This is a genomic window from Vallitalea sp. (assembly GCF_025211055.1).
Classification (GTDB): Bacteria; Bacillota; Clostridia; order Lachnospirales; family Vallitaleaceae; genus Vallitalea.
The window spans coordinates 57,672-101,725 of record NZ_JAOARO010000023.1 but is presented as its reverse complement, the minus strand read 5'-3'; the positions used below and the strand labels follow the sequence as shown (position 1 = coordinate 101,725).

At 29.1% G+C, this 44,054-nt stretch carries 25 protein-coding genes; 6 read left to right on the top strand and 19 right to left on the bottom strand.

What is annotated here, in order from left to right; genetic code table 11:
* Positions 1-249 precede the first annotated feature (249 nt).
* The 6 genes from N4A55_RS03405 to N4A55_RS03380 form a co-directional block, all read right to left on the bottom strand.
* Entirely contained in the window at positions 250-1,575 is a 1,326-nt protein-coding gene (locus N4A55_RS03405; RefSeq protein WP_293754100.1) for an ABC transporter substrate-binding protein, read from the bottom strand.
* 352 nt (positions 1,576-1,927) lie between these two features.
* Complete coding sequence (locus N4A55_RS03400; protein ID WP_293754099.1) at positions 1,928-2,359, bottom strand: flavodoxin; 432 nt, start codon at positions 2,357-2,359, stop codon at positions 1,928-1,930.
* A 16-nt stretch (positions 2,360-2,375) separates the two neighbouring features.
* Positions 2,376-2,981: a DUF3793 family protein gene (locus N4A55_RS03395; protein WP_293754098.1), complete on the bottom strand. Its 606-nt coding sequence runs from the start codon at positions 2,979-2,981 to the stop codon at positions 2,376-2,378.
* A 136-nt stretch (positions 2,982-3,117) separates the two neighbouring features.
* Positions 3,118-3,903 (bottom strand): TrmH family RNA methyltransferase, encoded by a 786-nt coding sequence (locus tag N4A55_RS03390; protein WP_293754097.1) that lies wholly within the window; start codon positions 3,901-3,903, stop codon positions 3,118-3,120.
* Positions 3,904-3,914: 11 nt separating this feature from the next.
* Positions 3,915-4,577 carry a potassium channel family protein gene (locus tag N4A55_RS03385; RefSeq protein WP_293754096.1) on the bottom strand — a complete coding sequence of 221 codons (663 nt, stop codon included), beginning with the start codon at positions 4,575-4,577 and terminating at the stop codon, positions 3,915-3,917.
* Positions 4,578-4,629: 52 nt separating this feature from the next.
* A complete protein-coding gene (locus N4A55_RS03380) occupies positions 4,630-6,012 on the bottom strand; it encodes a TrkH family potassium uptake protein (RefSeq protein ID WP_293754095.1) in 1,383 nt (460 codons plus the stop codon).
* A gap of 476 nt (positions 6,013-6,488) precedes the next feature.
* Here N4A55_RS03380 and N4A55_RS03375 point away from each other — a divergent pair, with 476 nt between their 5' ends.
* A complete protein-coding gene (locus N4A55_RS03375; RefSeq protein WP_293754094.1) occupies positions 6,489-7,682 on the top strand; it encodes an FprA family A-type flavoprotein in 1,194 nt (397 codons plus the stop codon).
* A gap of 50 nt (positions 7,683-7,732) precedes the next feature.
* Here N4A55_RS03375 and N4A55_RS03370 read toward each other — a convergent pair whose 3' ends face one another.
* Complete coding sequence (locus N4A55_RS03370; RefSeq protein WP_293754093.1) at positions 7,733-8,365, bottom strand: CBS domain-containing protein; 633 nt, start codon at positions 8,363-8,365, stop codon at positions 7,733-7,735.
* A gap of 268 nt (positions 8,366-8,633) precedes the next feature.
* Here N4A55_RS03370 and N4A55_RS03365 point away from each other — a divergent pair, with 268 nt between their 5' ends.
* From N4A55_RS03365 to N4A55_RS03355, 3 genes are read left to right on the top strand one after another with little or no spacing between them, the layout of a single operon-like run.
* Positions 8,634-8,993: a GntR family transcriptional regulator gene (locus N4A55_RS03365; protein ID WP_293754092.1), complete on the top strand. Its 360-nt coding sequence runs from the start codon at positions 8,634-8,636 to the stop codon at positions 8,991-8,993.
* Positions 8,994-9,683, top strand: a complete 690-nt coding sequence (locus N4A55_RS03360) for an ABC transporter ATP-binding protein (protein WP_293754091.1) — start codon at positions 8,994-8,996, stop codon at positions 9,681-9,683.
* Positions 9,683-10,447: a hypothetical protein gene (locus N4A55_RS03355; RefSeq protein WP_293754090.1), complete on the top strand. Its 765-nt coding sequence runs from the start codon at positions 9,683-9,685 to the stop codon at positions 10,445-10,447. Before N4A55_RS03360 ends, N4A55_RS03355 begins: the two co-directional genes overlap by 1 nt.
* A gap of 155 nt (positions 10,448-10,602) precedes the next feature.
* Here N4A55_RS03355 and pfkA read toward each other — a convergent pair whose 3' ends face one another.
* From pfkA to N4A55_RS03335, 4 genes are all read right to left on the bottom strand, one after another.
* Positions 10,603-11,580, bottom strand: a complete 978-nt coding sequence (gene pfkA / locus N4A55_RS03350) for a 6-phosphofructokinase (protein WP_293754089.1) — start codon at positions 11,578-11,580, stop codon at positions 10,603-10,605.
* A 78-nt stretch (positions 11,581-11,658) separates the two neighbouring features.
* Positions 11,659-15,120, bottom strand: coding sequence for a DNA polymerase III subunit alpha (locus N4A55_RS03345; protein ID WP_293754102.1), 3,462 nt, complete (start codon positions 15,118-15,120; stop codon positions 11,659-11,661).
* A 198-nt stretch (positions 15,121-15,318) separates the two neighbouring features.
* Positions 15,319-17,478 carry a methyl-accepting chemotaxis protein gene (locus tag N4A55_RS03340; protein ID WP_293754088.1) on the bottom strand — a complete coding sequence of 720 codons (2,160 nt, stop codon included), beginning with the start codon at positions 17,476-17,478 and terminating at the stop codon, positions 15,319-15,321.
* Positions 17,479-18,107: 629 nt separating this feature from the next.
* On the bottom strand, positions 18,108-19,733 hold the full coding sequence (locus N4A55_RS03335) for a glycoside hydrolase family 13 protein (RefSeq protein ID WP_293754087.1): 1,626 nt from the start codon (positions 19,731-19,733) through the stop codon (positions 18,108-18,110).
* A gap of 312 nt (positions 19,734-20,045) precedes the next feature.
* Here N4A55_RS03335 and N4A55_RS03330 point away from each other — a divergent pair, with 312 nt between their 5' ends.
* The gene (locus N4A55_RS03330; RefSeq protein WP_293754086.1) at positions 20,046-21,689 is read left to right on the top strand and encodes an S-layer homology domain-containing protein; all 1,644 of its coding nucleotides are present in this window, start codon (positions 20,046-20,048) and stop codon (positions 21,687-21,689) included.
* 84 nt (positions 21,690-21,773) lie between these two features.
* Here N4A55_RS03330 and N4A55_RS03325 read toward each other — a convergent pair whose 3' ends face one another.
* Entirely contained in the window at positions 21,774-23,369 is a 1,596-nt protein-coding gene (locus N4A55_RS03325; protein ID WP_293754085.1) for a hypothetical protein, read from the bottom strand.
* Between the two features lie 239 nt (positions 23,370-23,608).
* Here N4A55_RS03325 and N4A55_RS03320 point away from each other — a divergent pair, with 239 nt between their 5' ends.
* Positions 23,609-24,166: a cupin domain-containing protein gene (locus tag N4A55_RS03320; protein WP_293754084.1), complete on the top strand. Its 558-nt coding sequence runs from the start codon at positions 23,609-23,611 to the stop codon at positions 24,164-24,166.
* An 83-nt stretch (positions 24,167-24,249) separates the two neighbouring features.
* Here the strand turns inward: N4A55_RS03320 and N4A55_RS03315 are convergent, their stop codons facing one another.
* The 7 genes from N4A55_RS03315 to rplM form a co-directional block, all read right to left on the bottom strand.
* The gene (locus N4A55_RS03315; protein WP_293754083.1) at positions 24,250-25,218 is read right to left on the bottom strand and encodes a M23 family metallopeptidase; all 969 of its coding nucleotides are present in this window, start codon (positions 25,216-25,218) and stop codon (positions 24,250-24,252) included.
* A gap of 60 nt (positions 25,219-25,278) precedes the next feature.
* Positions 25,279-33,078 (bottom strand): S-layer homology domain-containing protein, encoded by a 7,800-nt coding sequence (locus tag N4A55_RS03310; RefSeq protein WP_293754082.1) that lies wholly within the window; start codon positions 33,076-33,078, stop codon positions 25,279-25,281.
* Between the two features lie 77 nt (positions 33,079-33,155).
* Positions 33,156-39,743: an immunoglobulin-like domain-containing protein gene (locus tag N4A55_RS03305; protein WP_293754081.1), complete on the bottom strand. Its 6,588-nt coding sequence runs from the start codon at positions 39,741-39,743 to the stop codon at positions 33,156-33,158.
* A 177-nt stretch (positions 39,744-39,920) separates the two neighbouring features.
* Positions 39,921-41,009: a response regulator gene (locus N4A55_RS03300; RefSeq protein WP_293754080.1), complete on the bottom strand. Its 1,089-nt coding sequence runs from the start codon at positions 41,007-41,009 to the stop codon at positions 39,921-39,923.
* A 61-nt stretch (positions 41,010-41,070) separates the two neighbouring features.
* Positions 41,071-42,936, bottom strand: a complete 1,866-nt coding sequence (locus N4A55_RS03295) for a sensor histidine kinase (RefSeq protein WP_293754079.1) — start codon at positions 42,934-42,936, stop codon at positions 41,071-41,073.
* 69 nt (positions 42,937-43,005) lie between these two features.
* Positions 43,006-43,398 (bottom strand): 30S ribosomal protein S9, encoded by a 393-nt coding sequence (gene rpsI, locus N4A55_RS03290; protein WP_293754078.1) that lies wholly within the window; start codon positions 43,396-43,398, stop codon positions 43,006-43,008.
* A gap of 28 nt (positions 43,399-43,426) precedes the next feature.
* Complete coding sequence (rplM, locus tag N4A55_RS03285; RefSeq protein WP_113672503.1) at positions 43,427-43,861, bottom strand: 50S ribosomal protein L13; 435 nt, start codon at positions 43,859-43,861, stop codon at positions 43,427-43,429.
* Between the last annotated feature and the right edge of the window lie 193 nt (positions 43,862-44,054).

Genomic DNA, 44,054 nt, shown 5'->3' with positions numbered 1-44,054 from the left:
TTAATCCTCTAAAAAAAGGGTAAAAAATAAATACCCCTATTAAAACGAGTACAGGAAGATACATAACATTAATTGCTTGAGGAGATTTTAACTTACGTTTTAGGTATCCAAAAGAAGTTAACTTATCTTCTCGCTTTTGTTTTTTTAAAGTTTGATTATTCATTTCCATCTCCTCTTCTCAAAAATTATTTATTATGTTCTTTGCTTAATCCATTATTAGGATTAAGCAAAGAACAAGCTACTATTAAATTATTTTACGTTTCTAAGACGAATATATTCTTTTTCCATGTTTTCTGAAAACTGCTCTGGAGTAATTGCTCCTGCAAGCAAGTCTTGTCCATTTTTACACATTGTATCCCACATACCGTTTGGTAAATAAACTCTATCAAAATATGGGAATATACGTACATCTTTATAAGAATCATAATATGAAGTTAAGTCACCTAAATCTACTTCTACATCATTTAATCCAGATGGAACTGCATTAAATTCACAAATTTTCTTTGCATTTTCTGGTCTTGCACAATACTCTAAGAATAATTTAGCGGCATCAACACTTTTTGAATCTTTCCAAACACCAATACTAAATCTTTCTCCACCAACAAAAGTGTGTGTATCACCTTCTGCAATTGCAGGTACTGGCATAATACCACCTTTGATGTCTGGATTGGTTTTCTTAGCTTCTTGAATTAAATAAGGACCGTATACTGCAAAAGCAACTTCGTTATTACCAAATGCCATAGCTGAGTCAGTATATCCAGCCGTTAATACATCTTCATTTAAATATCCTTTTTTATAAAGTTCTAAGAATTTTGCTGGCAATGGTGTGAAATTATTCCAATCAAAGCTTCCATCTTTCAATTGTTCGCCATAATTATCTTCCATACTTATAAAAGAAGGTGTAGCAAAGAAATCAAAGAAGAAACCTACTGGCCATGAATCTTTTCCAGCTAAATGTATTGGTGTAACTTTTCCACCACTCTTAGTTTTGATAGTTTCACATGCTTCTAGTAATTGTGCATAAGTTGTTGGTACGTCAACTCCATACTCTTCTAATAATCCTGCATTGTATACCATACCTGTTTTTTCTTGATCAACTGGTAGTGCATATACTTTTCCATCATTGTCAATAACAGCAGGCTTAATTGATTCACTTAAACGACCAACCCATGATTCATCTCTTAAATCTGCTAAGTATTTACCATATCTTACTTGAGACCATCCATGAGTCTCGAAAATATCAGGTAATTGATTTGAAGCCATTTTAATCTTTAACACATTTTCATAATCTTGCCCAATAGCATTAACTTCAACTTTGATATTTGGATTATCTTTCATGAACTGTTCAGCTATTGTTGAAATCATATTATCTGGATCAGCTACAATTGCTATATCTAATGTTTGTACTTCATCTTTCTTACCATCATCTTTTTTATTATCATCTTTGTTGTCAACAGTTTCTGTTTTGTCCCCATCAGTAGTTTGTTTATTATTATCATTGTTACTGCACCCAACCACCATACCTAGTGTTAATACAATTGCAATTACCATCATTAAATTCTTCTTAAAAAACATTTAACTACCTCCATTTCATTTTACCTTCTTTTTAACTAACTAACTGCCATTGATTGATAGATTAAGCATGTTTGTTAATTATATATAAAATCATACTCCTATCTAGCTGTTTTTTAAATATAATAAAACTATGATCGACTTGTTCATTATTAATATTTGTTGATTTTTAACAGAAAATATTACATTTAAGAACCTACACAGTATATTATAAACATATAACTCAATTTTTATTATAATAATTTAGCAGAAGGTAAATAATTGTTTAATTCTTTGTAACAAAAAAAAGGCTTTTTAATAGCTAATTTTCTTTGCTATTGCAAAAGCCTCTTTATTTTAAAATAATAAAATACAATTAAGCAGTTACAAGTGCTTTACCTAAGTCTATACACTTATCTAATTCTTCTCCTTCAGGCTCTAGATTAACTGTAAGACCGTCCTTAACTAACGTAGCACCACATGATTCCATTCTTTCCTGCCAGTTTCTCATCCATTCTCCATCTCCCCAGTCATAAGAACCGAATAGGGCTAATTTTTTATTTGACCAATCAATATCTTCTAAACTTTCAACAAAAGGTTCCATTTCATCTTCTTCTAATACCTCTGCTCCCATAGATGGGCAACCAAGAGCTACATATGTTGCTTCTTTTACCATATCCTTGTTAGCCGCATCAACAGGAATCATCTGTACTTCTTTTCCTTCTGCTTCTATACCTTTTACAATACCGTTAGCCATTGCCTCTGTATTTCCTGTACCACTCCAATAAATAATTAATGCTTTATCCATTTTATTTACCTCCATATTAACTTATTAGTAATTCAAAAACTTGTTGAGGTGTTTTATGTACAAGTAATTTTTCTGTATGATGTTTTACTTTTTGAATATTATCATATAGTCTATCTGATATATTAGCATCACCATAAATCCTCCAATAATTAACTTTTGTCAAAGGCAAATTAATGACTCCCATGAATCCCATTACATCTTTTAATGGATACCCTAGAAATATTCCTATTTCATCAGGTATCTTTCCCATGCTTATTTTACTAAACAGCTTATCTAAGCAATCTTCTAAGGAATAACTAGGACTATACCCGCATGTTGCTAAAAAGTTCCTAATATTTTTTTTATGTAATATTTTTTGTAGTGCATATTCATTATATATAAATATTTTTATGCTCTTACTAGAGTAATTAATGATTTGACCTTTTATTTTACTACATTTGTTATACATGGTAGTTAATAATTTTAATTTGCCTTGTACGTCTTCTTCGCTTTTTGGTAGGCTTATTATTTCTGCTGGCTTTATTCCTTTTATTACTGGACTTATGGTTTTCAATAATCTCTTTTCATAATCGTTATACACATGATTAAGTATACATTCTTTGTTATTTTTACAAGTTCTCATAAAGACACCTCCATTATGATAATGACATTCATTATCAATTAAATAATAACATAAAAATAAGAAGTTGTGAAGATATTTTTTTAATTCTTTTCAACTTCTTTTTTCTAGCTATATTTATATCTAAGATAATTACTATCTACATGTAATTTCTTTGTCTCAATACTTCATATGCTATTATGCTAGTAGCCACTCCTGCATTCAAAGATTCAGACCTTCCTATCATTGGAATCTTAATGTTCTTATGAGCAAGTTCAGTAATGTCTTCTGACAGACCATTACCTTCATTACCAATCAATATACCAACACTATGTGATAAATCACAATCATATATATTACTACTCCCTTGTAAATGAGAAGCTAGAATCTCAACACCACTTTCTCTAAGAGTATTAACATCTTCTATCAGATCACTTTCTGATATTATAGGTACTCTGAATATAGAACCCATGGTTGCTCTAACAACTTTTGGATTATAAACATCAACAGAACCTTTTGAAATTATTATACCGCTAGCACCAACTGCATCAGCTGTCCTAATAATAGTACCAAGATTACCTGGGTCTTGTATATTCTCTAATATTATTATTAAAGGTTTTTTATCCATTATAATATTTAGTTCCATAGGAACTATCTTGATAATGCCAAGTATACCTTGAGGTGTAACTGAACCTGATATATGCTTCATTATGGAATCACTTACTATCTCGATTCTAATATTTTCTTCAATTAATCCCTCTACATGAGTACGTTGGTTCTCATAGTATGTTTCAGTAACAAGAATTTCATTAATACGGTTCTTATCTATTTCACTAATTATCTTGTTGCCTTCAACAATGAATAAACCTTCTTTTTTTCTTGTTTTGGACTTATTAAGTAACTGCATTATTTTTTTTACTTTAGTATTCTGCATACTAGTAATCATATATTTCATTCCTAATGTTTTATTATATTTATCTTCTTAAGGTCTTTATTACTTCCAATTACAACTAATACATCCCCATCTTTTAGGGTTACATCTGGACCCGGTGTAATACTGATATTAGCGCCCTGTCTGATAGCCATAACGTTCATACCATATTTAGCTCTCATATCTAACTCTTTCAAGCTCTTACCTATCCATTCGTTTAATATAGAAACCTCTACTATACTATAGTCTTCTGACAATTCAATATAATCCACAAAGTTTTCTGAGATAAGATTATTAGCTATTCTAACACCTATTTCTCTTTCTGGGAAAACAACTTTATCTGCTCCTACTTTTTCAAGAACTTTCTTATGGATTTCATTTTGTGCTTTTGCAAGTACATATGGAACTCCTAATTCTTTTACTAATATTGTAGCCATAATACTTGACTGCATATCATTTGATATTGCTATTATAGCTGCATCAAAATTCCTTACTCCCAAAGCACTTAATGCATCTTGGTCTGTAACATCTGCCTGTACAGCGTGTGTTACTGTTGATGCTATATCTTGAATAATTTCTTCATTTTTATCAATTGCTAGAACATCGCAACCATTCATACTAAGTGTTTGTGCAACACTTTTTCCAAATTTCCCTAATCCAAATACTACAAAATCTCTTTTCTTAGCCATTAACATTTACCTTCCTTTCAATATATACCAAGCTTAAATATCTATATACTTATTATCCAACCATTACTTTTTCATCTGGTTTTTTCATACTAGCTTTTGATCTAGCTCTCATTGAAAGAGCAACTGCCATTGTAAGTGGTCCAAGTCTACCAATAAACATAGTAATGCAGATAACAATCTTTCCAATAGTTGTCAAACTTCCTGTTAATCCTAGTGTTAATCCAACTGTTGCAAAAGCTGATACAGATTCAAACAATATGTCCATAAAGCTTCCTGTTTCAGTTACAGATAATATCATAGTTACTGTAATAACAACAGTTATACCTATAGTAATTACAGCCAATGCTCTTTTTATTATATCTTCAGGTATAGTTCTCTCAAAAGCTTCTGTTCTCTCTTTTCCTCTAATACCTGATATAACTGTCAATAATATTACACCCATAGTTACTGTTTTTACACCACCTGCAGTACCTGCTGGCGAACCACCGATAAACATTAATATGATAGTCATGAATTTGGAACCATGGGTCATATCCCCCAGTGGCATAGTATTAAATCCAGCTGTTCTTGGTGTAACTGCTTGGAACAATGAACCTAATATCTTATTTTTCGTAGATAGATTACCAAGAGTATTAGGATTAGTTGTTTCTAATATGAAGAAAAATACAAATCCTATTACTATTAATGAAAATGTTAAAACTAATACTATTTTGGTGTGTAATGTAAATTTTCTAAATGTACTTTTAAAGTTCCACTTATTTTCGAATTTTTGTTTTAGTACTCTAAGTATGTCAATCCAAACAGTAAATCCAAGTCCACCTAATATTATTAGTAACATTATGGTTATGTTGATTATAATATCACCAATAAAAGGACTTAAACTACTATCACCTACAATATCAAAACCTGCATTACAAAATGCTGATATAGAATGGAATATGGCTTTAAATATACCATATGCCCCATCCTTTGGAATAAATCTTATAGATAATAATACAGCCCCTATTCCTTCTATTAATAGAGTACCTAGTAATACATTTTTGGTCAGCCTTACCATACCTGATAATGTATATTGGTTTAATGCTTCTTGTATGATAAGTCTCTCTTTCAACCTTATTTTTCTTCCCATTATTATGAAGAATGTAGTAGCAAAAGTCATAAATCCAAGTCCACCGATTTGAATTAATATTATAATTACAATCTTACCAAACATACTCCAATATTCCAGAGTATTGACGACAACAAGTCCTGTTACGCATACAGCAGAAGTTGATGTAAATAGAGCATCTATAAATCCAATGCTATTCCCATCATTAGTAGCTATAGGTAGATTCAATAATATTGCACCAACTATTATTAGAAATAAAAACCCGAGTACAAGTATTTGTGTAGGTTTTAAATCAATTCTAAATTTACTTATTCCCTTCTTATTCATTAGTTTATCCTCCGCTATGTTATTAAGATAAGACACTTAAAGCGTTCTTAATTAATTCATTATAACATAATATTCATTATGCACAAAGATAATTTTTGCCCTCTCCATATGATTAATCATAATTTTATTGTTTTTTTAAGTATTATAAGTAAAGATTAATTATATTTAAAATTTATATTAATGTTTAACTCATATTGACTTTAATAAAAAGCTGTGTTAATCTACTACTAAATAATATTAATTATTACCTAACTATTAATAAACAGAAAATAACTTTCTAAAACTTATAAATTAAAGTATAACTTCTGCAAAAATAAAAATACTATATGAAAAGAGACTATTTCTCGTCTTCCATAGAAAGTTACAATCGTTAGGAAAGTTTCCTTGACGCAAATGAAAACGTTTCTATTTCATTTGCTTAATTGTAAGACTTTCCTATAAGATAAATAGGAAGTAAATATGAAAGGAGATTATTTATGAATAAAGCAAAAGAAATAAACAAGGGAATTTACTGGGTTGGAGCGCTTGATTATGACATACGTTTATTTGACGTAGTAATGTATACAGAATATGGCACTACATATAATTCATATTTAGTAAAAGGCTCTGATAAAACAGCCTTATTTGAAACTGTTAAAGTCAAGTTTTTTGACGAATTCTTAGAAAGGTTGAATGAAGTCTCATCAATTGATGAAATAGATTATATTGTTGTTAATCATACAGAACCAGACCATGTAGGTTCTATTGCTAAGATTCTGGATATGAATCCTGATGTTACTATAGTAGGAACAGCAATGGCTATAAAATTTTTGAAAGAGATTACTAATAAATCTTTTAAATCAATTATAACAAAAGAGGGTTCTACTCTTGAATTAGGTGACAGAACTGTTGAATTTATCATGGCACCATTTCTTCACTGGCCTGATACAATGTATTCTTATATAAAAGAAGAGAAAACTTTGATTACTTGTGACTCTTTTGGATGTCACTACTGTGATGAAAAATTATTCAACGATAAAATAGAAGGTGACTTCTTAGACAGTTATAAATATTATTTTGATGTTATCATAGGTCCTTTCAAGCCTTATGTACTACAAGCTCTTAAGAAAATAAGTAATATAGATATTGATATTATATGTCCAGGTCATGGTCCAATCCTTAGAAAGGATCTTGATAAATATCTGGAACTATATAAAACTTGGGCAACTGAAGAAAAAAGAGAAAAACCAAGTGTTGTTATTGCATATGTATCAGCTTATGGATATACAGAGAATATAGCAGAAAAAATTGCAGAAGGAGTAAAATCTGTTGAAGGTCTTGATGTATTACTATATGACCTTGTAGAGACTAAAAAAGATGAGGTCATGAATGAAATCAATCTTGCAAAAGGATTATTACTTGGTTCTCCTACAATCGTATCTGATGCTTTGCCACCGATATGGGATATCCTAACTTCCCTTAATCCAATAATCCATAAAGGTAAATTAGCTGGAGCATTTGGTTCATACGGTTGGAGTGGTGAAGCCGTTTCTAATATAGAAGGTCGTTTCAAACAACTTCGTTTCAAAATGCCTGTAGAAGGTCTAAAAATAAAATTCAATCCTTCTGACGAACAATTAAAAGCTGCTTATGAATTCGGAAAAAAGTTTGGTGAATCTGTTATAGGTTAGAGTATTAAGGGGACTTCATTTTATACAGTCCCCTATTATTTTATATTTAATTATTCAATGAATTCTCTTACTTCAAATCCATGACTGTTCAGACTTTTAACAACTTTACGGATATTGTTAGCTTTCACCCTTAGTGTTATTTCTTGTAAACCTAAAACTTCTGTATCCGCTTGAACGATATTTCTAATATTGCCTCCTGCTTTTGCAATGATATCAGTTATCTTAGCAAGTTTTCCTTTAAAGTCATATATGTAAATAACTAGTCTAGGTTCATTCATACCATATATGAATCTAAACCTTTCCAATATAGCTTTTTTAGTTATTATTCCTAATAATTCTTCATCTTCATTAACAACAGGTATAAATCTTAATTTATTATTAGCAAAAAACATTGCAGCAGCTTCTTCAACCAGCATCTTAAGATCATCAACTGATGGAACTTTTGTTTTCATGAATTCTTTTACTTTTCTTTCTAGGAATTCCTTCTTATCTCCACCGTCTTCCTTAAAATAAGTTTCATATACATACTGTCTTGATAGTATACCTATGAATTTCTTTCCTTCCACTACAGGTAGAGAAAGCATGTCATTATCTTCAATAATCTTAAGCCCTTTACCTAAAGTATCATCAATTGAGATAGTATTCAGTTCTTCTGCTTTTTTAATAATTGTACCTATATTCATATAATCACCTCTTATTATTAATAACTAATACTATAACAGTTATTAAAATATTATATATAATGAACTTTAACATCTACACATACATTTCAATAAGTTCAATTTCTATATACTATAGTATTCTTTTTTATCTATTATAAACCTTTTTTTATAAGAATTATTTCTTTATTTCTTTATAAAATAAAAAAAAGATTGACAAGTCCATTTCAATAGTGTACTATATATCTAGTGCACTAGTTATTACATAAAGTTTTTTTACGGAGGTGAATAAGTGAATTTTAATAATAGTATTCCTATATATATGCAAATAATTAATGAGCTTAAAAAAGACATTATTACTGGGAAACTATCACCTGGAGAAAAACTCCCCTCAACTAGAGAATTAGCAATCAAATATAGCATCAATCCTAATACTTCTGGAAGAATATATAAAGAGATGGAAAGGGAAGAAATCACTTTTACTAAGAGAGGTTTAGGGACTTTCGTTACAGAATCAGTATCTAAAATAGAACAAATACGAGATGATATGGCAAAAGATCTAATTAACGATTTTATAAAAGGTATGACAGAACTTGGTTATACTAACGAAATGCTAATATCAATAATCAAAAAAGAAAGCGAGGAAAAATAGATGTTACTTGAGATTAAGAATTTATCAAAAGGTTATCTGTCAAAAAAAGCTGTTAAGAACTTATCATTAACTGTAGAGCAAGGTAAAATATATGGTTTTTTAGGTCCTAACGGTAGTGGTAAAACTACTTTCATGAAAATGGTAGCAGGTTTGTTAAATCCATCTTCCGGTGATATATTGGTTGAAGGAAACAAAGTTGGTGTGAAATCCAAAGAAATGACTGCTTACATGTCTACTGAGAATTTTATATATCCATATATGAAAATAAAAACTGTAGGTGAATTTTATAAGGATTTCTATAAAGACTTTAATATGGAAAGATATAAAGAATTAATTGCTTATATGGATCTTGAAATGGATATGAAAGTATCTTCTTTATCTTCTGGAATGGCTTCAAAGATGAAGATTGCCGTAACTCTTTCAAGAGATTCTAAATTAATTATGTTAGATGAACCACTAAATGGTATTGATTTAGTTGCTAGAGAAAAAATATTAAATACCATAGTTAAATGTGCTAATGATAATAATACAATTATTGTATCTAGTCATTTGGTTGATGAGATGGAAAAAATATTAGACCAGGTTATCTTCATCAAAAATGGTGAATTAGTTCTCATAGGAGATGCTGAAACAGTTAGAGAAGAAAGAGGTAAATCTATTGTAGATCTTTATAAGGAGGTATACGCATAATGCTTAGATTAATGAAATATGAAGCACTTAAGAAAGCAAAATTAATTGTTATAGCCTTAGCTATGTTTGGTTTAATTGAATTAGCAATACTTTTTACTATCTATAAAGGTGGAGTAGCCCTTGTATTCACTGTAATTTTAATATTTTTACTTGGTTTTGGCGGGCTCATATTCTTACTTATAGACAGTATTAATATGTACTCATCCGATTTATATAAAAAGCCCGGATACATGTTGTTTTTAACTCCAACTAATTCCTATCAGATAATTGGTTCTAAATTATTTATTAGTCTGATAGAAGCTACTATAGGATTAACTATGTACATTGCATTTATGGTACTTAATTACAACATAGTCTATAGTAAATATTTGAATGATCCAGGTAGCAATGCACGAATGATAATGGATTTCTTCAAGGGCTTCTCATCTTTACCTACACCAAGTGAAATATTACTTGCTATTGTATCATTTGTTATTAGTTGGTTTGCTTTTATCATAACTATTTATCTAGCTATAACAATAAGAAAAACACTATTATCTAATGTTAAACTAGGAGGATTTTTTAGTTTTATATTCTTCTTGATTATACAAGTTATAATTACTTATATACAATATAAATTAATAGGAAAAGTTGATAATAGTATAACTGTAGGCAAAAATATGACAATGAATTATTCTACTACTTCATTGATATATAGTTCAGTTATAAGTATAATCATGTATGTATCATCATCTACATTATTATCTAAAGGTGTAGATTTATAAGAATTAGAATGTAAATTAGGGGTGTCCTAAGGGATATCCCCTTAGTAATAGTAATTTTTTAAATCATACTTTATGATTCAATTTTAATGAAATTATGCATTAAAAAAGCGAAGAAATAATTCCTCCGCTTAGATATTTCTGTATATTATTTTATATTATATTGATAGAATTCTACTTAGATCATATCTTTTTTCGCTAATTGATTTTTGCATTTCTAATGCTTCGTTAATATCGTAATCTAAGTACCTACCTTCTTTATAAGCTACTACTCTATTGCTTTTGCCTTCACATAATAAATCAACTGCAATTGAACCCATCATAGATGCATGCATTCTATCTACAGCACTAGGACTTCCTCCTCTTTGTAGATGACCTAGTATAGTTGCTCTTGTAGATATTCCTGTTACTTCTTCAATCTTCTTAGCTAATTTAACTGAATCTTCTGGAGAACCTTCAGCGTTAATGATTAAGTTATGTCTCTTACCTTTGTTTCTATTTTCTATTATCATTCTAATTAACTCTTCCTCAGACATGTTTTTCTTTTCTGGTAATAGTACTGCTTCTGCACCATTAGTGATTCCACACCATAATGCAATATATCCAGCATCTCTACCCATAACTTCAACAACTGAACATCTTTCATGGGAAGTAGAAGTATCTCTTACTTTGTCTATTGCTTCCATAGCTGTGTTAACAGCTGTATCAAAACCAATTGTATAATCTGTACATGCTATATCCAAGTCAATTGTTCCAGGAACACCGATCGTATTGATTCCAAGTCCTGCTAATTTTTCAGCTCCTTTGAAGGAACCGTCTCCTCCAATAACTACTAATCCATCAATACCGAATACTCTACACATCTCTGCTCCACGTTTTTGTCCTTCAGGTTTTATAAATTCCAAACAACGTGCTGTATGAAGTATTGTTCCACCTCTTTGAATAATATCTGATACATCTTTGGAACACATTTCATATATTTCTCCAGAAATTAATCCATTAAAACCTCTTTTTATACCTACAACTTTTTTACCTTTTGATAATGCAGTCCTTACAACGGCTCTTATTGTTGCATTCATCCCTGGTGCATCACCACCACTAGTAAGTACTCCAATTGTGTTAATTTGTTTAGCCATATATTTACCTCCATGTCACATGTATTTAAAGTTTTTATTGATTTTAATAAGATTTATTTATATTTTATTAGATTTTTTTTAATTAAATATTCTCTTTACCTTAACACATTCTTGTCCTAAAATCAATTTTAATTTTGTCAATAATTCGTTATTTATATTGACATTATAGTTATTCTGTAATTTTTTTATTGTTTTTTCTTTCTCTAGATATATAATAACTTTGTCTTCACCTTTATATTCAGATATAGGCTTAATAATCTGCCCGTATAATTCTTTGTAGGTCTTAAAATCTTTGACTTTGATATATAGATTGTTTTTTATATTTTCAAAGGGTATTATCCTTTGAAGGATAATCTTTGAGTCTTGTTCATCAACTATACTAACTCTACCTTTTACAAATATCTTGGCATCTTCATTTATTATATTCTTATTCTTCTCATAATCATTAGGGAATATTATGATTTCAACCATTCCATAAAGATCTTCTAGCGTTATAAATGCCATCATTTTATTATTTCTTGTTGATTTTACTGTCTTGGATGTAATCATGCCTCCTATGATTACTTCTTGTCCATCATATAACTTACTGATTACCTCTTCATCTTCTGAATAAGCAAAATCACTGCTGCGTACATTGGTCAAGCTATTAATTTCTTCTTTGTATTTTTCTAGTGGATGACCACTTAGATATATTCCCAATACTTCTTTTTCATTAGCCAGTAATGCTTCTTCTGGAAACTCTCCAACCTCAGGTAATTGCTCTTCAAAAGGATTTTTACCTATTTCTTCAACAGTAGCAAAGTCAAATAGATTAATTTGACCTTCAATACTTCTTTTTTTAGTTTGGATTATGCCATCCATTATTGCTTTATATGAATGCATATATTGTTTCCTTGTTCCTTTTAATGAATCAAAAGCACCCGCTTTTATTAAACTCTCAATCATCCTTTTATTAAGGTCATTACCTGCTAATCTTTCACAGAAATTAGTTATACTAATGTAGTCACCATTTTCTTTTCTTTCAGTCACAAGAGATTTTATAGCAGATTTACCCACATTCTTAATGGCTGCAAGTCCATATCTAATTTTCCCATCTGATACTGAGAAGTCTGCATATCCTTCATTGACATCTGGTGGAAGTAATTGTATTCCCATATTCCTGCAAGTTCCTATATATTCCGATACTTTGGCTGAATTATACATAACAGAAGTTAGTAATGCAGCCATAAATTCAACAGGATAATATTTTTTTAACCATGCTGTTTGATAAGATACTACAGCATAAGCTGCTGCATGAGATTTATTAAAAGCGTATTTTGCAAAATCAATCATCTCATCATAGATTGTACCCGCAACTTTTTCAGAAATGCCGTTATTGATACAGCCTTTCACATTTTCTTTTTTGTTACCATAGATAAAATTCTGTCGTTCTTTTTCCATGACTTTGACTTTTTTCTTAGACATAGCTCTACGAACTAGATCACTTCTGCCCAACGTATATCCTGCTAAATCCCTAACAATCTGCATAACTTGTTCTTGATATACTATACAACCATATGTAGGTTGCAAGATAGGTTCAAGTTCAGCACAATTATATTCTATTTTTTCCGGATTATGTTTACCTTTTATATATTTTGGTATGAAATCCATTGGACCTGGTCTATATAGAGAGATTCCAGCTATAATATCTTCTAGACTCCCAGGTCTTAACTCTTTCATAAAGCTTTTCATTCCGGCACTTTCCAATTGGAAGATACCTTCGGTTTTTCCTGAACCTATAAGTTCATAGACTTTTTTATCATTATAATCTATATCTTCTATAGTTATATTAACGCTCCTATAAGCTATCTGCTTAAAAGCATTTTGGATTACTGTTAATGTCCTAAGTCCCAAGAAATCCATTTTTAGAAGTCCTAACTCTTCTAGAGTTGTCATAGTGAATTGGGTTGTGATAGCACCATCATTAGCATTAAGAGGTACATATTCCATAACAGGTTCTTGACATATAACTACACCGGCTGCATGAGTTGAACTATGTCTTGGCAACCCTTCTAACCTCATAGACATATCAATTAAGTATTTGGTTTCTTCGTCTTCTTCATATAGACAACTTAGTTCACTATTAATTTTGAGTGCTCTCTTAATATTGATTCCTAATTCTGATGGTATCATCTTAGCTACTTTATCAACTTGAGCATATGGAAGGTCAAGTGCTCTACCTACATCTCTAATAACCGCTCTAGCTGCCATTGTTCCAAATGTAATAATCTGAGCTACTTTCTCTTCTCCATATTTTTCTACAACATAATCAATTACCTCTTGTCTTCTTTCATAACAAAAGTCTATATCTATATCCGGCATACTGACACGTTCTGGATTGAGGAATCTTTCAAAAATCAGATTATATTTAATAGGGTCAATGTCTGTAATCCTTAGAGTGTACGATACTATACTTCCCGCTGCTGATCCTCTACCTGGACCTACCATAATTCCATTATCTTTTGCATATCTTATGAAATCCCATACTATTAAGAAATAATCCACGTAACCCATTTGTTCAATTACTGAAAGCTCATAATCAAGCCTATCCTGTAATCCCTTAGTAGGTACTTTATATCTTGATATGAGACCATCTTGACATAATTTTCTTAGATAAGATTTGGCATCGTATTCTTTTGGTACATCAAATTTTGGTAATTTGGTATTACCGAATTCAAATTCAACATTACATCTTTTTGCTATCTCATATGTATTTTGAAGAGCTTCCTTTGCATAAGGGAACAACTCATACATTTCTTCTGGAGACTTCAAATAGAATTGACCGCCTTTGTATCTCATTCTATCTTCGTCATTTACCTTTTTGTTGGTTTGGATACATAATAATATATCATGTGCTTTACTATCTTCTTTGAAAGTGTAATGAACATCATTACTGGCAATAAGAGGTATTCCTGTTTCTTTGCTAAGTCTAATTAGCTCCTGGTTGACTTGTCTCTGCTCTTTGTAACCGTGGTCTTGTAGTTCTAAGTAAAAATTTCCTTTACCTAGGATCTCATTATATCTTAATGCTATTTCTTTAGCCTTATCATAAGACACATTTAATATAGCCGACTGCACTTGTCCACCTAGGCAAGCACTTGTTCCTATTATCCCTTCACTATACTCTTCTAGTATTTCAAGATCTATTCTTGGTTTATAATAAAAACCTTCTACAAAAGCCTTTGATACCAACTTCATAAGATTCTTGTATCCTACTTGGTTTTCTGCTAATAGAACAAGATGATAGAAAGTAGAATCAAGATGGGAGTCTTTATCTGTTCGTTTTCTAGCAGCTACATATACTTCGCAACCAATTATGGGCTTGATGCCTTCTTTTTTGGCAGCTCTGTAAAAATCTATAACACCATACATTACACCATGGTCTGTTATAGCTATACTATCCATACCTAATTCTTTTGTTCTAGCTACAAGCTCTTGTATCTTACTAGAACCATCAAGTAAGCTATACTCTGTATGGACATGGAGATGTGTAAAATTCATTGTATCCTGTACAGCCATATAAAATCACACCCTAACTACTCTAAATACATTAATCTATTTTCATGGTTAATCTACAATTAACAGTTTATATTAGTCTTATATATAATATTCATAAATATTTCTTGTTTACTAATTTTATCATATAATGTGGAAAGGGACAATATTATGATAAAAAAAGGAGCCATTGGCTCCATCTTCTTAATCTATTATGAATTCATCTAAACTGCTATTCATTTGTTCAATAACCTTGGCTAATTCACCTGACATATTTACAAGCTGTTCTGCCGAGGATGTTTGTTCTTCTCCAGTAGCTAATACTTCTTCAATGGCTGCTGCCGATTCTTGAGCTATAGATGCTATACTTGTTATTGAAGTTATTGCCTCATCTTGAATTTCATCAAAACCTGCTAACATTTCAAATACTTGATCAACTTTATTCTTTATTTGATCCATATTTTTAACTATAATACCAAATGCTTTGTCTGTTTTATTAACTGCTTCCTGCTGTCTTACAAAAATATTTCCGCCTTCTTCTATCATTTTTGCTGTTTCGTTAGTGGCTGTATGTACATTCCCTACTATCAATGATATATCTTTTGCAGCATCTTTTGATTGCACTGCAAGTTTCCTAACTTCATCAGCAACAACTGCAAATCCTTTTCCTGCTTCTCCTGCCCTTGCTGCTTCAATAGCTGCATTAAGTGCAAGTAGATTAGATTGTTCACTTATTCCATCTATAAGTCCAATTATATTCAATATCTCTTTGAATTTATCAACTAAGCTTAAAATATCTTTTTTATAGTTATTGGATAATTCTGTTGCATCTATAGTACTATCATTTAACTCTTTAATAATACTTGTAGCTTGTACACTTATTTTTTTTGTATCTTCTGTAGCCTCAACAACTTTGTTGAAGTAATCATCCGTTTCATTGAATTTGTCAATAAACTTCTTGACAACATTTGCGGCATTTTCTGCATCTCTTGCTTGTTCCATTGCCCCTTGTGAAACGGATTCAACAGCTATAGTAACTTCTCTTGAACCAACAGCAGAATGTCTTGCTATTTCTGTAACCTTATTAGAATTATCAGATACTACCTTTGTTAAATCTCTATTATTATTTATGAGGTTCTTAGTACTTTGGAGCATCATGTTATAACTATTAGATAATTGACCCATATCGTATTTACCTTTTATGTTAGATATAGCTGTAAGGTCACCATCTTCTACTAATTTCATTCTATTTCTAATGTATTTAATAGGATAGCTGATGTTGAATGATACTATGCTAGATAGTAAAATTGCAATAATACTTATTCCCAGACAAAGCCATATAATTATACTTCTAGTTTCATCTACAATTCCTAAAAATTCTTTATTGGATATTTGTTGCACAAAGAACCAATTATTACTACATCTTATATATGAAGTCATCTTACCATTGAGGTTAAAATTATCACTAATTACTTCCTCTTCTTCATCTATTCTTTCTGTTATATTTTCAAACTCTTCAAATGGTTGTCCTAACTTACCTGAGTCAGCGTTATATACAATAATTCCATTCTCATCAATAATGAATTCATCTGTTTTATCATTAACATTTTCAAAAACTTCTGTTATATATGATTTTTTGACCTCAATTATCAATACACCGATTTCATGTGCAGTTGATACCCTAGTCAATTTTCGCATTAAATAAATACTTTCTGGATTATCGTAGATATTGCTTAACCATACCACCCTGCCTCTAACTTCACTTACCTTTTTATATATGTCACTATCAAAGAAACCTTCTGATATCTTTCCATTAGTAGATTTACATTCTATTACTTCATCTTTTTTTATAATCATAATGTTTTGGATATTTGTATTTGAATATTGTATAGAGAATAGTTTTTCATTAATTAATGATTCTCTTTCTTTTAGCATCTCAAATAGGTTACCATAGTCATCCTTTTTCTTGGCTAATGTTTTGACAAAAGAATCATCACTCATTATAACCATTGACGTATTCTCTATTTCTCTTAATTTCATATTGATATTTTCATTAATGCTATTTATTAATTTTGCGTTATTACTCTTAACTTGGCTTGTCATTGTATTCTTGACTAGTCCTAAGATAACCAATGATATTATTAATATTGGTAGTATTGCTGCAAGAGTATGTGATATTGTTAACTTCAGTTTCAAAGGGAATCGTTCTTTTATCGCCTTATTATAATTTTTTATGCTTTTCACTTTTTCTTGTTTCTTCAACTTTTTATTTTTAATTTTTTCATTAATAGATTTATTAGTTACTGCTTTAGATCTTTTAGCTTTTTTAGAGAATTTTATTTTATTATTTCTCTTAAGTTTCACAAAATCACCCATCCCATCTGTTTTATCATTAGTTAAATTTCCATATTTTTCACATATGAATATTATACTATCATATACTTTATAATGCAATTATATTGTTATTTTTAAGTATATTTCATCTATTTTTGTAACATATTAGATAATTTATTTTTAAATATTAATTAACAAATGCCAAGATCATTGAATAATCATTATTGATCTATAGTAATATTTACTATAAATAATTTATTTTTTCGACTAATTAGTTAAATTTATTGAAACTATATTTATAACAGAAATATAATTTAAGTACTTAGTCCTACTATCATAAATTACAATATCTACACTATAATATGTTGTTTTTATTATTTTAATAATTTATCAATATGCTTACAATTGCATAAATTGTCATAATTATATTGTCTACAACAAAATTTGACAAATAGTTAATTTTATTATATAATAATTCATGCTTTAGTATTTTAACAAACAGCGTTTTGCGATAGTTCCCCTTAGTACTATCGTATTTTTTTATGTAAGAAAAGTGACTACGTCACGTCTTCAGTAGGAAGCCCATTTGCTATGACAATTTCATGGGGTTTTAATCATAAAAAACACCGTAATGTATTATGGGATAATCTATATTTTAGTTATTTTATAAGATAAATTCTTGCTTCATATGGTTGTAATACCTCTTCACTAACTGATTGTTTATAGTTACAAAGTATTAATTCCTTGTCTTTTTTATATAGTTTAGGAATCGTATATTCAGTAGTTTCACCATAGAAATTACACATAACCAATAATCTAGTATTTTCCAATGTTCTTGTATAAGCAAAAATATTCGGGTCTTCTTCTAAAAGCAATTCATACTTACCATCAATAATTACAGGATATTGTTTGCGTAGTGCAATCAATTTCTTATAATAATTAAATATTGAGTTTTCATCTTTTAATGCTAGTTCTGCATTAATCTCAGTATAGTTAGGATTAACTTTCAACCAAGGTTCTCCTTTGGTAAAACCTGCATTATCTGTATTATCCCACTGCATTGGTGTTCTTGCATTATCTCTACCTTTAGCATAGATTGATTTCATTACTTCATCTTTAGCATAACCTTTTTGCATACGTTCTTTATATATGTTTAAGGTTTCTATATCACGATATTCATCAATCTGATATTTCACATTGGTCATACCTAATTCTTCACCTTGATATATGTAAGGTGTACCTTGCATACAATGAATAACTGTTGCAAGCATCTTAGCTGATTCTACTCTATACTCTTTATCATTTCCTAATCGAGATACAATTCTTGGTAAGTCATGATTATTCCAGAATAAACTATTCCATCCACAACCATGTAATTCTACCTGCCATCTAGATAAAACTTTCTTCAATTTTATGAAGTCTAGAGGAGCTAGATCCCATTTTTCTTTGCCTTCTTCTTGGTCTAAACCAATATGTTCAAATTGGAAAACCATAGAGAATTCACTATTGTCTGGATTACTGTATAGTTTTGCAAGTGAAGGTGTTGCTCCCCATGTTTCTCCTACCGTTATAAGATCCCCTTTTTGGAAAGTTTCTCTACTCATTTCCCTAATATATTCATGTAGTTTAGGCCCATTATTAGTAATCTTGAGGTCAGGTTCTTTCGCTATCTGATCAATAACATCTAAGCGGAATCCTCCTACTCCTTTGTCCATCCACCAATTAATCATATTATAGATTTCTTCTCTAACCTTCGGATTATCCCAATTCAAGTCAGGCTGCTTTACAGAAAATTGGTGAAAATAATATTGACCTAATTCTTCTACCCATTCCCAACAAGAGCCTCCAAAGCATGCTTTCATATCATTAGGTAATTCTCCTTCTACTCCATCTCTCCATACATAATAGTCATGATATTTATTATCTTTACTCTTCTTCGCTTCCACAAACCATGAATGCTCATCAGAAGAATGGTTTAACACTAAATCTAATATTATTTTTATATTATGCTCATTAGCTCTAGTAATAAGATTCTCTATGTCTTTGATACTTCCAAACATTGGGTCTATGTCCATATAATCGGAAATATCATAGCCATTATCATCTTGAGGTGATTTACAAACTGGTGATAACCAAATAGCATCTATCCCAAGTTCTTCTAAATAGGCTAATCTATTTATAATTCCTTGTAAATCTCCTATTCCATCACCATTACTATCCTGAAAACTACGAGGATATATCTGATATACCACTGAATTTTTCCACCATGATTGATTATTATTCATCTTTAGTATCCTTTCTATGTTTTTTTGTACGCTTTTTCTCCTAGTTAATTTAATATTATTGCATTAATAGCACATTGCTAAACCTAATAATTTATTTAGTATAGCTGCATTCATTTTTATAGGTAATAGTTTAGTAAATATACTATATAATATTATATTTTATATTTCTAGATATCCATTGTCAATATATTCATAAATTTGAGTACGATTTTTTTATTATACTACAAAACCTCATATAATAAGGTATTAATTTTTAACATTATTAAGTAAAAATATGTTATAATATTACAAATAAAATATAGGAGGTAATTTATGAAGAAGAAACTTGGTTTAATAATTATTTTAGTTATGCTATTTACTTGTAGTGCATATGCCGGTGGATGGTATCCTGGTGCAAGTGATTGGGCTACTGAAGAACTGGAAAATGCATTTCAAAACGGAATAGATAATGGGTACAATGATTACAGTTGTAATATTACCAGAGTACAGTTTGCTGAACTTATAATGAATATGTATAATCAAATGACAGGAAAATATCCAAATCCTGCTCCTAGTAATACATTTTCTGATACTACTAATAAAAATGTTCTCATGGCAAATGCAGTAGGGATAATTAATGGTATAGGTAATGGTGTCTTTGCTCCAGAAGCTCCAATAACAAGACAAGAGATGTCTATTATGATGAGTCGTACACTTGATAGCATGAATATAGATTATTATAAAGGTGATGGTATTTTATCTGTAGTTGATAAAGCTAGCGTAGCTAATTGGGCAGTATCTGGCGTTGATTTTGCTTTTGAAAATGGTTTTATGAAAGGTAATGGTACTAACTTCAAACCACTTGCCAATACACCTATTGAGCAAGCGGTTATTATAGTTAATAGAGTTTTTAAAAAATATTATACTAAGCCTATAGAACCTAATGACTATACTAAAGGATATGATATTTCTATAGAAAACGAGGAAATTTACGCAACATTTTATAATAATAATCAAAAAATTAAGATAGGTAAAGGTATTATTTATAAGATACTTGAATCAGATACTAGTAAATTATATTGCCTAGATACTGGTATTGTATATAGATATAACTTTGAAAAAAATAAAGTTGATTGGAAATATGAGAAGGAAAGACTTACTTATGTTACTCTTGTAAACGGTGATAAGTATGATGGATATATTATATTAACAGAAAGTAGTATGCTTGACAGTTATGTGTATTCAGTTTTTAATACTGATCTAATTGAAATAGGTAAAATATATAAATGGAATAATAAACAAGATCTTAATCTAAAAATTGAAAAGCTTTTGAATAAGTATAACAGAGAAACAACTGGTTCTGAACCGTTTTCTATTAAAGTTGTAGATCCTTCTCAAAAATTTAAAAATGCAATTTTTACAAAAGATTTAATTAAGTTTTATAGTAATCCATATTATTCTTTTGAAGATGATTATTTATCTATAACTCCTCGTAGTAGTGAAAATAAAAATATAACACCTATTGCTGTTTTGGGAAATGATACTGGAGTATGGGGCTATAACGCTTATGGAGGAATATATCAAGTAGATGTATGCTTATCTAGTGATGATGATAGTAATGCTGGTATAGTATTTAATGTGGATAGAATTGCTGATGGATATAATAACTTCTTAGGATTCTATGCAGGCATAGATGCAGAAGGTAATAAAGTAATGCTAAGAAGAGGTATAGGTAGAAATAATGGTGATTGGAAAAATATAAGTAATGAAAAAGTTGGATTTGATATAAAACCAAATGAATATTATACATTAAAAGTTGTAAAGAATGGTTCATCTATTCAAGTTTATCTTAATGATATATTGTATATAACAGCTTCGGATGATAGTTTTAAGGATGATATTAAAATGTTAGGACTAAGAACATGGGGAAAAAGTGCAAAATTCAAGAATTATACTGTTAACCCACTACCATATTAAAATATCTCATTAATACTAATTTAGCGAGTAATTATCCTAGATAATTACTCGCTTTTAATTTTGGGTCAACAATTGAATATATTATTAGTCTTCATTGGTATATTCAAGGAACTCAATCTCTTTTGGTATAATTACTACATTTGCTTTCCAAATACTATTATGGTTTAATTCCTTTATCTGAGATAATTTATTAATTAGTATAGTAGGATAGACAATATTATCTGCTTTAGCAAAAACATTCTCTTTAGTGTCAAATACGATATCCACATATTCATCTTCTCTTGATATATAACCTGTATCTTCCCCATTTAAAACAGCATTATCAAATCTCATCCTTTGGATTTTATTACTATAACTATCATCTATACATGTTATCTTATAGTATCCACCTTGTAATGTACTATTATAATCCATATTATTACCATCTTCTACATAAAAGGTTTTAACAATCTTAAATATACTTTCAGCATTAGCTGGTACAGGATTATCCCCCCATATGCTGACCTTTGTAATACTTGTATCATTGACAATATCATCATCTACTTGACTCTCGAAGTTTTGGGTAAATCCATTTATGTAATCAATAGTATTATTAATATAATTTATTCTATCATTTTTTTGGAATTTTTGTCTATTTTCTAAATAATAGTCTATAACATTTTTTATATTATTCGTTTCTTCAAGGACTTTTCCAAAAATTTTTAGAGTATCGTCATCACCAACAATAAAATTATCTGCCATAATCTTGGATATATCATTATCTGCAATTATTTCTTCTGTTGAAATATGTTCATTATTTTCTTTATCAAAATCATAGTGATATCTAGTATGTGCTATTAAATGCTCTTTACCTGTTTCATCATAAAAGTATTTTTTGTAATCAGTATCATATTTTTTGTATCCATCTATTTTATTTACTTTATTTACCACTTTATATTTCATATCAGGATTAAGGTCGTAATTTGATTGGATGACCTCATTACTAAAACTACCATAAGTTACTTTGATTAGATTAACATCTTCAATACCAAAATTAACGGCTAATTTACTATATCCGTTTTGTTCTTCTATTATAAAACCATCCTCATAGGAAAATTCACTATCTTTTGTAGCTCTTAGATCCGTTAAATAATACTTGTAATTGTTATTTTCCAACGTAACAAAAACAACCGTTCTATAATCATCTTCATTAGTATATGTAACAATAATGGTATCAAGTTCATTGTCGCCAGTAAAATCTATATGGTGTAACACATAATTATCATAATTAAAATTTTCACCTTGCATTTCACAATAAGCCAAACCAAAAGTTTCATCATCTAATAAATATTTTTTTATAGCCTCAAAATCTTTTAGTTTTTCATCTACTTGTTTTTTTGATATTTCATTATTTGGGGTTGATTTTGTTGACTCATTTGATGTATCTTTATCATTCCCTTTTGTTATATTCTGGTCCTTCTCTTGTTCCTTATTGTTCTCTTGTTTACTTGCTTCTTCTTCTTTATTATTAATATCTTGTTTTTTATCAGATTGTTCTATTTTATCTTTATTTTCATCTTCTGAATTTTGTTGTGATACCTGAATCTTTTCTTCGTCTGATTTAACTGGTTCTTTTGTGGAACAACCAATTAAAACTAGCATTAAATTGAATATTAATAATAAGCATGATATTTTTTTCATATTTTCCTCCTATTTCGTTACATCAGAAATTTATTTACTGGTTATCTTTTTTATAATCTGATTCTAACAGTTTTACCTGTATTACTAGTATATATGATGTGATTTAAAAAAACAACAATAATATTACGCTTGTAATCATTTTTTTGTTTTTATACTATAGTTATGATTTTAATATATTGAAGTACCTTCTTTATAAATAAGGCATATTATATATTAAATCTATGAAAAAGGAAAATACTATGTATCATTTTTATAAAAAATATCCTTGTCCTTACTATGATGATATACCAATATACGATCCATATGATATGTTTTATGATAGGTATGAATATCCTTATTATGATGATAGTCCAATCTATACTTCAGAGTTACAATTCATGGAATTGAGAGATTATGGACCTGAACCATATGTAGTTAATATTGATGAAGCTACTAGACAAAATAATAATTATCGTACAGCCTTATGGACAGGGGACAATTTGCAAGTAACATTAATGAGCATTGATGTTGGGGATGATATTGGTTTAGAAGTTCATCCAGATGGTGATCAATTCATACGTATTGAAGAAGGCGAAGGCCTTGTTAGAATGGGAGATAGTAAAGATATACTGGATTTTCAAAAAAGAGTTTATGATGATTATGCGATTATGATACCTGCGGGTAAATGGCACAATGTAATCAATACTGGTAATGAACCTCTTAAATTATATGCTATCTATGCACCACCTGAGCATCCATTTGGTACAATTCATGAGACTAAGGAAGATGCAGAAGCTGATGAAAACTACAATCATTAATTCTAGAATGCAATTTGATATTTAGAAGATAGATAATTATACCCCCTCAAACACTGTGTTTGAGGGAATAATTATATTAATGCTCAATTATAAGTTCTAAAACATAAATCCATAGTATTAATGATTGTAGATTCATTAGTTATATAAAAAACTTGTTCAGGTCTTATATGATTCTCTACTTCCCATTTACCATACTTATTTTTTACCCATCCTTTTTCAGTAACCTTTCCTTTGCCTACTTCAAGATGAATATGATTCCCTGTAGATTTACCACTATTACCTTCTTGAAAATAGATTTCACCTTGCTTTATTTTTTTACCAATATATAGATTGGATATATCACTATCATGGCCTGTCATCACAGTAACATAATCATAAGAACCATCTACATATTTTATTTTTTTATCACTCTCTAACCATACAAAATTTTGTTGATTATTTTCCGAATATATCTTCCTAATTGTCCCGTCAAAAGGTGCATATAAACTTTCTGAGTTTCCATTAAGTCCTACTAAATCTATTGCATAGGTACCTTTATGCCCTATTTCTCCACCTATACTTTGTGATATATTAATATATTTCATATTAAGAATAGCAAGGTCTTTTGTAGCAGTATTTTTTTTATCAGTATCTTCTTTTTCAATAATTGAAATAGTGGTATCAATTATTTTATTAGAATTGATGTATAATTTGAATTTATACTTTCCAACTCCTAAAGATGAAAAATCTATTTCTTCTATATAATTATATAGGTCAATACTCTTAGTATTAGTAAGGTTACGTCTTTCTAATGCTATCAAATTATTATTTGTATCTAAAAACGCCCATTTAATAACGTCTATGGAGTTATCAGAAGTGATAACCCCTTCTATATTCCCATAATCTCTACAAGGAATTTCTGTAGTTAATAATGTGTTATGTAACTGTATTCCCTCTATATTTAACTCTATAGTATTAGTACCTGTGTTTAATGCACTTATATTACTAGCAAATGTCACCATACAAAATTTCAGAAATAAAAGTAAAGATATAATTACTAAACATTTCTTCATCTGATGAATTCCTTTCCGTTTCTTTAACTTCTGTTGTTTAGTCTATATTACAATGAGCTTTTATTCTATAGCTTTTAAGATATCTTCATAACACCAATGGTTGTTTTCTAAATCATGAAATGGATTTATTTTATTGTCTATATTTCCATTTCTTCCTGTTAAATTATTAATCATGGAAACTACTTCTGCTCTTGTAGCATAGTTATTTGGATTGAACTTACCATTATATCCGTTAATTAAGCCTAATCTATAGCATTTCATTATTTCCTTTTTTGCCCAACAATCTTCTATGTCTGTAAAATGATTATGCCTAAAAGATTCTGTTCGTTTTGGATTAATGATATTAATAAACAGCTTAACAAGTTCGGCTCTTGTAATATAATTATTTGGTTTGAAACTACCGTCTGTATATCCATTTATATATCCATATGACGCAAGCTTAACAATGTCATCTTTTGCCCACATATCAATATCATTAAATGTAGCCTTATTCCTAGTTTGTGGTTTAACCAGTAGCCTTGATATCATAGCGGCTACTTCTCCTCTTGTTACCTTTGTGTTAGGAGCAAAGTCACCATTAGGTAGTCCTGAAATATAAGCTTTAGTTTCTTTATCTTCTACAAAATTACTATTACTCATATTAATATCTTCTACAAATATATAGTCAGAACAATGATCAACCTCAAAACTTACATCCCCTTGTCCATTAGCTATAACGTATCCGTATAACTCAAGCTTCTTATTATCTTCGTTATAGTAATACATATAAAGATTCTTTGATTTGAATTCTTCTCCTAATGATACTGTAACTTGTGCTTTTGTTGGTAACTCTCCATGATGTCTAAAATGTACAATTTTCATATTATCAATATTAGAGATATTATTATCTTGTATTTTTTTAATAATTTCTTTCTCCAAAGGAGAATCTAATGTAAGTGACATATCTATAGAAGATAATGGTATTGTTGTTGTTTTAACTAATCGTTCTTCTTCAGGTATAGTGGATAATATTTTATTTTTACCATTAGTTTTATTATCATTTACTATTGCACTATCACTATCTGACGTATTTTGAAGAATAATAGTGTATTCTTTAGTTTTTATTATTATATGTTCATAATTATTTTTTTGTAAATCCTTAAATACTTTTGGAGTAACATATATACTATCATTAACCTTATTTTTTTCAGTATATATTTTATTCTTTTGTTTAACTTCTGGCTTTTTAACATCTTGTTTTTTGTCATTATTATTTGTAATATCATTATTATTGTTATTATTGTTATTATTGTTATTGTTGTTATTGTTGTTATTATTGTTACCATTATTGTTATCATCTTCATCATCAGCACCAGCATATATATCTGCATACTCTGAATTCATGGTTAGATATTTTTCAAAAGAATAACCTTTTTTAACTTCTATAGTTTTTTTAGTTTCTGTAGATACTTCATTACCACTTAATACCTCATAAGATGCTTTAACTACAATAAGTCCATTATTATTTATGACAATATTACCGTCATCATCAATGCTTGCAAGAGTTTTTCCCTCAACTATTTCATATCTTAATTTACTCTTATCAATATCAATATAATCCGTTGATGATACTTTTGAAGATTTGGTTTTGCTAGATTGTGAGATACCTTTAACATCAATCTTATAAGTTTTACCCATTTTAACTATATTTTGTACTAATTCATCTTGTTCGTAACCTATAACCTCATCTGTTGTAATCGGTACATCAACTACTTCACCAGTAAATGCATTTTTCATTCTTTCTATTGTAACATCATATATTGGTTTATTTATAATCTTTGTAACTTTAGGAATGTCTGAAGTCATAACAATATCCTTAATAGGGGAAAGATTTCTTATGACCTCTACCTTATTTTTGGTTACATTACCAAAATCATCTTCTGCTTCAATATTAAGTACTGTTTTAATAGTATCTGTATCAATTGGTACACTTCCTTCAAATACACCTTTTTCATTAACTTGTACCTTAATATCATTTACTACAACTTTTGCTCCTACTTCTGTTTTACCACTTACTATAATGTCTGATATATTACTGTCAATGTACTGATTATTTACAGGTGTATTAAGTAGCAATTCTGGAGCTCTTGTATCTACATAGAACTTCATTGATTCATTGTTTATGTCCCCATCTTCATTTACTGCAATAACATCTAAATAATGTACCCCTTCTGTTAGCTTATTAAGTTGTAATTCTAATTTATTTGTCAGTTTATTAGTACTTTGCAGTTCAACTTTATCTAATAAAACCTTCATATTACAATCTGAATTAGTTTCTATAGTTATAAGTGGTGCTTTGTTATTAATTCCTTTTACTTTTACTTCTTCGGTTATTGCATTACCATCTTCAATTTTATAAGCTGATTCAGTTCTTAAGAAAGTACTTTCTCCAAAATCTATATTTATTTCTGGAGGCATTGGTTTTTTTAGGAATATATTGCTACTATATGCTGTCTCTCCTACTATTCTTGTATCATCATTAATTCTCTTAACAGGAGTTATCCCAACTTTATAGGTCTTTCCTGTTTCTAGACCTGCCACCTTTGACTCATCAGGCTTCTCTTTATTATAAGTTTCATATACCCCTCCAATTACAGTTCTAGTAGTATTTCCATCTACAGAAGCGACTCCAAAACTATCAATTATATTTTTATCTTTATCAAATACTTCAATATAGTATTCTTCTACAGCTTCTGTTTTTTGCCAAGATACATCTAATAATCCATTACCTATTGAACTTACATTAATATTATTAACATTTTTTGGAGTATATTTATTTTTATAACTAATAACATTTGAATAAGCAAATCTCTGACACAATCCTTCTGTTGTTAAAACAGTCTTAATACGATAATTTCCTGTTGGAGTCCCCTTTGGAATATCTACGGTGTGTTTATTAATTCCATTTTCTTCAATAGTATACATTCCCAGAAGTTCTCCAGTCTCATCTTTTTGTTGACCATCTTCATCATTTTTAATTTTATTATCATTCACTAAATAGAACCTAAAGATAGTACGTCCTATTCTTTTATTCTCATCTGCTGTGTATCTATAATTACTACCATTCCAAGATATATCTAATTTCTGAGATGATATTCCATTTTCTTTTACCTTAACTGAATTTTTGTCTAGCTGTGGCATTTTTTCAATCTCATATACTTTGGTAAGAGGTTCTTCTTCTATTTTCGCACTGGAATATATCAGATATTTTCCTTCTTTTTCAAATGGGAAAAGCATTGAACTATATGTTACTGAATCAATTGTTCTTTCACCATATAAATCACTAATATCACCACTAGGCAGATTAACAATATTGCCATTTTCATCTGTCATGTAGAATATGTCTGCATTTTTTATACTGTTTTTTGAAACAAATTCAACAACAATATCTGATTCATTTTTACTTTTAGATTTTACATCTATACTGTATTCTTCTATAACATTACTACTTGTTAGTTTTTTATTTGAACTTACTATAATTTTCTTATCTTTTAATCCTGCTTGAAATCCTGTTATATATTTTATTTTTTTATTACCATATACGAAATCGCTTTGTGTTAGATTGTCATATTTATCGCCTACAACTGATTTTCCGTCAATTGTAGTACCTGCAACTTCATATATATCAATCTTAAAATCTTTATTTGAATCTTCATTATGTGAAAATCCAAGCTTAGTTTTATCAGTTGTATCCATAGTCACTTCATATACATAATCACTTTCCATATCATCACTTATAGTGTCTGTATATGTTATACAGTCATTTAATTGTACATCTGATACAATTACAAAGTCCTTTTCTCCATCATCTTCAAATCCTATTAACCCTTGATATTTTTTATTAACATATACATAATCTACTGATTGGAGTGTATATGAGGTATTTTCAATTATGTAAGTATCTTCTCCAGATGTATTATCATTCTCTTTATCTTCACTCTTGACTTTTTTATATTTAGTATTTGTATTAGAACATATTGCAATATTAGGTGTGTTTTCTCCAAGATATTCAAAAACAAGCTTAGTATCCTGTGAAACATTAAGCTTAATATCATAGATATATTTATCTTTTAGGTTAATGTCATTATGGTGATATTTGTTTTTAGAAATATTTAGTTGAATTTTATCGCCAACATATTCTGCTCTTTCTGACTTTGGACTTGCTATTAATTGCATACTTTTAAAAGAATTATTAACAAATTTCCCTTTTTGTTCTACAACATTTGTTCCAACCATATAATCTACTTTTTCTCCATTATCGTCAAGAGTAGTTCCTTGATATAATCCTCCTGTTGGTGCTTTTAATATATTTTTATCCTCTATTGGTCCTGCTTCCCCAATATTGAACTTCCATTTGTTTCTCCACCAATATGTAGCACCTACTTCCACTGTTTTTATTTTTAAATCAATACCTAGTGAACCCCACATTTTATCATTATCTACACCAAAGGTTGCTTTTCCAATAGATTTCCCACCAACGATAGGAACATCCTTTGGAATTGTTACAGCTAAATTACATGTACCTTGAAAGAATAGATCTGAAATGTACAAATTTGCTTGTCCTGTAAATATATTTTCAACATTCATTTCACCTTTTGCTTCAAAGTAATATTTTTCATTTGATCCTGTATCCCAGCATAGTTTTCCTTGTAAATTTTTAAATATTTTTAGTCCTTTTATAGTTGGATTATCTGATTTTATTATTAAATATCGCTTAGTAAATAAACCTTCAAAAGGCCCTTCTAATACTTCTACAACATTAAGATCCATTAAAACAACTATAGTAAATAATGCATCTGGGTTATCAAAATAAGGATTAGTAAGTACTTGTAGATTTCTAACGCCACCACCTAGTTTTGTTATATAGGCAGCTCCACCAAAAAGAGGGATACCTGGCTTACCTCCACCAGCAAGTACACAATCACTTAGATACCAAGTATCATTCTTACTCTCTTTTATCATACTAAATTCAATATTACATTTTACTACCTTAACTTTAGCTTTTCCATTGAGTTTAAATGCACCTCTATATGTATCAACTCCAACTTGCAGATCCATATCGCTAATCATTCCAATATTTTTCTTTGGCTTAGCTCTTGCATCAATTACTATTCCTTCATATCCTTTAGTAGAAAAGAATACATCTTTAGCATTGACAACTACACCACCTGGGAACATTGATAAATCAACTGTTGCATCAAATGTAAGCATATCAAGTTCTTTTTCTTTATCTTGTACTAACCTTACTCCACCTATTTGTACAGGCATACCGTCTAGTGCTTTATTAAGAACTGCTCCTATACCGCCAAGTTCAAATTGTACTGGTGATATGTTCTTTTTGACTGGTGTTGGTGCCATGTGATTTTGTATATTCCATAATGAATATACAACATTATCCTCAAAAGTAATTAAAAACATATCTCTCCAAAAATCAAATCCATCACCTGAATTAATTCCCAGTACTCCTAACCCAGTTACAACTAATGCTCCTACACTATGTGATGCTAATCCTGACAATTTATCACTCATATCAAAACCTTTTTTACCACTAATTGCTCCCATAGTTTTTTTTGCATCACAGTTATAATCAATTGATTCATCTTCATAAGTAAAATCATAATCAATATCTGCCTCAATGCCTGGTTTTAATTGACCTTCAGCTACTTTCTTAAAACTAGTAGGAATTGTAGTTTTTTCAAGAATATTTCTTAGAGTATTACTCATTGCATCTTTTTTATTTGAAAAATATTCAATTGAATTTCTAACTTTATTTGAATCCGATGTCATATACTGTATTGTTAATGGTACAGCAGAAGCATACGTAATAACATTATTTATTATTGCTTTTTTATTTTGTGCATATACTACGTATTTTGACAGTTGTCCATTATCTTTAATTGCTCTTATATCACCTCTAATAACCATTAACATTTCTCTATCTACAACATTTTTTAGGTTTTGTTTATCTTTTGTATTTGCATCTTCTAATGATTTTTCTAATGCCTTTAGTTCTTTTTCATCAGCAAGAGGAATGGCGTGACAATATCTAGAAAAACCTTTCAATTTATCATAGGTAAAATCAGATACAATAGCTAACATACCATATGTTCTTGGCATTACTGTCTTATCTTTTGTAATAATTATTTTACCAGGTATGTTTAGAATATCATCTTTTAATATATGTTTACTTATGTCGTCGCCATCAGCATATAAATTATTTAGTATTTTAATTCTTAATTCCATTTCACCAATGTCAAATTGTTCTTCAAACATTATCTCAATAGAATTAGTATCGGGTATTACATTAATGTTATTTGATGGTACTACATTGTAGTCTCCATTATTTATTCTATATTGTAATTCCCAATTTCCCTTATTAATTAACATAGGTATACCTGTACATTTTACAGTGACTAAGTTTTTACCACTATAATAAAGTTCATTAGGTGATATTGTATCAAATGTTATTTTTGGTGGTTGACCTGTCTTACCAGGAAGTATTATTGCCTTAGAAACGCTGTATATCTCATTTAGTTTAAGATCTCCAACTCTACTTCCTTCTGGAATTTCATCATCTTCTTTATATACATTACGAGAATCATACATATCTACTTTATATCTAATAGCTCTATATTGGGCGCCTGGCTTTGCTTTAAACTTCCATCTAAATGTATATTCTCCACCTACTTTTATAAGCTTAGTTCCTTTAAGTGAAACATCGTCATTAAATGTTAATGAATCACCTGCATCTTCAAATGTTAAATATGCCATAACATCATTTATTTCTTCAGAATTAGGTAAATTATTCTCTATAGATACAGCAACCTCGAATTCTCCATTACTCATATAACCTGTTTTTTCATCATTAAGTACCATCTGTGCAGGTGCTGATATATTAGTAGCATAAGTAAGTTTCTTATCATAAATCTGACCTAATCCATAATATGTTTCAAAACCTACTGATTCATTGTTTTTAACTGATTTCGGATCCCAATAAGAAGCTATTGCAGTATCTTTTCTTCCATAGTCACTTTCCATTGTAAAATTCATAGCAGTATCCACTGTATAATCATATGTAGTCTCTGCTAATCCTTGCCAATGACCTATTATTAGTTTATTAGGTTTTATATTACCCCAACCATTAGTATAGCCATATCCTACCACATTAGGTGCAAACTCATTATCTGATGCTCTCCATATATCAGGAACATCACTTCCAGTAAATTCTATTTCTTTCTCATAATATTTGTCTCCAATTTTTATTGCACATCCATCGTTATCACCTAGCATAACGTCTTGTAATATTCTCGCCCCTATATTGACATTTTTCCCTGTATAATTATTAACTAAATACTTAATATAGACATTACCATAATTAGTATTGTTTGGATCATTAACAATACTTAAATCTTGAATGACCTCAATTACCTTATCACCTGTACCAATCTTGTATGTTGTTACAATTGAATTACTAGATTTTACTGTTTTCCCTACTAATTCAGCTTTTCTTGAAAGTGAATAAGCATATTTTTCTCCAAATATATAATCTTCTCCATCTATCCTGAATGTTGCAAATGAAGTTTCATTTTTTCCATCATGAAATAGTAGTGTCTTATTAGAGTCACTTGGTCTAATTGGATTTCCAAGCTCTGTAGTTCTTACATTATATCTGCCTTTATTATTTACAGATACATTAATTATTTCATTACTTAGTGTAACTGGTCTTTTCTTTTTACTAATTTCACCAACTGCATATACATCAGGTAATGTGATGTTTAATAATATAATTATAGCTACTAGTACTGATATTACTCTTTTCATATATACATTCCTTTTCTATAATTTTCTCATTTGAGATATTTGCATAATTAAGAATCAATTCAAAGAATCCACTTATGTTATTCTGTAAAATAAACAGTGAATGAAGCTTTTTGTCTATTCAAATCCATAATATATATAGTATACCAACCTAATTCGTTAAGCGATAATTTAACTTGCTCATTTCCTAGTTTCTTATCATCTATTGTATCTAATAGTATACTGTAAACTTGTCCATCTTGTTTAAATTCTCCATCTTTAACTATACCTTTAATGTATTTAATTGTTGCATTTTCAACAAAGTTAAATACTTTAATATCTGTTTCTTCACTGTTTGAATAAAATGATGATGGATTTATTTTTCCATTAACTATTATTGTATAATCGTCACCAATTACTTTTACAACTCTCTCTAAACTAGCTATATTACCTGCCGTATCACTAACTGTATATGTTATTTTTTTATCTCCAACTGTTGATACGTCTAATGATGATATATTTACTTTTTCTTTTATATCTCCATCATGAGTATCATATGCAATTACATCATTAAGCTTTGGCATTACCCCTTTTAGTGTCACAACATAATCATTTTGTAATTTAATAATCGGCTTAATTCTATCAATATTTTTTACTCTTAATAGAATAGTTGATTTATTTCCTGCTTCATCAGATACATATAATTGATAATATCCATTGTCAGTAAATCTAATTGAAATTCTATTACCTGTAACCATTACATTTTTATTAACACTATTTGCGTTATTATTTTGATCAATATCTGAATTTAAAATCTTATAATTATTCTCACCTATAGTAATTGTTGCTACAACATCGTTTTTAGTAAGATTTGTTTCAGAATAAGATACTGTATAAGAAACAGGGTCTCTATCAATACTATCAACTTCTGCTGTTATCTGTGTTTCGTTACCTGCCATATCCGTAACTTTAAAAGTAAACTTACCATTTTCTTTAAATAAATAGCTATTCGTATTACCTATAGTATTAAGTACTTTTATTCCATGTGGTTCTTGATTCTTATTAACCAATACAATAGATGCCATTACTACATCGTTAGTTACTGGTTTTGTTTCTTTTCCATTATATAGAATTTTAACAATAGGATCTTCTCTATCAATATTATTTACTTCTAGGGAAACAATACTTTCATTTCCAATATCATCTCTATATTTCACACTGTAATTACCATTATCTATAACAGTAAATTCATACTTATCAACTGCATTAATATCTGTATTATCGTATATATTACCGTCTTTTTTAATCTCTAATATATCTACCGGCTTAGTAGCTAGAAATTGTAGCTTAATATTATCTTTCGTAGGTTTTGTGTATAATGAGAATAATCCAGCTCTCACAGGTTCTTTATCTATACAATCTATAGAAGCTTTTAGTGTTGTTGTATTTCCCATTGTATCAATAGCTATAATATTAATAATTTTATTTTCACTAAATTCATAACTATATGGTGCTTGTAAATCTTCTACTGAGTCAAAAACTACCTTAGAGATATTATCTTCTGATGTTATTGTCAGTAAAACATTATTACTTGTCTTACCGTTCACAAGCTCATCTGTATATACTTTCCCATCGATTGTATAATTAAGCTTTAGCTTAGGACCGGATTTTTTAATTGTATTAGTTAAGTCAACACTAAACTTACCTATATTAATTCCATTAGAAATCAAAAAGTCATACTTTATTCCAACTACAAACAACCTAGTATTTTTTGAAGAATTATTAACAATGTAATACCCTTCTGGAACTTTAACTGTTACTTCTACATCTTTATTAACAATTCCTATACTAGGAATATCATTGTAAGTCACATCTCCTACTTTATAAGTTGCTGATACTTTATTCATATCTAGGTTCGTATTTATTGTATTGATATTATTATGGGCTTCTCCTTTATTGCCAGCACTATCTTCAAAATAATATTTTATAGTACCATTTATTTTTGTTGTTACTAAATTAGTAATATGATTATAAATAATATCATTTGAAGTATAGCTCTTTGTTGTATCAAAATGTACTTTTTTTTCATCTTCTTTAATAAACTCAATGTTTGTTATAACAGTAGGATTTTCATCTGTTATTATAATAGACGCTGTTTTCGTATATTTGTCTATGTTTTTAATAACTACATCCCCAGTAGGTGGTGTTTTATCAATATTTGTAACATCATATTCCTCTGTAACAACAACAGTATCCTTATCATCTTTATCAAATATATCTACCTTAATATTAACATTTTCTGTTACAGTAAATTCTGCTGTTAGATAGTTATCTTCACTATCCTCTGCTTTTGTAGTAGTTATAGAACCCATGTCAATTACTGTATCATCTACTCTAATATTATTAATCCTCTTATTAGAAGGTGCTTTTATAATAACTGTTACTTTATCATTAGTAGCCTTATTAGGCGTTATACTTATTATACCTTTATTATTAACATGTTTTATATTATCTATATTAATAACTTTGGAGGCTTCATTACCTGCTTTATCCATATATGTTACTGTTATATTATCATTATTATAAAACATTACCTTGTTTACACAAGGAAGATTTTCTCCTTTATTATTAATAACACTTTTAATGACTATATCTTCATCAAATTCTAGTCTAACCTTTACTATTGAACTAACATCTAATAAAGCGTCATATTGCTCTTTAGTACAGTCTACTTGAGTTCCTTTTGAATCCTCATATGTATATGTAAGCTTAGGTTCATTAATTGTATTATCTAGAATATATTTACCATATACATTAGTAAAAATTCTTTCCCCATCAACTAATTTAGTATGTAAATAATATTCTCCATCGCTTTCAGACAGACTTATTGTTTCTCCATTATTATATTTAATATAATCCTTATCTTCTACATCTTCTAATTTACTAAACTGATAGTATATATTAGGATTTTGTATATCAATATAACCACTTTCTATTGGTCTTTGGGCTGATAAATTAAAAGATAATGATTTATAACTTTGTCCATAAATATTGCTAGTATTAACTCTTACTATTGGTTTATCATCTTTAATCCATGTAACTTTGGCAATATGTGTTGTTTCATTTCCTATTTCATCAGTAAGGGTAAATATATGTTCACCATTTTCAGTAAAAGTGTACATAGATTCACTTACTATAATATTATCTTTGTCAGAGACATTATCAGAAATATTATTTAATGTTACAATAACATTATTTGATGTTACTCCTTGTTCCTTATTTGGTGAGTATATTAACTTGGCTGTTGGAGGAATATTGTCATAAATAGCTTGTATCTTAATACTTTTTTCTGTTACTTGATTAAGACTATCGTAAAATTTGAAATAGTATTCTTGTATTTTATCATTTTCATTTAACTGTATATTTACAATCTCAGATGTATTACTAAATGTTCCTCTTTTAATTTCCTGTTTACAATCTTGGTCATTATATACTACATATGTATACTCAAGTTTATCATCAACTAATTTATTTATAGATATAGCTATATTTTTTTCTTTAGAAATATACACTTTGCTATTATCTACTTGGAATAATCCAATAGCTGGTGCTGTTGAGTTAATTATATATTTTTCTGAAATACTATTAGTCATATTGTCATATATATCTGTTGCTCTAACATGCAGATACCATTCACCTGATGTATCAAAAGGATCTGTATCTACTCTTAAATCATTTTTGTTATCAAATTTAGATATATCTATTGAATTATATTCTTGTGGCATATCTTTTGTCTGACTCCACTTATACTCAAGTGTTTTAATACCTCCATCATCACTACAATTAATATGTCCAGTAACAGTTTTATATCTATTTCCTATTGCATTATCATAGTAAAAACTAATCATAGGAAGTCCATTATTATCAATCTTCATGTTTTGTCTCGCTATAATTTCGTTTCCACAACTATCTTTTGCATATATATGTAAAAATACATGTCCATTAAGAGTCTCTTCATCAGAAGTCTCTTCATTCCATTTATTTGTTTCTACTATAGCTTGTTTTGTTAGTAAATCTTCTTTATCTTGGTCTTCACCGTTATTTTTATATTCTTCGAAAGGATCATAATCATCTGGTAAATTAGGCAATTCTAGTTCAAGTTGTTTCCATATTTTGTTGCCTGGATCCCTAGTTAAATAACTATTACTAAAGTAATATTTAAATTCTACTAATTTAGAGTCTTTATCATCAATAGTAACCTTTATCTTGTGATTATCTAAAGGTTTATCAAATCCTCCTGATTCTGACTTGAACTGTACAACGGGCTTTTCTTTATCAAAATAATATGGTTCTGATAAAATATAGCTAATATTATGTTTAATATCAACATCCTCAGTTGTTTCCAGCCTCGTCGCATTATCATAAGCTCTTATTAAGAGATATGACACTCCATGCTGTCTTTGTTCAAAAGATGGTATAGGTATTTTGCTAATAGAATAACTATTAAGACTATTACCTTGTTTCCAGCTACTTGTATTCTCTCTAAGTAACTTGTAAGTATCAGTACCATCCTTATATATATCTTTTTTATCAAGTTTTTTCTCTTCTAGTTCTATTGGAGAAACCCATCTATATTCATACCTATTAAATCCTGAAGGTTCTTCTCCTAATAATTCAAAATTAACATTTATATCTCCAACGTACTTACTCGTCGTCCCGTTAGGGGATATCTTTATTTTTGCATGGGTATTATCCATATATATTGGTTGTGATGTACCCCATGTTTTATTTCCTGCTTTATCTTCTATATAAGTATGTATATAAAATATCCCTGTTATTTCACGTCTGCCATCATGTATTACATCACTAGCTGTACCATCTACGTAATTTACATTTTCATATTTACCTGTCATATTTATTTCATCATATATTTCATCATATTGAGTATATCCCTTTGTTTTTTTATAAAGGTCATCATTAATAGGAATATTAATTGTTCCTCCCCCACTTGAGTATCCACGAGATTTACTTCCTAAACAATTTTTTAATGAACCATTTGTTGGATGTACATTACTTTTACTTATTACATAATCAAATTCACCATTAACTAACATACTACCTGTTTCAATAGGACTAAGACTAACTACATGTTGATTTCTATAAGTTGTAAAATCTTTGTTACCAAAATCAATTCGTGGTGGAATGGTATCTACAAAGATATCCAATGCTTCATTACCTTTTTTATAAGCAACCGCTGGGAAATTCTTTGTACCTTCTTCTCCTGTTCTAGGCATTTGTCCAACATTACCAAAATCATCTGTAATTTGTAGATTTCCCATTGGATTTGCCTCATTTTCAAATGTAAGCTTGCTTGTATCATCACCTTTTCTAACCACATACCTATATACAATCCATTCATCTTTATTATATGTGTATATTTTATCTATTTGTATTTTATCATTATCTAAATACAACTTAGCTTTAGCTCTAGTGTTATTAAATTGATTGATATTGTTAAATTGCATGAATCCATCACTGGATACTTTCACTTCACTATCAAACTTAAGTTTTACTTCTAATATATCTCCAACACTAAGATACTGTTCATTACCACCAATTATGTTGTACTCCACCCCTGTTTTCCCTGTACCCATTTCTACTGGTATTTCTGGTGGAATACCGTCAACTCTAATATTATACTCTTTTCCGCTGCTATAAGCTTGATTTGCAGCTCTAAATGAGCTTTTGAATTCATTATCGTATTTATCTTGAATTTTAAAGCTTTCTATTTCTTTTAAAAATTTATTCTTATCCTCATTTCTTAAGAATAATTCTCCTTGAGCACCATATCTTACTTGGTATTTGAATACTACTTTATTGGTATCTACCCTATCATACTGAAAGCTTCCTACTTCAGTATCCTTATTTGTCACCTTATCTTTTAGTGTCAAACTGGTTCTTATAAAGTTTTTTATATCTGTATTCTTCACAAAAACATCTTCGTCAAATTCTACAGCCATATATACTGAATTATGACTTCCATTATATGATAACTTAGGATTACTACCACTTGTAATTTCATTTGTTAAATTTTGATCAGTATAATACTTGATACTTACTATATTTGGTTGTGCTTCGTCTAGTAACGCAAATTTAAAATAAACGTCTTTGACTTGCATATCATCCCCATCTTTACCTTTGGATGTCAACCATATTTTAAGCCAATCTCTAGAAGAGAATCTACCAAAATTAGTCCTATTAGCTTCAAAGCAAATATCAGTACTAAACCCAGACCATAAACCCGTTCTGGTATAATATACATTTCCAAAATTTGATTGTGTACCGCTTGCCCCATAATCAGAATACTCTATATCTTTACCATTAAATTTGAACAAAAATATTCCATCTTCAATTTCTCTATGTATCATTTTAACATAATACTTTATAACATATCCTTTATGAATATACTCTACTAACTCATCATATGGATCTTTTGGAAATACTTCGAACCTAGATTTATTATCTTCTATTAAAATTGGACCCGAAAAATATTTAATTGCATTAAACTCCCAATCTCCAAAACCTTTTGATGGGTCACTTTCTTTCCAACCTGCGTATGCAACAGTACTTGAAAATAGTATCCCAATTAGAATATTTAATATAACTATCTTTGAAATTTTCTTTAGCATAATTCTAATCCTTTCTTTTTGTTTTATATAAGTAAGAAAAGCATTACGAAAACTTTTCTATAAAATAATTAAATAAGTGCCATGCTACATAATTATATAGCATGGCACTTAACCACTAATTAACACTTGGATAATATTTTATATTTTTTATATTTATCTATAAATTAATCAAATACTTTATATTAGTGCAAGTAGCTTTTTAAATATTTTATTTGGCTTTCTACCTAATTCTTTGAGTGTATTTTTATAAGAATTATAATACTTTAATGCTAGAGAGTATTTTTTCTCTTCAATTAATAACTCCATCAGCTTATAAACAATTGCATCATTAATACATTCTTTTGAAAAAGCATCTTTTAAAAGTACTATCGCTTTTTCTTTTTCTTCATTATTACAATAAAATTCTACAACCAATAACATTAAACTTATATATTTTTCTTTTAGACTAAGGCGCATACTTATTGACCATACATAGTCATTTGCTATGAAATAATCGTCTTTATATAAATCAAGTATTTCATTGATATCTGAAATATCTCCCTCAATATTTGAATTTGTAAAATAGTTTTTAAACGCAAAATAATCACATATAATATTACTTGTGTCAATTCTATAAGTTTCTCTATCAAAAATTATCTGAATGTCTAATCCATGATCTTGCAGTGCCTTCCTTACATAATATAGGGTAGTATTTAGATTAACAAGTGCCTTGTCCCCATCAAAATCCGCCCATAAAAAATCAATTATTTTACTTCTTGGAACACTCTTTCCTTCATTATTTATTAATAAAGCTAATAATTCCTCAGCTTTTTTAGTTCTAAACTTAACTCTTTTTTTATCTGCATATACTTCAAACTTACCAAAACACTTAACATTCATTTTTGTAGGAGAAATTTTGATATTTAATTCTTCAATAATCCTATCAAGTGTCTTATTAAGTCTATCTCTTTTTACAGGCTTAAGCAAATAATCAAGAGCATTTATCTCAAATGCTTCAATTGCATATTGGTTATATGCTGTTACGAATACAATTTTGCACTTATTGGTTACCTTTGTAGTAATAATATTAGCTAACTCAAGACCATCTACATCTGGCATTTGAATATCTAAGAAAATCACGTCCACTATATTAGCTTTTAAGTATTCTATTACATCAATAGCATTATCAAAACTTTTATTTACTTGAACCTTCCCACTATTTTCAAGTAATCTTTTCAATATATTAATGGATGGTAATTCATCATCTACTATTATTGCTTTAATCATAAAATTTCCCTCCTGTACGAAAAAAGAACTAAGCCATCTCTATTTAATGTCAGATTCAGAACTATATTTTAAGAAAAAAATATGCTGTAGTTCCCATATGTTCATTAATTATAACATTTAGTCTAGTATTATATTTATTTATAAGTCTCTTATTAACATTACTAAGTCCATGTCCCATTGAATTGGTTTTTTCTCCAATTGCAAGGTTGTTAATAACATCTTCTGAAATGCCTACTCCGCTATCTTCAATCATTATTTTGTATAACTTACCCTCTTGTTTCCCACTTATTATAATGACTCCTCCACCCTTTTTTTTGGAAACACCATGTCTTACTGCATTTTCTACAAGAGGCTGAATCATAAAAGGTGGTAAATATATAGTTTTTGAGTTTTCAACATATATTTCATAATGTAGTTTATCTCCAAATCTAAGTTTTTCAACCTTCAAATACGCTTCTACAAGTTCAATCTCTTTGTGAAGAGAAATCATTTTTGATTGTGGCAATAAATCATAAGAGTATCTTAAGTATTCCGAAAAAGATGTAATAGCATCATATGCTACATCTCCACCCTGATAGCTAAGTTCAGCTAAAGCATTCATTGCATTATGTAAAAAATGGGGTGAAATCTGTGCTTGAAGCATAGCTACTTCACTAATCTTAGATTGTTCCATTGCTCGTGAATATCTTCTTGAAATTATATATGCTTGAATTAATACTGCAACAGCTACCACTGTTATAAAAACTCCACCTGTAATATTGGGTATGAAATTTAGAAATATTGAAATATCAATTATATAAGCTGTAAATAGCAATATACTACAATATAGTATAAGCTGTGCATCATCTTTTTCATTTTTAGCAGCTATTATTACTCTAAGTATAGCATATATAAAAAGTATAATATTATATATTTCTATACAAATTAAGTAATTAGTATATATATATATTGGTAAAGTAAAAGTTGCCACCGTAAAGAATATATCTACAAAAACAAATATTTTTAGAATATTCTTATTAAATTCATATGGAAACAATTTGCCAATAAACAATACCCATGTAATTAGTCCCCAATAGAGAGTACAATATTCCAATAAAATAATCGTTGAAAAGGATATATTAGGAAAAAGTGTTGTTATATAATATTCTCCTGTTACAAGTATCCGTAATATAGTAACAAATAAACCAATCACGGCATACAATAATGATTTATCTTCTTTTCTTACGCAATAAAGTATAAAATGATAGCACATCATAATAAGTATAATACCCATAAGAAACATTTCATTTCTTGAAGTCTTAATGGTTATTTTTCTAATATCATAGTCAAGTCCAAAAACAATGGGACGCCAAATACCACCTCTTGCATAGGTAAAGTTTGAAACTTGAACAATTATATGAAACTCATTAGAAGTTGGTATTATACTTACCGACTGAGTATTATATTTAGGCTTTGTTTTTTTAGGAATATCCCCAACTGTTCCATTTGTTGCTATTACTCTATCATCAATCATTATAATATATGATGTAGACATAGTTAGAATTTTTAATCCGAAAGTATCACTCCAATTATCATTTTTAACTTTTAGCCTATATGTTCCATAGCCAGTCCCTTTTGGATGCTTTCCACTAATATTATACTCATCCCATGTATTTGGAACTTGTTGATATCCATTAAAATGAATTTTAGGTTCATTCTCCTTAAAATCTTCATGTGTTAAAAGTTGATTCCAATAAAACTCCCATTCACCATTAAGTTGTACTGTCCCATCTTTTTCAAAATCCCAATCGGTTAAATCAAGTAAACCATTTTGTGCTATTGGCTGTGGTTTACTTATTAGAGATAAATTTGCTATTTTAAGAAGGATCAATCCAGATATTAAACTTGTTATCATAAGTATTCCATATTTTTTTAATCTTTTTGTCATTATTAATCACCCATAATATAACAAATCCCCCAAACATAACTGTTTGAGGGTTTTGGAATTTGGAATTTATTATCTTTTTGAGAATTGAGGTGCACGTCTTGCAGCCTTTAATCCATATTTCTTTCTTTCTTTCATTCTTGGGTCTCTTGTTAAGAAACCTGCTTTTTTAAGTGCTGGACGGAATTCATCATCAGCTTTTAATAAAGCTCTTGAGATTCCGTGACGGATAGCACCAGCTTGTCCAGTGAATCCACCACCATGTACATTAACTATAACATCAAATTTATCTGTTGTATGAGTTAATTCTAATGGTTGGCGTACTGTAACTTTTAAAGTTTCAAGTCCACAGTAATCATCTATATCTCTTTTATTAATTGTAATTTTACCTGTTCCAGGTACTAAATATACTCTAGCAACACTATGCTTTCTACGACCTGTGCCATAATATTTTAATTGTGCCACTTGTATTCCTCCTTTCAGTACGAATCATTTAGTTTTTGATTTCTAATACTTCTGGTTTTTGAGCTTCATGTTTATGTTCTGAACCTCTGTATACACGTAGTTTTTTAAGCATTTTTCTTCCAAGTTTGTTCTTAGGAAGCATACCTTTTACTGCATGCATAACTACTTCTTCAGGTTTATTTTTCATCATATCTTTGTATTTTATTTCTTTTAAACCACCTGGATGTCCAGTATGATATCTGTATAATTTTTGGTCTAATTTCTTTCCTGTTAATACAACTTTATCTGCGTTGATAACTACTACATTATCACCAGTATCAACATGTGGTGTATAGATAGGCTTGTTTTTTCCAATAAGTACTCTTGCTATTTCAGATGATAAACGTCCTAAAGTTTGACCTTCAGCATCTACTATATACCATTTTCTCTCAACTGCTTCTGCTTTTGGCATAAAGGTTTTCATCGAGTTCCCTCCTTATTCAGTTCGATTTCTCATGTATTATCAAAATCCGGGGCTAATGGATTTTAATTTACAATCTCACGATTCAATATTATAGTACATCCAACCTAGCGTGTCAAGTGCTTTGAAGAAAAATATCCACATTTTTATACGTTTTTTTATATTTATCCACAATTGTTATATATTCATATTCGTA

What these genes read in the sequence shown, in the direction of transcription:
- N4A55_RS03405 (WP_293754100.1), bottom strand. Translation starts at nt 1,575, where the DNA reads ATGTTTTTTAAGAAGAATTTAATGATGGTAATTGCAATTGTATTAACA.
- N4A55_RS03400 (WP_293754099.1), bottom strand. Translation starts at nt 2,359, where the DNA reads ATGGATAAAGCATTAATTATTTATTGGAGTGGTACAGGAAATACAGAG.
- N4A55_RS03395 (WP_293754098.1), bottom strand. Translation starts at nt 2,981, where the DNA reads ATGAGAACTTGTAAAAATAACAAAGAATGTATACTTAATCATGTGTAT.
- N4A55_RS03390 (WP_293754097.1), bottom strand. Translation starts at nt 3,903, where the DNA reads ATGATTACTAGTATGCAGAATACTAAAGTAAAAAAAATAATGCAGTTA.
- N4A55_RS03385 (WP_293754096.1), bottom strand. Translation starts at nt 4,577, where the DNA reads ATGGCTAAGAAAAGAGATTTTGTAGTATTTGGATTAGGGAAATTTGGA.
- N4A55_RS03380 (WP_293754095.1), bottom strand. Translation starts at nt 6,012, where the DNA reads ATGAATAAGAAGGGAATAAGTAAATTTAGAATTGATTTAAAACCTACA.
- N4A55_RS03375 (WP_293754094.1), top strand. Translation starts at nt 6,489, where the DNA reads ATGAATAAAGCAAAAGAAATAAACAAGGGAATTTACTGGGTTGGAGCG.
- N4A55_RS03370 (WP_293754093.1), bottom strand. Translation starts at nt 8,365, where the DNA reads ATGAATATAGGTACAATTATTAAAAAAGCAGAAGAACTGAATACTATC.
- N4A55_RS03360 (WP_293754091.1), top strand. Translation starts at nt 8,994, where the DNA reads ATGTTACTTGAGATTAAGAATTTATCAAAAGGTTATCTGTCAAAAAAA.
- N4A55_RS03355 (WP_293754090.1), top strand. Translation starts at nt 9,683, where the DNA reads ATGCTTAGATTAATGAAATATGAAGCACTTAAGAAAGCAAAATTAATT.
- pfkA (WP_293754089.1), bottom strand. Translation starts at nt 11,580, where the DNA reads ATGGCTAAACAAATTAACACAATTGGAGTACTTACTAGTGGTGGTGAT.
- N4A55_RS03345 (WP_293754102.1), bottom strand. Translation starts at nt 15,120, where the DNA reads ATGAATTTTACACATCTCCATGTCCATACAGAGTATAGCTTACTTGAT.
- N4A55_RS03335 (WP_293754087.1), bottom strand. Translation starts at nt 19,733, where the DNA reads ATGAATAATAATCAATCATGGTGGAAAAATTCAGTGGTATATCAGATA.
- N4A55_RS03330 (WP_293754086.1), top strand. Translation starts at nt 20,046, where the DNA reads ATGAAGAAGAAACTTGGTTTAATAATTATTTTAGTTATGCTATTTACT.
- N4A55_RS03325 (WP_293754085.1), bottom strand. Translation starts at nt 23,369, where the DNA reads ATGAAAAAAATATCATGCTTATTATTAATATTCAATTTAATGCTAGTT.
- N4A55_RS03320 (WP_293754084.1), top strand. Translation starts at nt 23,609, where the DNA reads ATGTATCATTTTTATAAAAAATATCCTTGTCCTTACTATGATGATATA.
- N4A55_RS03315 (WP_293754083.1), bottom strand. Translation starts at nt 25,218, where the DNA reads ATGAAGAAATGTTTAGTAATTATATCTTTACTTTTATTTCTGAAATTT.
- N4A55_RS03310 (WP_293754082.1), bottom strand. Translation starts at nt 33,078, where the DNA reads ATGAAAAGAGTAATATCAGTACTAGTAGCTATAATTATATTATTAAAC.
- N4A55_RS03305 (WP_293754081.1), bottom strand. Translation starts at nt 39,743, where the DNA reads ATGCTAAAGAAAATTTCAAAGATAGTTATATTAAATATTCTAATTGGG.
- N4A55_RS03300 (WP_293754080.1), bottom strand. Translation starts at nt 41,009, where the DNA reads ATGATTAAAGCAATAATAGTAGATGATGAATTACCATCCATTAATATA.
- N4A55_RS03295 (WP_293754079.1), bottom strand. Translation starts at nt 42,936, where the DNA reads ATGACAAAAAGATTAAAAAAATATGGAATACTTATGATAACAAGTTTA.
- rplM (WP_113672503.1), bottom strand. Translation starts at nt 43,861, where the DNA reads ATGAAAACCTTTATGCCAAAAGCAGAAGCAGTTGAGAGAAAATGGTAT.